Source organism: Oceanobacter sp. 4_MG-2023, assembly GCF_030689165.1.
Lineage (GTDB): Bacteria > Pseudomonadota > Gammaproteobacteria > Pseudomonadales > Oceanobacteraceae > Oceanobacter.
Window position 1 is genome coordinate 1 of the sequence record NZ_JAUYVV010000007.1, and the last position, 57671, is coordinate 57671.

53 protein-coding genes (1 of these 53 running past the window's edge) are annotated in these 57671 nt (G+C 54.0%); 18 read left to right on the forward strand and 35 right to left on the reverse strand.

The window, feature by feature from the left end; genetic code table 11:
* Positions 1–274 precede the first annotated feature (274 nt).
* The 4 genes from Q8W24_RS06785 to ilvY all read right to left on the reverse strand — a co-directional run bounded on the left by Q8W24_RS06785 (position 275) and on the right by ilvY (position 3804).
* Positions 275–901, reverse strand: a complete 627-nt coding sequence (locus Q8W24_RS06785) for a sulfite oxidase heme-binding subunit YedZ (RefSeq protein ID WP_303433227.1) — start codon at positions 899–901, stop codon at positions 275–277.
* Between the two features lie 28 nt (positions 902–929).
* Positions 930–1952 carry a protein-methionine-sulfoxide reductase catalytic subunit MsrP gene (gene msrP, locus Q8W24_RS06790; protein WP_303433226.1) on the reverse strand — a complete coding sequence of 341 codons (1023 nt, stop codon included), beginning with the start codon at positions 1950–1952 and terminating at the stop codon, positions 930–932.
* Between the two features lie 59 nt (positions 1953–2011).
* Positions 2012–2812 (reverse strand): CDP-diacylglycerol--serine O-phosphatidyltransferase, encoded by an 801-nt coding sequence (gene pssA / locus Q8W24_RS06795; RefSeq protein WP_303433225.1) that lies wholly within the window; start codon positions 2810–2812, stop codon positions 2012–2014.
* A gap of 113 nt (positions 2813–2925) precedes the next feature.
* Positions 2926–3804, reverse strand: a complete 879-nt coding sequence (gene ilvY / locus Q8W24_RS06800) for an HTH-type transcriptional activator IlvY (RefSeq protein WP_303433224.1) — start codon at positions 3802–3804, stop codon at positions 2926–2928.
* Positions 3805–3985: 181 nt separating this feature from the next.
* Here ilvY and ilvC point away from each other — a divergent pair, with 181 nt between their 5' ends.
* Positions 3986–5476, forward strand: coding sequence for a ketol-acid reductoisomerase (gene ilvC, locus Q8W24_RS06805; RefSeq protein WP_303433223.1), 1491 nt, complete (start codon positions 3986–3988; stop codon positions 5474–5476).
* Between the two features lie 116 nt (positions 5477–5592).
* Here the strand turns inward: ilvC and Q8W24_RS06810 are convergent, their stop codons facing one another.
* Both Q8W24_RS06810 and Q8W24_RS06815 read right to left on the reverse strand, forming a co-directional pair.
* A complete protein-coding gene (locus tag Q8W24_RS06810) occupies positions 5593–6357 on the reverse strand; it encodes a hypothetical protein (RefSeq protein WP_303433222.1) in 765 nt (254 codons plus the stop codon).
* A gap of 3 nt (positions 6358–6360) precedes the next feature.
* Complete coding sequence (locus Q8W24_RS06815) at positions 6361–6621, reverse strand: glutaredoxin family protein (RefSeq protein ID WP_303433221.1); 261 nt, start codon at positions 6619–6621, stop codon at positions 6361–6363.
* Between the two features lie 265 nt (positions 6622–6886).
* Between Q8W24_RS06815 and Q8W24_RS06820 the strand changes: the two genes are divergently transcribed.
* A complete protein-coding gene (locus Q8W24_RS06820; protein ID WP_303433220.1) occupies positions 6887–7912 on the forward strand; it encodes an AraC family transcriptional regulator in 1026 nt (341 codons plus the stop codon).
* A gap of 13 nt (positions 7913–7925) precedes the next feature.
* Here Q8W24_RS06820 and Q8W24_RS06825 read toward each other — a convergent pair whose 3' ends face one another.
* The 15 genes from Q8W24_RS06825 to Q8W24_RS06895 form a co-directional block, all read right to left on the reverse strand.
* On the reverse strand, positions 7926–8492 hold the full coding sequence (locus Q8W24_RS06825; protein ID WP_303433219.1) for an NUDIX hydrolase: 567 nt from the start codon (positions 8490–8492) through the stop codon (positions 7926–7928).
* On the reverse strand, positions 8479–9075 hold the full coding sequence (rrtA, locus tag Q8W24_RS06830; RefSeq protein ID WP_303433218.1) for a rhombosortase: 597 nt from the start codon (positions 9073–9075) through the stop codon (positions 8479–8481). The genes Q8W24_RS06825 and rrtA overlap by 14 nt, the downstream gene beginning before the upstream one ends.
* Before the next feature lie 293 nt (positions 9076–9368).
* Positions 9369–9725: a glutaredoxin domain-containing protein gene (locus tag Q8W24_RS06835; protein WP_303433217.1), complete on the reverse strand. Its 357-nt coding sequence runs from the start codon at positions 9723–9725 to the stop codon at positions 9369–9371.
* A gap of 255 nt (positions 9726–9980) precedes the next feature.
* Positions 9981–10808, reverse strand: a complete 828-nt coding sequence (lepB, locus tag Q8W24_RS06840) for a signal peptidase I (RefSeq protein WP_305414697.1) — start codon at positions 10806–10808, stop codon at positions 9981–9983.
* 201 nt (positions 10809–11009) lie between these two features.
* The gene (locus tag Q8W24_RS06845) at positions 11010–12302 is read right to left on the reverse strand and encodes an adenylosuccinate synthase (protein WP_303433215.1); all 1293 of its coding nucleotides are present in this window, start codon (positions 12300–12302) and stop codon (positions 11010–11012) included.
* A 13-nt stretch (positions 12303–12315) separates the two neighbouring features.
* Positions 12316–13491 carry an ATP phosphoribosyltransferase regulatory subunit gene (locus tag Q8W24_RS06850; RefSeq protein WP_305474819.1) on the reverse strand — a complete coding sequence of 392 codons (1176 nt, stop codon included), beginning with the start codon at positions 13489–13491 and terminating at the stop codon, positions 12316–12318.
* A 380-nt stretch (positions 13492–13871) separates the two neighbouring features.
* Complete coding sequence (gene hflC, locus Q8W24_RS06855) at positions 13872–14741, reverse strand: protease modulator HflC (RefSeq protein ID WP_303433213.1); 870 nt, start codon at positions 14739–14741, stop codon at positions 13872–13874.
* On the reverse strand, positions 14741–15940 hold the full coding sequence (gene hflK, locus Q8W24_RS06860; RefSeq protein WP_305474820.1) for an FtsH protease activity modulator HflK: 1200 nt from the start codon (positions 15938–15940) through the stop codon (positions 14741–14743). The genes hflC and hflK overlap by 1 nt, the downstream gene beginning before the upstream one ends.
* Positions 15941–16086: 146 nt before the next feature.
* On the reverse strand, positions 16087–17397 hold the full coding sequence (hflX, locus tag Q8W24_RS06865; protein ID WP_305474821.1) for a ribosome rescue GTPase HflX: 1311 nt from the start codon (positions 17395–17397) through the stop codon (positions 16087–16089).
* A 22-nt stretch (positions 17398–17419) separates the two neighbouring features.
* Positions 17420–17671 (reverse strand): RNA chaperone Hfq, encoded by a 252-nt coding sequence (gene hfq / locus Q8W24_RS06870; RefSeq protein ID WP_303433210.1) that lies wholly within the window; start codon positions 17669–17671, stop codon positions 17420–17422.
* 76 nt (positions 17672–17747) lie between these two features.
* Positions 17748–18668 carry a tRNA (adenosine(37)-N6)-dimethylallyltransferase MiaA gene (gene miaA / locus Q8W24_RS06875; protein WP_303433228.1) on the reverse strand — a complete coding sequence of 307 codons (921 nt, stop codon included), beginning with the start codon at positions 18666–18668 and terminating at the stop codon, positions 17748–17750.
* Between the two features lie 35 nt (positions 18669–18703).
* On the reverse strand, positions 18704–20632 hold the full coding sequence (gene mutL, locus Q8W24_RS06880; protein ID WP_305474823.1) for a DNA mismatch repair endonuclease MutL: 1929 nt from the start codon (positions 20630–20632) through the stop codon (positions 18704–18706).
* 6 nt (positions 20633–20638) lie between these two features.
* Positions 20639–22012 carry an N-acetylmuramoyl-L-alanine amidase gene (locus Q8W24_RS06885; RefSeq protein ID WP_305474825.1) on the reverse strand — a complete coding sequence of 458 codons (1374 nt, stop codon included), beginning with the start codon at positions 22010–22012 and terminating at the stop codon, positions 20639–20641.
* Positions 22009–22518: a tRNA (adenosine(37)-N6)-threonylcarbamoyltransferase complex ATPase subunit type 1 TsaE gene (tsaE, locus tag Q8W24_RS06890; RefSeq protein ID WP_305452004.1), complete on the reverse strand. Its 510-nt coding sequence runs from the start codon at positions 22516–22518 to the stop codon at positions 22009–22011. The genes Q8W24_RS06885 and tsaE overlap by 4 nt, the downstream gene beginning before the upstream one ends.
* Positions 22519–22625: 107 nt before the next feature.
* Positions 22626–24152 carry an NAD(P)H-hydrate dehydratase gene (locus Q8W24_RS06895; protein WP_303433206.1) on the reverse strand — a complete coding sequence of 509 codons (1527 nt, stop codon included), beginning with the start codon at positions 24150–24152 and terminating at the stop codon, positions 22626–22628.
* A gap of 186 nt (positions 24153–24338) precedes the next feature.
* Between Q8W24_RS06895 and queG the strand changes: the two genes are divergently transcribed.
* The gene (queG, locus tag Q8W24_RS06900) at positions 24339–25415 is read left to right on the forward strand and encodes a tRNA epoxyqueuosine(34) reductase QueG (protein ID WP_303433205.1); all 1077 of its coding nucleotides are present in this window, start codon (positions 24339–24341) and stop codon (positions 25413–25415) included.
* A 60-nt stretch (positions 25416–25475) separates the two neighbouring features.
* Here the strand turns inward: queG and Q8W24_RS06905 are convergent, their stop codons facing one another.
* Positions 25476–26624 (reverse strand): MFS transporter, encoded by a 1149-nt coding sequence (locus Q8W24_RS06905; protein ID WP_305474826.1) that lies wholly within the window; start codon positions 26622–26624, stop codon positions 25476–25478.
* A 168-nt stretch (positions 26625–26792) separates the two neighbouring features.
* Here Q8W24_RS06905 and Q8W24_RS06910 point away from each other — a divergent pair, with 168 nt between their 5' ends.
* Positions 26793–27704: a LysR family transcriptional regulator gene (locus Q8W24_RS06910; protein WP_305474828.1), complete on the forward strand. Its 912-nt coding sequence runs from the start codon at positions 26793–26795 to the stop codon at positions 27702–27704.
* A gap of 180 nt (positions 27705–27884) precedes the next feature.
* On the opposite strand, the gene Q8W24_RS06915 is transcribed toward Q8W24_RS06910, so the two are convergent.
* The 4 genes from Q8W24_RS06915 to Q8W24_RS06930 all read right to left on the reverse strand — a co-directional run bounded on the left by Q8W24_RS06915 (position 27885) and on the right by Q8W24_RS06930 (position 31003).
* A complete protein-coding gene (locus tag Q8W24_RS06915) occupies positions 27885–28586 on the reverse strand; it encodes an ABC transporter permease (protein ID WP_303433202.1) in 702 nt (233 codons plus the stop codon).
* The gene (locus tag Q8W24_RS06920) at positions 28583–29275 is read right to left on the reverse strand and encodes an ABC transporter permease (RefSeq protein ID WP_305452008.1); all 693 of its coding nucleotides are present in this window, start codon (positions 29273–29275) and stop codon (positions 28583–28585) included. The genes Q8W24_RS06915 and Q8W24_RS06920 overlap by 4 nt, the downstream gene beginning before the upstream one ends.
* A 73-nt stretch (positions 29276–29348) precedes the next feature.
* Complete coding sequence (locus Q8W24_RS06925; RefSeq protein ID WP_305474829.1) at positions 29349–30098, reverse strand: ABC transporter substrate-binding protein; 750 nt, start codon at positions 30096–30098, stop codon at positions 29349–29351.
* Positions 30099–30223: 125 nt separating this feature from the next.
* The gene (locus tag Q8W24_RS06930) at positions 30224–31003 is read right to left on the reverse strand and encodes an ABC transporter ATP-binding protein (RefSeq protein ID WP_305414708.1); all 780 of its coding nucleotides are present in this window, start codon (positions 31001–31003) and stop codon (positions 30224–30226) included.
* Between the two features lie 645 nt (positions 31004–31648).
* On the opposite strand from Q8W24_RS06930, the gene Q8W24_RS06935 reads away from it, so the two are divergent.
* The 4 genes from Q8W24_RS06935 to Q8W24_RS06950 all read left to right on the forward strand — a co-directional run bounded on the left by Q8W24_RS06935 (position 31649) and on the right by Q8W24_RS06950 (position 37391).
* Positions 31649–32983 (forward strand): MFS transporter, encoded by a 1335-nt coding sequence (locus tag Q8W24_RS06935; RefSeq protein WP_303433196.1) that lies wholly within the window; start codon positions 31649–31651, stop codon positions 32981–32983.
* Positions 32984–33259: 276 nt separating this feature from the next.
* Positions 33260–35530, forward strand: coding sequence for a glucosylglycerol-phosphate synthase (gene ggpS / locus Q8W24_RS06940; protein ID WP_303433194.1), 2271 nt, complete (start codon positions 33260–33262; stop codon positions 35528–35530).
* A gap of 238 nt (positions 35531–35768) precedes the next feature.
* Complete coding sequence (locus tag Q8W24_RS06945; protein ID WP_303433192.1) at positions 35769–36446, forward strand: fatty acid desaturase CarF family protein; 678 nt, start codon at positions 35769–35771, stop codon at positions 36444–36446.
* A 33-nt stretch (positions 36447–36479) separates the two neighbouring features.
* Positions 36480–37391, forward strand: a complete 912-nt coding sequence (locus Q8W24_RS06950) for a lysophospholipid acyltransferase family protein (protein ID WP_305474832.1) — start codon at positions 36480–36482, stop codon at positions 37389–37391.
* A 44-nt stretch (positions 37392–37435) separates the two neighbouring features.
* Here Q8W24_RS06950 and orn read toward each other — a convergent pair whose 3' ends face one another.
* The 4 genes from orn to Q8W24_RS06970 all read right to left on the reverse strand — a co-directional run bounded on the left by orn (position 37436) and on the right by Q8W24_RS06970 (position 43718).
* Positions 37436–37984: an oligoribonuclease gene (gene orn / locus Q8W24_RS06955; RefSeq protein ID WP_303433189.1), complete on the reverse strand. Its 549-nt coding sequence runs from the start codon at positions 37982–37984 to the stop codon at positions 37436–37438.
* Between the two features lie 59 nt (positions 37985–38043).
* A complete protein-coding gene (locus Q8W24_RS06960) occupies positions 38044–39243 on the reverse strand; it encodes a leucine-rich repeat-containing protein kinase family protein (protein ID WP_305474834.1) in 1200 nt (399 codons plus the stop codon).
* Positions 39244–39403: 160 nt separating this feature from the next.
* The gene (locus Q8W24_RS06965; RefSeq protein WP_303433187.1) at positions 39404–40339 is read right to left on the reverse strand and encodes a response regulator transcription factor; all 936 of its coding nucleotides are present in this window, start codon (positions 40337–40339) and stop codon (positions 39404–39406) included.
* Complete coding sequence (locus tag Q8W24_RS06970; protein ID WP_305474837.1) at positions 40326–43718, reverse strand: ATP-binding protein; 3393 nt, start codon at positions 43716–43718, stop codon at positions 40326–40328. The genes Q8W24_RS06965 and Q8W24_RS06970 overlap by 14 nt, the downstream gene beginning before the upstream one ends.
* A gap of 193 nt (positions 43719–43911) precedes the next feature.
* On the opposite strand from Q8W24_RS06970, the gene urtA reads away from it, so the two are divergent.
* The 9 genes from urtA (at position 43912) to Q8W24_RS07015 (ending at position 52865) form a co-directional block, all read left to right on the forward strand.
* On the forward strand, positions 43912–45171 hold the full coding sequence (urtA, locus tag Q8W24_RS06975; protein WP_303433185.1) for an urea ABC transporter substrate-binding protein: 1260 nt from the start codon (positions 43912–43914) through the stop codon (positions 45169–45171).
* 117 nt (positions 45172–45288) lie between these two features.
* A complete protein-coding gene (gene urtB / locus Q8W24_RS06980) occupies positions 45289–46218 on the forward strand; it encodes an urea ABC transporter permease subunit UrtB (protein WP_303433184.1) in 930 nt (309 codons plus the stop codon).
* Positions 46219–46229: 11 nt separating this feature from the next.
* Positions 46230–47420, forward strand: a complete 1191-nt coding sequence (urtC, locus tag Q8W24_RS06985) for an urea ABC transporter permease subunit UrtC (protein ID WP_303433182.1) — start codon at positions 46230–46232, stop codon at positions 47418–47420.
* Positions 47407–48171, forward strand: a complete 765-nt coding sequence (gene urtD, locus Q8W24_RS06990; protein WP_303433181.1) for an urea ABC transporter ATP-binding protein UrtD — start codon at positions 47407–47409, stop codon at positions 48169–48171. The genes urtC and urtD overlap by 14 nt, the downstream gene beginning before the upstream one ends.
* Positions 48172–48201: 30 nt before the next feature.
* Entirely contained in the window at positions 48202–48891 is a 690-nt protein-coding gene (urtE, locus tag Q8W24_RS06995; RefSeq protein WP_303433179.1) for an urea ABC transporter ATP-binding subunit UrtE, read from the forward strand.
* Between the two features lie 28 nt (positions 48892–48919).
* Positions 48920–49966, forward strand: coding sequence for an aliphatic amidase (locus Q8W24_RS07000; RefSeq protein WP_305474839.1), 1047 nt, complete (start codon positions 48920–48922; stop codon positions 49964–49966).
* A 12-nt stretch (positions 49967–49978) separates the two neighbouring features.
* Positions 49979–51163: an AAA family ATPase gene (locus tag Q8W24_RS07005; RefSeq protein WP_305474841.1), complete on the forward strand. Its 1185-nt coding sequence runs from the start codon at positions 49979–49981 to the stop codon at positions 51161–51163.
* Positions 51156–52388: a formamidase gene (fmdA, locus tag Q8W24_RS07010; RefSeq protein ID WP_303433176.1), complete on the forward strand. Its 1233-nt coding sequence runs from the start codon at positions 51156–51158 to the stop codon at positions 52386–52388. The genes Q8W24_RS07005 and fmdA overlap by 8 nt, the downstream gene beginning before the upstream one ends.
* A 90-nt stretch (positions 52389–52478) precedes the next feature.
* The gene (locus Q8W24_RS07015; protein WP_303433175.1) at positions 52479–52865 is read left to right on the forward strand and encodes a zinc ribbon domain-containing protein; all 387 of its coding nucleotides are present in this window, start codon (positions 52479–52481) and stop codon (positions 52863–52865) included.
* Between the two features lie 76 nt (positions 52866–52941).
* Here the strand turns inward: Q8W24_RS07015 and Q8W24_RS07020 are convergent, their stop codons facing one another.
* The 5 genes from Q8W24_RS07020 to Q8W24_RS07040 form a co-directional block, all read right to left on the reverse strand.
* Positions 52942–53379, reverse strand: coding sequence for a class II aldolase/adducin family protein (locus Q8W24_RS07020; RefSeq protein WP_305474842.1), 438 nt, complete (start codon positions 53377–53379; stop codon positions 52942–52944).
* On the reverse strand, positions 53312–53674 hold the full coding sequence (locus Q8W24_RS07025; RefSeq protein ID WP_305474843.1) for a class II aldolase/adducin family protein: 363 nt from the start codon (positions 53672–53674) through the stop codon (positions 53312–53314). The genes Q8W24_RS07020 and Q8W24_RS07025 overlap by 68 nt, the downstream gene beginning before the upstream one ends.
* A 226-nt stretch (positions 53675–53900) precedes the next feature.
* The gene (locus tag Q8W24_RS07030) at positions 53901–54746 is read right to left on the reverse strand and encodes a transporter substrate-binding domain-containing protein (RefSeq protein ID WP_303433173.1); all 846 of its coding nucleotides are present in this window, start codon (positions 54744–54746) and stop codon (positions 53901–53903) included.
* Positions 54747–54782: 36 nt separating this feature from the next.
* The gene (locus Q8W24_RS07035) at positions 54783–55655 is read right to left on the reverse strand and encodes a phytanoyl-CoA dioxygenase family protein (protein ID WP_305474844.1); all 873 of its coding nucleotides are present in this window, start codon (positions 55653–55655) and stop codon (positions 54783–54785) included.
* A 23-nt stretch (positions 55656–55678) separates the two neighbouring features.
* Positions 55679–57196, reverse strand: coding sequence for an amino acid ABC transporter permease/ATP-binding protein (locus Q8W24_RS07040; RefSeq protein ID WP_305474846.1), 1518 nt, complete (start codon positions 57194–57196; stop codon positions 55679–55681).
* Between the two features lie 432 nt (positions 57197–57628).
* Between Q8W24_RS07040 and Q8W24_RS07045 the strand changes: the two genes are divergently transcribed.
* Positions 57629–57671, forward strand: partial view of a LysR substrate-binding domain-containing protein gene (locus tag Q8W24_RS07045; protein WP_305474847.1) — the 5' end (the start) only. Its footprint extends 890 nt past the window's final position; the window shows 43 of its 933 coding nt (coding positions 1–43); it begins with the start codon at positions 57629–57631; its stop codon lies beyond the right edge, outside the window.

Sequence of the window (57671 nt, forward strand, 5' to 3'; positions counted from 1 at the left end):
CCGAATCAAGGTGGCGAATAATACACTGATAAATCAGTAATTCAACCCTTAAATCCGTTTTTTCTGATTGGCGGTTCAGATCCAAAGGATGTGTTGCCAAACCAGAACTGAAGCTGATCCATCCAATATAACGATGAATCTTGCTCCATTCCCTGCCGCATCAGCAGTAGGGAGGCGCGCAGTATAGGGATATCCATATTGCCGTCAACTATTCTTTTCACTTTGATGACAATTAGCGGTCATTTTCAATAATTCAGCATTGTAATACCCGTTGCTACGCTACCCGAGTCCGGGCCAACGGCTTTTTCCACTGTTTCCGCCATAAACGCTCAGCCAATAACAACGCCACAAAGACACTGTAGAGAACGGGCTCAAGCCAGTTGGATCGGATTTGCAGTAAATAGTGAATCGCGGCAAGTACAGCAATCGCATAAACCAATGTATGCAGCTGCTTCCAGCGCTGACGAAGGCGTCGCTGCCAATAGCTGTGAGACGTCACGGCCAATGGCAATAGCAGTAACCAGGCCAGCATTCCCAATGTCAGGTAAGGGCGCTTTACCAGCTCGGTCGCTATTTCCTGCCAATGCCATTCCAGCAGGAAGGCAGAGTAAGCCAGCAGATGACAGGTGGCGTAAGTAAATGTGATCAATCCCACCATACGGCGGTGAGTGGCTGGCCACTTTACCCCCATTCTTCGTAAGGGTGAGATGGCAAGACCGATCAATAACAGATTAAAGGTCCAGCTACCGGTAAAAAAGACAATCGCCCGGCCAGGCTCCGGCCCCAATACATCCCATTCGCCCATCTGCAACCGAACCACCAGCCATAACAAGTAAACCAGTGGTAACAAACCGGCAATCAGAACCAGCCAGCCGCGCCAGACTCGTGTTGATAACGCCATACCTCTCCCCCCTCTTTTGGACCTGTGCTTAATACAGCTTCTGTAAATCCATTCCCCGGTACAAATGGGCAACTTCATCGGCATAGCCGTTAAACATCTGTGTTTCGATCCGATTGGCGGATAGCAGACCAGAGGGCAGCCTGCGCTCACGGGCCTGACTCCAGCGAGGGTGATCGACTTCCGGGTTTACGTTGGCATAAAAGCCGTATTCATTAGGGGCCAATGAATTCCAGCTTGTGACTGGCTGCGTTTCAGTGAAGCGTATCGAGACGATTGACTTGATGCTTTTAAAGCCATATTTCCAGGGCACAACCAATCGCAATGGTGCGCCATTCTGGTTTGGCAATACTTCACCATACAATCCAACGGCGAGTATGGTTAGTGGGTTCATGGCTTCATCCATGCGCAGGCCTTCCCGATACGGCCAGTCAATGGTTGAAAAACGGCTACGCTGCTCAGGGAATTGTTTTGGATCTTCCAAGGTCTTGAATTCAACAAACCGGGCGCTGGACAGCGGCTTGCAACGCTTGATCAGATCGGCCAAGGAGAAGCCAATCCAGGGAATCACCATAGACCAGGCCTCAACACAGCGCAGTCGATAGATACGCTCCTCAAGCTCCATATCCTTCATTATTGTTTCCAGCGACAGGACTCCTGGATTTTCGCAGGCACCGCTGATTTCCACAGACCAGGGATCTGTCGACAGTTTGCTGGCATACCGTGCCGGGTCGGCTTTGTCGTAGCCAAACTCATAGAAGTTATTGTAGTTGGTAATGGCGCTATAAGGGGCGGGGGCATCTGTCGTACTGAGTGGCGATTCTTTCGCCGCACCAATTTGCTGTTGCAGCCAGCCGGGGCCTGCTGTTTCAGGATTTTTTCGGGTGGTTAATGCCAGAGCTGGCAAACTCATGGTTGCCGCAGAAATCGCGGCAGAAGCACTCAAGGCAGTACCAATCGACGCTCCCATAAAGGCGCGTCGATTAAGATATGTATCTTTGGGGGTGATTTCTGACGGCTTTGGATCGCTACGTCGAGGTTTTAATATCATCATGCTGCGACTCCCTGATAAGAAGATTGATCTCTTTGATATAGAGTAGTCGCAGAAGGTTGCTAGTTCTTACGATTTATTAGTCGATCCCACACTTCAAAGGCAGGTCCCGACAAGGCATAGCCAACAAAGAACAATAACAGCACCTTGGCCGGGTCGATGGAAACCACCACAAAGACCAGCACCACCGCCAACAAGGCCACAAACGGCACCTTGCCTTTCAAGTCCAGTCCCTTGAAGCTGTGATAACGGACATTACTGACCATCAGCAAGCCCGATACAGGTACCAGTACCGCCATTAACCAGGCGACGGACTCGCCACTAACGCCGGCATCCGAAAACATCCATACGGTTCCGGCAACCACTGCAGCAGCAGAGGGACTGGCCAACCCCGTAAAAAAGTTTTTGTCGGCAACGCCCAGTTGCGTATTGAAACGGGCCAGCCGTAACGCCGCCCCGGCGACATAAACAAAAGCAGCCAGCCAGCCTATTTTACCCAGATCCTGTAACGCCCAACTGAACGCAACCAGAGCCGGGGCCATACCAAATGACACCATATCGGACAGACTGTCGTACTCTGCGCCAAAATCACTTTGGGTGTTGGTCATGCGTGCAACACGGCCATCCAGCCCATCCAGAATCATGGCAATAAAGATCGCTACGGCAGCGGTTTCAAAGTGCCCGTTCATACTCGCGGTGATAGCGTAAAAACCGGAAAACAGGGCAGCTGTAGTAAACAGGTTAGGTAGCAAATAAATGCCCCGACCACCGGCCCAGCCAGAGTGGCGCTGCGAGTCGTCACTCTTGTTATTGCATTCGTTTAACGGATCTTCTTCATTGGGGTGTTGCTGAACTGGTTTCATTCAATGGCCTTATCATGCACTGGCAGTATGATGAAATATTCACTGCCGAAAGGAATCTGCCGTTTGCTGGCACGGGTCTGTTACGGAAACAGCCTGACAAACGCTATTATGCGTTATCCATCAAAGGCTGTCTTCCAGAGTGCCTGAATCAGTGGATCATTCAAGCGGTGAACGTGAGAGCACAATCCAATCAGGAAGGATTCCAGCTCCGGCTGTACAGCCAGCACCCGAACCCGGGACGACATCGGACTATGGCGCAACACCAATTCCGGCACAACGCCAACCCCGACTCCCAGAGCCACCATACTGACGATAGCCTCGCTACCCGACACCTGTGCATAGATATGCGGCTGGATTGATCTGGCAGCAAACCACTGATCCACCCGGGAACGACCCAAGCCACTGGTCGATAGCACCATCGGAACCTTTTGCCAATCCGGCTCCGGCTTGGCCAACTCAGGAATAATAGCGACATTTCTCGGTGCTATAAATAGCAGAGGGCTGGACGTCAGTGCCCGAAATGACAACTCACGATCCAGTGTTTCCGGACGCGCAGCGACTACGATATCGGCTTCCCCTGAGCGCAGCCTGGGAATTGATTCCGCCGCATCACCCGTCAGTATATTCAGATCAATACAAGGGTAGCGCTCCCGAAACCGGGATAACAGATCAGGCAACACCGTAAAACTGGCCGTCACCGAGCAAAACAGCGTCAGTCGCCCGGACAGCTTGCTGACCCCCACATTGACTTCATGCCTCAGGGTTTGCCAGGAGAACAGGGTCTGTTCCGCATGTTGGCCAAATCGTTCTCCGGCACGGGTTAACGACAGCTGCATTCTGTCACGATTCAGCAAAGGTACCCCAACTTCCTGTTCCATTCGTGCCAGCCTGCGACTGAGTGTCGATGGACTCATATGCAGCTGTTCTGCAGCCCGTCCCAAATGCAATACCGACGCCAGACAGATAAAAGACTGCAAGTCTTTGTAATCCATGGAGTTTTACCTATTCATAAAAATCACTGACCAGACTCGGAACAAAAATACCGCAAGCATTCACGACTCTTTGCATAAAACGCAACACAGCAACGCAAATATAGCATTTTACGCAACGTAAGCATTGGCCTACCATGCCCGCATCGACATTCTGTACACCCCTGCAATGAGGAAGACTGGTATGGGCAACAACTACTTTAACACTCTGAACCTGCGCGAAAAGCTGGACCAACTGGGCCGCTGTCGCTTTATGAACCGTGATGAATTTGAGTCCGAAGCCGATTACCTGAAAGGCAAAAAAATTGTCATTATCGGTTGTGGTGCCCAGGGCTTGAACCAGGGTCTGAACATGCGCGACTCCGGTCTGGACGTGTCTTACACACTGCGTGCCGCGGCGATTGCAGAAAAACGTCAGTCGTGGAAAAACGCCACCGACAACGGCTTCACCGTCGGCACTTATGAAGAGCTGATTCCAACGGCTGACCTGGTCATGAACCTGACTCCAGACAAACAGCATACTGCCGTTGTTTCTGCTGTTATGCCACTGATGAAACAAGGGGCTACCCTGGGCTATTCCCATGGTTTCAACATTGTTGAAGAAGGCATGCAAATCCGTGAAGACCTGACCGTCATCATGGTTGCACCCAAGTGCCCGGGCTCTGAAGTACGTGAAGAATACAAACGTGGCTTTGGCGTCCCAACGCTGATCGCGGTTCACCCAGAGAACGACCCGAATGGCGACGGCCTGGAAATTGCCAAAGCCTGGGCGGCTGGTACTGGCGGTCACCGTGCCGGTTGTCTGGAATCCTCCTTTGTTGCCGAAGTAAAATCCGACCTGATGGGTGAGCAAACCATCCTGTGTGGCATGCTGCAAACCGGTGCCATTCTGGGCTTCGAAAAAATGGTTGAAGACGGCATAGATGAAGGTTACGCCGCCAAGCTGATCCAGTACGGCTGGGAAACCACCACAGAAGCTCTGAAATATGGCGGCATCACCAACATGATGGATCGCCTGAGCAACCCGGCCAAAATCGAAGCCTTCGATATGGCCGAAGACCTGAAAGAACTGATGCGTCCCCTGTTCCGCAAACACCAGGACGACATCATTTCTGGCGAGTTCTCCCGCACCATGATGGAAGACTGGGCCAACAACGACAAAAACCTGCTGACCTGGCGTGAAGAAACCGCAGAAACCGGCTTTGAAAAAGCACCGGCGTCTGACGTTGAAATTGATGAGCAAGAATACTTCGACCACGGCATCATGCTGGTTGCCATGATCAAGGCTGGTGTTGAGCTGGCTTTCGAAACCATGGTTGAGTCCGGCATCGTTGAAGAGTCTGCTTACTACGAGTCTCTGCACGAAACACCACTGATCGCCAACACCATCGCCCGTCGCAAACTGTACGAAATGAACGTCGTTATTTCCGACACAGCAGAATACGGTAACTACCTGTTCTCCCACGCAGCGGTACCCCTGCTGCGCGAGAAGTTCATGCCACATATCAGCACCGATGTGATTGGTAAAGGACTGAAGCTGAAAACCAACTCGGTTGATAACGCTCGCCTGATCGAAGTAAACGACGCCATCCGTAACCACCCGGTTGAATGGGTTGGCCAGGAACTGCGTGGCTATATGACCGACATGAAACGCATCGTAGAAGCAGCGCGTTAATCATGCACGACGGCTGCGAATCTGTCTGATGCGCAGCCTTCCGTCATAAAAAAGCCGCTACCGGAACAAACCGGTAGCGGCTTTTTCTTTTTATAGCGGATCAAGCAGAATAATGCTTATTTAACTACCCGACAGTTGCCCCACTCACAACGTAACAGCAAGAAACTGGCATCTTCACACCGGGCCTGATAGACCTCATCTGGCCAAGCACTGCTGAGCAAGCTGACTTCCGCTCCAGGACAAGCCAGGTGCTGCGTCAGCTTTTCGACAACATAGTAGGAACGGCCATACACCTTGCCGGTCTGTTTCTCTACTGCCGCTTCTCTCAGCAATAATGCATCACCTTTCATATCCCGATGATGCTGCATCTCCAACAAGGCCTTGTAAGTTACCTCTCGATCAGCCAGATCCAAATCCCCCCGATCAAAGGCATCCAGAACCTCAAGGCATCGGCTTTCCTGATTCTCTTTATCCGCCAGAGCCGCTGCCACTTCCTGCTCTGCTGCTTCAACGATTCCCCAGGTCAGCGCCATCGCCAGTCGAGCACCGGTTGGTTGACGTGTATCGGTTATCGTAACCAGATCATACGCCAAGCCATAATCTGCACTTTTCACCAAACTGCCATTACGGTTCCACCAGTTCTGACGCGCCAGCTGTGCTGCCTTGTCTGCCCGATAGCTGACATGCGTGCAGCTATCGGCCCATGTCCGCAAACGTGTATCCAAAGCCAGCGTATCGTAAATCGCTTCACCCTTGGGTGATAATGACGGCCCACCGCTCGTCGTTGCACAGCCAGACAAACCGATAGCCAAAGCCACAGCAATAACCGACGTTCGACCCCACAACACACCGGTTCCTGTGATCATATTTTTTATTCGCATAAATCAGTCTTCCTTTGCTGGAGATTGATGCACTGCCAGCCATGACAGCATATTTTCAAAATCAAATGGCCAACCAAGCTCATCAGATGAGCTATCATGCCGAATCACTGGTATGCGAATACCATAACGCTCCACCAATGTTTCATCATCAGCGATATCGATGTAGTGATACGTTATCGGCAGCACGCTGGCAGCCTGTTGCAACAGCTTGTCTGCGTCTTCGCACAAGTGGCAGCCATCAGTACCGTATATTGTAAAAGCCACGCCTTGATTAATCCTTGATGAAATCTTCACTTTGACAGTCGTTACCAACAACCGGGTTACAGTAGACCAAAAAGTCTGAATGTTTATAGACCAGACTGACTATTTTCCTGCCTATCGATCACATCCAGAAAATTCTGCTGGTAAATTCATGATTGATAATAAAAACTAACTTACTGATAATTAAGTCAATATTTGAAAAACAATCGACTCAATACTCCCAGATGCCCATCGCGGTACTCAAGCAGTAAGGCAGCAGACAAACACTATGACGACGGATCAAGGCTATCTCGCAGCATTGACAGTGATGCCATTACTGCAGATTTTGCCACACCAACACAGAGAACACCTGCCACCACCACTCGGCCATAGCACTCCAGAATTGCCTGTCATACTGGATGCCTGTACCGCCAAGGAATATATCAACCACCTGCATGCCACACACAACAGCAACGACTTTTGTGTTTTGCCACCGTTGCGGTTCGACGCCGGAGCCAGCGGCCCGTTACACCATTTGTTTTTATGCAGTAACACATTACGCGAAGCTCTGTATTACCTGGAAAAGTTTGCCTCGTTGTTATCGGAACACATGGTCGTCAATGTTACCCGAACCCGCCAAGGGCCTCTGCGTATCCGTATCGACCTGAAGGCACCCATAGACACCGGCAGCTGCCGCTGGCGGATGGAATTACTGATCAGCACACTACTCAGCTGGTTTCGCCATTTATGTGGCTCACGCCTGATCATAGAGCGGATTCTGCTGCCATGGCAGGAGCCGGATTACGCTCAGCGCTATAGCCAGCAATGGCAAACCGAACTACTCTTTGATGCCTCGCAATGTACCATTGAGCTGCAGCCGGACAGCCTTGATCTGGGGTTACACCATACCAACCCGAACATCACCCAAATGATGCGTCAGGTAGTTGAAAAACAGTTTCGCAAACTCGTCCGGGCGGGTTCACTCTGCAATCACATCCAACGTGCCCTGATCAATGGCCAGCTCAGTTTCTCGGCCACCCAGCAAACCATTGCCGAGCACTTCAATATCAGCACCCGCACTCTGAATCGCCACCTGCAACAGGAAGCGACTTCATTAAAACAACTGATCACTCAAGTACGGATAAAACAAGCCAAGCATCTGTTAACCAGCAGCAATGACAGTATCGATGCAATTGCCGTAACCCTGGGACTATCTGGCAGACGGGCGCTCGATCGTATATTTCACAAACATGAAAATATCAGTCCGGCACAGTTTCGTCAGGATGCCAGTGTATCGATTGCAGAATCCTGTTAAACACCCACAGCGATCAGCGACCAGCCAGGCCCATCAGGCTGGCACGCTGGATCACCGCAACCGTCAGCAAATCAGTGATACGCCCGTCCAGCGTCATGGCCAGTGCCTCAGCAAAAGGCAGCCGCTGAATATCCAGTTGCTCGGTATCATCAAAACAAGTCTCACCCTCCGTCAGTCCTTGCGCCAGAAAAGCAAAGGCTTCTTCATTGGTAATGCAATTACTGACATGAAAATACCCTAGCGGCTGCCACTCGTCAGCGCTCAGGCCAGTTTCTTCCTTCAGTTCACGTCGAGCAGCCAGTTCCGGGGACTCATCCAATGGCCCGCCTCCCATTGGCAATTCCCAACTGTATTGATCCAAAGGAAAGCGGTACTGCCCGATCAACCAGGTATCGCCATTCTCGGCGATAGGCAATATGGCAATCGCGCGATTTTTAAACGCCACTGTGCCATAAATACCCGGCTTGCCTGTCGGTGCAATCACCTGGTGATCGTCGACCCGCATCCACGGATTTTCATACACCGTCTGAGCGCTGACAATGCGCCAAGGACCCCGTTGCTGTTCGTCATTCTGAGACATGATCATTATCCCGGCAAAAAATTGGGCTAAAGACTGCCATAGCCAACAACCAGACGCCACCGGCGATCCCTCCCAGCAAGTGAGCCTCGGTTGCCACTCGCCCACCAATCATCTCACTCACCGCTCCACCGCTGTAATAAGGCGACTGTTCCCATACCACCTTGAGTACCACCAGTCCGGCAAACAGCATCGCCATACGGCGGCTATATCCAAGCGCAACAAATGGAGCCACCATCAACATGCCATGCAACACCCCGGACAAACCCACATAGCGCTGCAGATCCCCGGCAAACAGCATCAACCCCAGTCCAACAACACCACTGCACCAGAGCAACAACCCCACAAACACCCTGTTTGGTACCGTTCCAGCGGCGATCACAGCCAGCAACACCAGCCCACCCACATTACCCAGCGCATGAGGCCAGGATAAATGCACCCAGTGGCACGTTAACAAGCGCCACCACTGACCTTGGCCAATGTCACTACGGTCAAACGCCAACCATTGTGAACTGACAGGTTCCAGCACACTGGCCAGTAACACAGCGATAATCGCCCCAAGACAAAAAGCAGATTGCTTTATCACTATATTTTCACCGGGATAACCGCCATTCAGAGTTCATATCAGAGTCCATATTCATAGTATCGAACCGGACTGACAACAGACACGGCGTCACGGCCTGGCAAGCACCCACACCATAAACACGGCCGATCGATTATCACAACAGAGAACAGGCAAGACGAGCCAACACCACACAGCCAGCCAAATGGCTCACTGGTTTATGGCAAACAGCAGAGGGGCAGTCTCATATCGCAGACCGCGAGGAACAGGCAGGTCAGAATAACCAGCCAGCAGAGCATACAGAAAAGCAGCGAGACTCAGTAACGTCGATTCAGATACCCATGAATCGCATCCGGGCTATACAGCCATTCGCTGTTTTGCTCACCATCGATACGCAAGCAAGGAACCCGAGGTATACCACCGCCATTGACCAGCTCATTACGATAAGCATCAACACGCTCAACGTCTTTTTCCACTACCCGCAAACCAAGCCGCAGGCAATGGCGTCGCACCTGGATAGAAGCCGGACAATTACGCGAAAAGTACAAATGCATTCGACGGGATTCACGATCCAGTACTGTTTGCAGATCAGGGGCATGTACAACCGGTTTGACCGGGACGACTCGGTCGACCAGATCAAATGCCATGCCTTTCAGTTGACGAGCTACGTTCATATCATCAAGACTCAACCGCATGAAATCGACGCGCATTGTAGTCTTGTTTTGCCACACGGCAACCCCTGAACAAGGACTTTTTTAAACCACCACCTGACAATCATCTGATCGTCCTGGAAAAACAGTTTCACCGGTCATAAACCTTTCCTTTTTGCTGGCCGCCGGGTGCAATCCGCAAACAAGGATAGTCACCAGCAATCTCTGTATGGCCCCGCTTATTCACAGCTTGCGTTGCTTTCCGGCAGCTGCAGAGGCTTACTGAATCCAGCCATTACGATCAAATGATGGCAGTTCATCCCAGCCTTTCCAGTGCATCCAGACGGCCACGGCTTTACCCACAATATTTTCTTCCGGTACAAAACCCCACACCCGACCATCGCTGCTGTTACCGCGATTGTCACCCATCATGAAATAATGCCCCTCCGGCACATCCCAGACCCCTTCAGGCCCCGCCCAAACCACCAGATCACTAGCGCCTACCGGCCGTCCTACAACCCATTTTACGGTAGCCGTATGATCACCCAGCGATTCTTCCGCCAGATACTTTACCGGGCGGTAAACCGGCTCGCCTCCCAGGTTACGGGTCGGTATTTTTTCACCGTTAATGGTCAGCTGGCGGTCACGATACTCGATGTGATCCCCCGGCAAGCCGATAACCCGCTTGATAAAATAACGTGGGTCCTCCGGTGGGAAAAATACCATCACATCCCCCCGCTCTGGCTCGCCAACAGGGATCAGCGTATTGCCGAATACCGGCATTCTCAGTCCATAATGAAATTTGCTGACCAGAATAAAGTCACCCTCTGTCAGACCAGGCTCCATCGATGCCGATGGAATCTGAAATGGCTCTGCAATAAATGAGCGCAGCACAAAGACAATTGCCAGTACCGGGAAAAACGACTTGCTCTGTTCAACCAGAAAAGGCTCTTGTGCCACCTTCCCAGCGGCATCCATATTCCCTGCTGCTGTTGCCGCATCAGCACGGGCAACGCGCCGGGATGCCAGAAACAACTTATCGATCAAGGCCACGATGCCGGTAAACAGCGTGGCAATCATCAAGATGAGCGGAAAATCAATATTCATAAATAGAAATAACCTAAGAGCATTGCATCATCGGGTTCGGCGTACTGGCAAACCAGCAGCTCCACGGCGAAATGACAGCAGTGACGGGGACTTCCCTTCCTTGGGTGCAGACGTGATTACCATCGGTAAGCGCGTCCCGCGACGCGGTTCTGCAAGTACTCAAGTACTTATGCGTAACCTTGCAGAACCGCAGGTACTTCATCAGATATCGAAGCTGTGGCGCAGTACGATCGTTTCAAGACGATCAGGGCCAGTAGAAATAATATCAATCGGCGCATTGATGGCTTTTTCTACAAAACGGATATACGCACGGGCATTCTCTGGCAAGTCTTCCAGTGCTTTGGCACCAAAGGTGGACTCAGTCCAGCCTGGCAGCTCTTCATAGACTGGAGTGATTTTGGCAAACTTGTCAGCACTGGCCGGAACATTCATGCGCTGGCCGTTTTCATCTTCATAGCCGACACAGACCTTGATGGTTTCAAGACCATCCAGTACGTCGAGCTTGGTCAGACAAATAGTATTGATAGAGTTCACCCGGATCGCGTGTTTTACCAGCATGGCATCAAACCAGCCACAACGGCGATTACGGCCAGTGGTTGTACCGGTTTCCTTACCCACGGTCGCCAGCTGCGTACCAACCTCATCAAACAGTTCGGTTGGAAACGGGCCAGACCCGACACGGGTGGTATACGCCTTGGTAATCCCCAGAATCTGGTCCAGATACAAGGGACCAACGCCGGAACCTGTCGCCACGCCACCGGCAGTGGTGTTGGACGAAGTAACAAACGGATAAGTACCGTGGTCGATATCCAGCAAGGTGCCCTGGGCGCCTTCAAACATGATATCGCCACCGGATTCGCGCACAGAATGCACCAGGTCGACCGCATCAACCACAATGTCCTTGATCTGTGCAGCCCACTCCAGGCAAGACGCCAGAGTTGCTTCGTAGTCGACTTCTTCAACGCCGTAATAGTGCTTCAAGGAGAAGTTATGGTATTCCATTACTTCTTTCAGCTTGTCGGCAAATTCCGGCTGGAACAGATCGTCAACACGCAAACCGCGACGACTGACCTTGTCTTCATAGGCAGGGCCAATACCACGACCGGTGGTGCCGATTTTGGCATTGCCACGCTTGATCTCACGGGCCTGATCCAGAGCGGCATGATAAGGCAGAATCAGAGGGCAGGCATGGGACAAACGCAAGCGCTCCATAACCGGTACACCACGTTGCTCCAGCGCCCGGATTTCTTTCAACAAGGCATCCGGAGCCACCACCACACCGTTACCCACCACACAGATAACGCCTTCACGCAAAATGCCTGAAGGAATCAGATGCAATGCGGTTTTTTCACCATCAATCACCAGTGTGTGACCGGCATTGTGGCCACCCTGGAAACGCACAACGGCCGCTGCTTTTTCAGTCAGCAGGTCAACAATTTTCCCTTTACCTTCGTCACCCCATTGGGTGCCGAGAACTACAACACTTTTACCCATGTCTGTCTCAATATTAAGCTGGTTGCACTTGGACCAGCTGCCACTGGCCGTTGATGATTTGCAGGGAATAATCTGCCTGCGGTGTATCCTGCTCACGGCAGGAGATAACACGCATCCCCTGCTGCCTTAGTTCATTCACATACTGCCAGAGTGCGGCATCACCGGTAGCCGGTGCCAGTACCAGAGGCTTGCGTTCCGGGGCAAAGTCACCCAGTCGGGCCAGGACCCGCAAGTCTGCGCTGAATCCTCGTGCCGGACGAGCACGGCCAAAGGCCTTGCCGGTTTCATCGTAGCGGCCGCCCTGGGCAATGGCATCACCGTAACCGGGAATATAAGCACCAAACACCAGACCGGTATGATACTGATAGCCACGCAATTCGGTCAGGTCGATATACAGAGGGACACCAGGAAAACGCTCCAGAACCTGGTTGGCAACCGCCTGCAGATGCTCCAGCTCACTGGCTACACCAGGAACCAGTGCAATCAGCTTGTCAAAACCGTTGGCCAGACCACTCAGAGTACCTTGCAAACGTGCCAATAACTGCAGTGCCTTACGGCTGTTATTATCGGCAATTTCCCGTTCTGCCCAGGCATCAATATCACTGGCACATTTCAGCTTGAGCAAATCAAACAGCTCGGTCTGCTGGGCATCCGTCACCTCTGCCTGTTCAGCAATGGCACGGTAGACACCGACATTACCGATATCAAGATGAATGTTCTTGACGCCACTGGCGGTCAATAGACTCAGCATCATACTGAGTACTTCCACATCCGCGGCCACTCCGGCTTCACCAAACAGCTCAGCACCAATCTGGGTTGGCGTACGGTTGGCCAGCAGGGAGCGAGCACGGGTATGGAAAATTGTCCGGCAATAACAGAAGCGACTGATCCCGTCTCGTGCCAGGCTATGCGCATCGATGCGAGCGACCTGAGGCGTAGTATCAGCACTCAAGCCCATCATGCGGCCGGAAATCTGATCGGTCACCTTGAAGGTACGCAAGTCCAGATCCTTGCCAGTACCGGTCAGGAGTGCATCCAGATATTCCAGTACCGGAGGCGTCACCAGGTCGTAGCCCCAGCTATCCATCAGGTCGAGCAAGCGTCGACGTAAGTGTTCTATCTGCTGCGCGCCAGGCGGCAGGACTTCTTCAATACCGTCCGGCAGTAGCCAGCGATCTGCTAGAGTCATTGTTCAGCCTATATCAATGGGTAACATCCAGAGGTATCGATTGCAGCATAATGCTGACCAACTCCGCCAGACGTACCGTTCGGTCACTATCGGCAGTTACCCTGTTATCTGGTAGCGCCAATATTGTGGAATCGAGGAAAGCCCCAGGCTTTCCGGGATCAATATCAGGCAAGGGCCCAAGGGTTCCCACAGGGATGTCATGGTTTGATCCTTATGACACGCCAGTGCAGCCTTTATCAGCCTGCTTGCCGGAGGACGAAGTGCCTGATGCTTTGGTTATTTCACAAAAAAACCGGGCCTTTGCCCGGTTTTGATGATTTTAGCAAAGCTGCACGGCGATGACCATGAGTCCGACACCTGCCGCCTTGCTCGCCAACCGGTCAGTTACCGGAAGGATCTTTCAGGTAACGGAAGAACGTGCTGTCAGGCTTGAGCAAAATCACATCGTTCTGATTGAAGGTCTCGGTATAGGCATTCAGACTGCGGGTAAACGCATAGAATTCCGGATCCTTGCTGAACGCGGCGTTGTAGATACGCGATGCTTCTGCGTCCCCTTCACCACGTGTGCGCTCGGCATCCCGATAGGCTTCTGCCTCAATCACCGTTTTCTGACGATCGGCATCGGCCTGGATACCTTCTGCCAGCTCACGACCTTGTGAACGATGTTCACGGGCTTCCCGATCACGTTCTGCAGACATCCGTTGATACACAGACTCACTCAGGTCTTCAGGCAAATCGATCGCCTTGACCCGCACGTCCAATACTTCAATCCCCAATTCGGCCTGGGTTTCTGTATTAAGCAGCGCTGTCAGTTTGGTCATCAGCTTGTCACGCTCGCCGGATACCACATCGTGCATGGTGCGGGAAGCGATTTCATCACGCAGCCCTTTGTTCATCAGGTTGGAGAGCAGTTTCGATGCTTCCATCCGATTACCGGAAGTGGCCTGGTAATAAGCCCGTACATCTTCAATGCGCCATTTCGCGAACGCATCCACAATCACGTACTTTTTACCCGCAGTCAGAAAGCGGGCTGAACTGGAATCCAGCGTCAGTACACGCGCATCAAACAGTTTGACGGTTTCAATAAAAGGCACCTTCCAATGCAATCCGGGCTGAATATCCGCATCGACAATTTCACGGAATTTCAACTTGATAGCACGTTCAGTTTCGTTAACCACGTACAAACCCTGACTGGCAAGCAGCAGGACAGCACCTGCAATCACGGCGCTGGCAAAGGCTTTCGGAGACATTAACGACCCTCCCGACGAGTAGTGGTAGTAGTTGAGCTTTGGCGTGAGCGTACTTCTTCCAGCACCTGATCGGTGAGGCGGGAAATATCGCTACTGGTCAATTGACCACTACCGGATGCCGCCTGAGATGCTGGCATGGCCTTCATCAACTGATCCAATGGCAGATACATCATGTTGTTACCACCATCAACATCCACCAGTACCTTGCTGGACTGGGTGTAGACATCGGAGATGGCATCGATATACAGACGTTCACGCATGACCTCCGGGGCCTTGCGATATTCCGCTAACAAATCGTTAAAACGGGCGGCCTGACCTTCGGCACGGGCAATCACCTGCTCTTTGTAGGCCGATGCTTCTTCCAGCTGACGCTGGGCACGACCACGGGCTTCTGGTACTACCGAGTTGGCATAGGCTTCGGATTCACTGATAAAGCGATCCTTGTCCTGCTTGGCTTTCTGCACATCATCAAAGGACGCCGCTACCTGGGTCGGTGGACGGGCATCCTTGATGTTGACCGTGTTCAGCACCATCCCGGTTTGATAACGGTCGAGGTAATCCTGCAAGCGAATCTGCACCTGGTCTGCCAACAGATTACGACCAATGGTCAGGATCTGATCCATTTCTGTCGAACCAACCGCATGACGCAAGGCACTTTCTGCCGCCGCCACCAAGGTACGCTCCGGTGATTCCACCCGCAGGGCATAGGCCACTGGGTCAGATACCCGATACTGTACGCTGAGCTCGATTTCGACAATGTTTTCGTCTTCGGTCAGCATCCGTTCTTTCACTTCCACTTCCCGGACACCGGTGGTGTTAACCGGTATCACGTGGTCGACCAGTGGAATTTTGAAACGCAAACCGGGGTTTTCGGTTGAGCTGTATTTACCCAGGCGCAGCACGACACCACGTTCGGTTTCATCCAGTGTGTATACCGAGTTGAACCCCAGCATCACCACCAGAATGGCACCTGCAATCACCAGCATGCCACCGATACCGCCGTTGCCATTGCTGTTATTGTTGTTACCGCCACCAGACCCCTTGCCGCCAAACAGACCGTTCAGCTTGTCGAGCAACTGCTTGAGTGCCTCGTCCAGGTCAGGTGGCTGGCCGCCACCGCCGCGGTTATTATTACCGCGGTTGTTATTACCCCAAGGATCGTTGGGATTGCCCTTACCGCCGGGCTCATTCCAGGCCATAGTTAACTCCAGTCAGGAAGCATCCAATACATAAAAACCGGGCCGTAATCGCCTTTCCCTGCGGGAGTGGCATTCGGGCCCGTTCCATAAAATTCAATCGTCAATGATAACGTTTTTGGCCAGGATTGCGACCAAAGCCGTTCCTGTTACTGCCAGGCTTCACGAACCTCTGGCAAGAACCGCGATTCTGCAATATCTGCCCGTGCCAAGGCACGTTTGAAGTCTTGCAACTGCAAACGTACCGACAACAACATATCACCGTTATCTTCGTAGTGTTCGCGCTGGATAGCACCCAGGTCATACAGTATGGCACGCAGTTTTGCGTCCGCCGGAGTCAACAGGATATCGTCGTCCAGCAGCTCTTCTCCCAGCAGCTCGCCAATTGCCTGGGTCAACAGCTCAAAGCCATTACGATCGACTGCAGATAACCAGATGGCCACCGGCTGGCCGTGTTCGTCACGATCAATCCGCGCTTCAGCCCGGTCCAGCAAGTCGATCTTGTTGTAGATCCGCAGCTGCGGCACTTCCATCGCGTCGATCTCGGTCAGAACCGATTCAACCTCAGCGATATTGCCATCCCGCTCTGCCGCTGCACTATCAATTACATGCAGCAATAAATCCGCTTCAGCCGCTTCTTGCAATGTCGCCTGAAAGGCTTCTACCAGTTTATGCGGCAGGTGACGGATAAAACCGACAGTATCGGCCAGGACAACTTCGCCGATGTCATCCACCGGCAAACGCCGCAAGGTCGGGTCCAGAGTGGCAAACAGCTGATCGGCGGCATACACCTCTGCACACGTCAACGCATTAAACAGCGTCGATTTGCCGGCGTTGGTATAACCCACAATGGCAACCGTTGGTACCGAGGAACGCTGTCGCGCTCGCCGCCCCTGTTGTCGTTGTGCGCGCACCTTGGCCAAACGGGCATTGATGTTTTTTACCCGCTCTCGCAGCAAACGCCGGTCGGTTTCAAGCTGGGTTTCACCCGGCCCGCGCATACCAATCCCGCCTTTTTGTCGCTCCAGGTGGGTCCAGCCCCGAATCAACCGGGTTGCCTGATACTGCAACTGGGCCAGCTCAACCTGCAGCTTGCCCTCGTGGGTGCGGGCACGCTGGGCAAAGATATCCAGAATCAGCCCGGTACGATCAAGCACACGGCACTGCAGGGCGCGTTCCAGGTTACGCTCCTGACTGGGGGAAAGAGAGTGATTGAAGATCACCAGCTCGCAGTCGTGCAAATGCACAAGATCGTGAATTTCTTCAACTTTGCCGCTGCCAATAAAGAATTTGGCATCGGGCACATCACGTTTGCTGGTAACCAGTTCGGCCGGATCTGCTCCGGCAGAGATCACGAGTTCCCGAAATTCAGCAAGGTCTTCACGATTGACACCTTCCGGGAAATCGATATGCACCAGAACGGCTGTCTCGCCGCCGTTCTGTGGGCGCTCAAAAAACAATTAGACGCTACTCCCAGTCCTGTCAGTTATCGTCGCCAGACTCGTCACCGGTTTCCATTGGCTGCATCCGTACATTACGGGATGGCACAACGGTTGAGATGGCGTGTTTGTAAACCATTTGGCTGACGGTATTTTTCAACAAAATCACAAATTGGTCGAAAGATTCGATTTGCCCTTGCAGCTTGATGCCGTTAACCAAAAAAATAGATACAGGAATACGCTCTTTCCTGAGCTGATTTAGGTAAGGGTCTTGTAGCGAGTGCCCTTTTGACATTGTAATAGTCTCCTCAAAGAGTGGTGCCCCCAATATACGGCGGCAAAAAATAGAATAAACCCAGTCCGCTGCTTTTTCAGGGCAACTCGCTAAATATGGCGTTCACCTCGAGTATTTTCAAGGCACTTGTCAACAGATCCGCTGAATCTGTCTCAAGCCAGTGCAAATCCGGCCAGCCACGCAGCCAGGTAATCTGCCGTTTGGCCAGCTGGCGCGTGGCAATAATGCCGCGTTCCGTCATGCTGTCATAATCACACAGCCCTTCGAGATAGTCCCATACCTGGCGATACCCCACAGCCCGGACCGATGGCAACCCGGTATGCAAATCGCCGCGCTGGTACAGATGCCGCACCTCTTCCACAAAACCTTCGCGCAGCATTTGCTCAAAACGGTACGCAATACGCTGATGCAATTGCGCCCGGTCGTTGGGGCAAACCGCAAGGTTGACCACCCGATAGGGCAGCGGTTCCGTCTGTTGTTCCTGCCAGTATTGGGTCAGCGTTTTGCCGGATACCCGATACACTTCCAGCGCCCGCTGGATACGCTGCTGATCCATGGGCTGCAAACGCGCCGCGGATTCCGGGTCAACGTCAGCCAGTTGGGCATGCATCCACGGCCAGCCATGTGCCTGTGCTTCAGCCAACAGCTGGCTACGCACCACATCATCCGCGCGCGGCAGGTCGGCAGCCCCATCACGCAGGAACTTGAAGTACATCATGGTGCCGCCCACCAGCAACGGAATCCGTCCCTGGGCACTGATATCCGCCATTTCACGCAGCGCATCCTCGCGAAAACGGGCGGCAGAATAAGGCTCGGCCGGATCACACAGATTGATCAGTCGGTGCGGTGCCTGGGCCAGCATCGCCGCATCCGGTTTGGCGGTGCCGATGTCCATATCCCTGTACACCAGCGCCGAATCCACACTGATGATATCGCAGGGGTAACGCTTGACCAGCTCCAGCGCCAGGGCTGTCTTGCCAGACGCAGTCGGCCCCATCAGAAAAATGGCGGGTGGTAATCCCGAGTGTGTCACTAGCGTCCCCTCAGAAACAGTTTGTCGAGCTCGGTCATGCTGAGCTGGGTCCAGGTTGGACGGCCATGATTACACTGGCCACTGCGCTCCGTCGCTTCCATATCACGCAACAACGCGTTCATTTCGGCAATCGTCAGTTTACGGTTGGCCCGCACGGAACCATGGCAGGCCATTGTCGAGAGTATTTCGTTGCGGTGCGCCTGAATGCGGTCAGAGGTGCCGTGTTCCAACAAATCGCCCAACATATCCGTGACCAGCTGTGGCACCACGGCCTGTTGCAGTAACACGGGGATTTGTCGGATCAGCAACGATTCCGGCCCCACTCGTGCCAGCTCCACTCCCAGGCGCCGGAACTCTTCCGCGTGCTGTTCGGCCATATCCGCTTCCCGTTCACTGACCGCCAGCGTTTCGGGCACCAGCAAGGGCTGACTGGCCACTTGCTGTTGATCGACCGATATTTTCAGCCGCTCATAGGTAATGCGTTCATGCGCGGCGTGCATATCAACCAGCACCAGACCAACGCTGTTCTGCGCCAGAATATAAATGCCATGCAGCTGGGCAACAGCCAACCCCAATGGCGGCAGATCACCATCGTCGGCCGCAGGCATCGTCATGGGCTGAGCGCTTAATGGCAACGGCTTGCTCATGCTTTCATAGGCACTGAGCTGATTGGCAATCTGGTTGGTCGATGGTCGCGGATCAAGCGCGGAGGACGAGTTAGCCGACGGATACGGATTGGCAGCCGGTGCTTGCCATGGCAATCGTTCCTGGCTGGTAAATTCGCCGCTGTCCTGCCCTGGTCTCGCCGTCGGCTGGCCATGCGGACGTGTCTCAGCCTCGCCCACAGGGGCCGTACCATCAGTGGATACCACGCCGGTTGATGCCCCCAGGCCAGCACCGTTGGTTGGTGGCAACTGGTCAGAGGGTCGTACATCCGCCAGCACCCGATGCAGGGTGCGGAACAGGAAGTCATGCACCAGACGACCATCCCGAAACCGCACTTCGTGCTTGGTGGGATGCACATTCACATCCACCAGCTTCGGGTCCAGTGTCAGGTACAGCACAAACGCCGGGTGACGACCATGAAACAATACATCGCGATAGGCCTGCTTGATGGCATGCACCACCAGCTTGTCTCGTACCGCCCGGCCGTTGACGTAAAAATATTGCATATCCGCCTGCGAGCGGGAGAACGTCGGCAACGCCACCCAGCCCGACAACAACAATCCCGCCGCTTCGGTATCCACATGCAGGGCGTTATCAATAAACTGTGGCGACAGAATGGCCGCCACCCGGCGTTCCTGTTCGACACCTCGCTCAGCCGCACGCAACTGGTGAATCACCCGATTGTTATGGCGCAGGCAAAACGCCACGTCGTAACGGCTCAGGGCCAGTTTTTTCAGGTGATCTTCCAGGTGTGAGAATTCGGTCTTTTCAGTGCGTAGAAACTTGCGCCGCGCCGGCGTGTTAAAAAACAGATCCCGAACTTCCAGCGTGGTCCCTGGCGGGTGCGCCGCCGGTGCAACATGTGTCACCATATCCCGGCCTTCTGCAGTCACTTGCCAGGCCTCTGCCGCCTCCTGATAACGAGAGGTCAACGTCAGCCGCGACACCGAGCTGATCGAGGCCAGGGCTTCTCCGCGAAACCCCATGGTAATCACAGCTTCCAGGTCATCAAGCGTATTGATCTTGCTGGTCGCGTGGCGACTCAGGGCCAATGACAGATCGTCTTTTTCTATCCCGGCGCCATTGTCACGCACCCGTAACAACTTGACGCCCCCTTGCTCGGCATCCACATCGATACGGGTGGCACCGGCATCCAGGGCATTTTCAACCAGCTCTTTGACGATATTGGCGGGGCGTTCGACCACTTCCCCGGCAGCAATCTGGTTGGTGAGGCGCGGGGAAAGCAAATGGATATTGGGCATGACAGTTCAGAGACCAGGAATTTTGATGGTTTGGCCGATACGGATCTGATCGCTGTTCAGGCCGTTAACGCGGCGTAGCTCATTCAGGCCAACACCATGTTTAATAGCCAGGTCCGACAGGGTATCGCCGCTGCGAATCACATAAGAGTGGGCTCCGCTGCCCTGACTACGCTGCCGTTGCGCTTCCAGCAAGGTGCCACTCGGTGGATGTTCACTGAAATAGTCCTTGATGCCATTAAAAATAGCGGTCGCCATCTGGCGCTGATACTTGCGGGTGCCCAGTTTACGTTCTTCTTCCGGGTTGGAAATAAAGCCGGTTTCAACCAGCAGAGCCGGAATATCCGGTGCTTTCAGCACCACAAAAGCCGCTTCTTCTACCTGCCGTTTATGCAGATAGGAGATTTTTTTCATATAACCCAGAATATCGGCACCGATCCGCTTGCTGGAATTACGCTGATAGGTCATCGACAGATCCAGCAGCGTCATTTTCAGGTGATCGTCTTTATCTTCCAGGGAGATCCCACCGACCAGGTCGGCGTTGTTTTCCTTGTCTGCCAACCAGCGGGCTGTCTCACTGGTCGCACCACGATCCGACAAGACATATACCGAACTGCCGTTGGCGCTGGCCTGCATAAAGGCATCGGCGTGAATCGATACCAGAAAATCCGAGTTGGCCGACCGGGCTTTTTCGGTACGTTCCCGCAAGCCAATATAATAATCACCGGTACGTACCATAAAGGGGGTAAAACCGGCTTCTTTTTTCAACAGCGCCTGTAATTCCTTGGCGATCGCCAGTACCACATGTTTTTCCTGGGTACCTTTCGACCCGGAAGCCCCCGGATCTTCACCGCCGTGGCCGGCATCGATAGCCACAATAATATCCCGATGGCCAGCTGCGGAAGTCTCCGCCTGTTTGACCGGCTTCACTGGCGATAGTGACTGGGTGGTTTCTGGCCGCTTCAGATCAACCACCAACCGGTGATTGGCGTACACATCGTTCGGCGGCAACGGGAAGCTGCTCGGTTTCAGCGTTTCATCAAGGTCGAGCACAATACGCAGTACTTTTTTACTGGGGTGGCCGATACGAATACTGGCCACCGCCGTTCCTTCCAGGTCAATGTCAGCAGTGTCCAATAGCATCTCGGCATCATTCAGATCGATCACGACGCGACTGGGGGAACTGAGAGGGAAAATCTTGTGTTCGGATGGCTCGGTCAAATCAAACACCAACCGAGTGCTGTCCGGTGATTGCCAGACCCGGATATCCCGTACATCCGCCTGCACCAATACGCTGCCAGTCAGCGCCAACAGCCAGCAAGCACAACGACACAGGTGGCCAAGCACAGTCGCCCGGTTTGCCTTGAGAGTGATGCCCATCATCCTTCGGCATCCTCTTGCTCCAGCGCCGTTAACCAGGCTACCGCCCGCTCGGTCTGCCCCTGCAAACTCAGACGACGGGAGTCACCCAGGTCATCAAAGTGAATATCCAGATCCGCCATTGGTAACACACCCCGACCCTTATCGGGCCACTCCACCAAGCACAACACCTGACCAGCGAGATAATCACGGATGCCCATAAATTCCAGCTCTTCCGGATCACCCAGACGATAGAGGTCAAAGTGACAGACCTGGCAACTGGCCAGATCATAGTCTTCGACCAGTGTATAGGTCGGGCTTTTGACCGCTCCAGTATGGCCCAGCGCCTGAATCAGCCCTCGACAAAACGCCGTTTTACCAGCCCCCAGCGTCCCTTGCAAAAAGATCAGCCCGCCATCCGTCAACAGTGGCGCCAGACGCGCTGCCAGCTGTCGTGTGGCGGCCTCACCATGTAATTCACAAGTGAAAGTCTTTCTGGCAGAAGGGGGACAATCGGTCACGGCGATCATTAACTCGTTCGAGAGAAGTATTTCAGATATCGGAAAGCGGGCAAGTGTAGCAGCCCACCCGCCGATTCCCAATGTAAATGGCAACGAACCATCCGGGCATCAAACACTCAACTGTCGTTATTCAATGCACGCAGGTAAGGAAACAAATCACTGGCCAACAAACCACGACTCCCTCCTTCTTCTGCCGCCAGATCAGCAGCGGCACTGTGCAGACAAACGCCCAACCGGGCCGCCTGCCAGGCATCACACCCCTGGGCGATCAGGGCTGCAACCACCCCGGTCAATACATCTCCCATGCCACCAGTGGCCATACCCGGATTCCCATCGGTGCAGACGGCTACCCGGCCATCCGGATGCGCCACCAGAGTGCCACGCCCTTTCAGGACCACAACGGCCTGATATTTCTCCGCCAATGCTCTGGCTGCCGCAAAACGATTCTGCTGCACATGCAGGGTATCCATCCCCAGCAGGCGCGCCGCTTCTCCGGGATGCGGGGTCAGCACAACATTACGCTGGGAAAATTCGTGGAACCAGGCCGGTGTCGCGAGCAAGTTCAAGCCATCCGCATCCAACACCAGCGGTTTTTCGCTTTTCAGTGCCTGTTGCAGCATCAACTCAGCCCAGCTGCCTTGCCCCATCCCCGGACCAACGGCCAGTACACTGGCACTGTCGAGCAAGCTTGCCAGTTCCAGACCAGAAACAACCCCGTGCACCATGACTTCCGGGCGACGTGCCAGCACTGCAACGCCATGCTCTGGACGCGTCGCACAGCTGACCAAACCCGCACCGGAACGACCAGCCGCCTCAGAAGCCATTATCACCGCACCGGCCATGCCCAGATTACCGCCGATAACCAGCACATGCCCAAACTGGCCCTTGTGTGTATTACCGGAACGTAACGGCAATAGCTGGCTCAATTGCCGCAAGCGGTGCCAGCTGATGCGTTCACAATCAGGAACCAGACGACCGCTGCTATCGCTTTCCGTCGACAGAGCCGCAAAAGCAATCTCACCACAGAGATCCGGGCCATCGGCCACCAATAAGCCGCGTTTGACACCAATAAAAGTGACCGTCATGGCGGCGTAGACCGCCACGCCCATAACGCCACCGGTATCGGCATCCAGGCCCGACGGAATATCCAGCGCCAGTACATCGGCCGGGTGCCCATTGACAGCCCAGATCACATCCGCATACAAACCGGCGACGGTAGTATTCAAACCGATACCCAACAGGGCATCCACAATCAGTTCACCGTCAAAATCCAGTTCCCCTTCAAATGCACGGGGAAGCACGCCAGCATCCAGCGCCATTTGCCGGGCTTCGGTACTGGCCTCCGACAACTGGTCGTGATCACCCAGCGTATACAAATGCACATCCATACCATGCAAGGCCGCCAGAGCCGCCAATACATAACCGTCACCGCCGTTATTACCGGCACCGGCGATGACACATACGGATTCTGTTGAGCCCCAACGTCCCAGCAAGCAGGCAAACGCTGCTTCTCCGGCACGGGCCATTAATTCAAAGGATCGAATACCTTCGGCTGCCATTACAGCCTGATCCAGTTTTCTTACCTGTTCGGCGCTATACAGCGCTCCGGGCAGGTGATCTACAATACTGTTTGGTCGTTTCATCCATGATTCCTGCAAATAGAACAACGCCATTGCTTCTGATCAGCATCAAGGCTACCTCGACAGCACACAACAATCATAAGGCGGCGATTAAACATAATGAGTGACTCCAAGATTAACACCGAGGGCTATTTGTCGCTGTGATAAAATGACCGAATTATAACCAGTCTCTTGCCACTAAGCGAAATCATGTCTGACAATCCTCACGTTATACCATCTTCTACGCTTAATGCGCTGCGCCAACAGTTGACAGACTGGGGAAATGAACTGGGGTTCCAGCAAGTAGGAGTGACAGATATTGACCTGAGTGAGCACAGTCACACACTGCAACAGTGGCTCAGTCAGGGCTATCACGGTGAAATGCACTATATGGCCGACCATGACGACATGCGCTGGCGTCCCGACAAACTGATGCCCGGCACGGTGCGGGTAATCAGTGTCCGCATGGATTATCTGGCTCCGCAGGTCGACCTGATCCCACAGTTACAAAACCCCAACAACGCCTATATTTCCCGTTATGCGCTGGGCAGGGATTACCATAAGCTGATCCGCAAACGGTTAACCCAACTGGGGAAAAAACTGGCAGCAGAAGTCGACAACCTGGGGTTTCGGGCCTTTGTTGACAGCGCCCCGATTATGGAACGAGCGTTAGCCACCAAAGCCGGACTGGGCTGGATTGGCAAAAACACCCTGTTAATCAATCGTAAAGCCGGATCGTATTTTTTTCTTGGCGAACTGTTGACCGACTTGCCCCTGCCCATCGATCCACCTTACCCGCAAGAGCATTGCGGCCGCTGTACGGCTTGTCTGGATATTTGCCCGACCCAGGCCTTTGTTGGCCCCCAGGTACTGGATGCCCGGCGCTGCATTTCCTATCTCACCATTGAACTGGACGGCCCGATTCCAGTAGAGCTGCGCCCAGGCATGGGCAATCGTATTTTTGGTTGTGACGACTGCCAGATTGGCTGCCCCTGGAATCGCTTCAGCAATAGCAGCAAGGAAACCGACTTCACCCCCCGCCACCAGCTCGACAAGGCCACCCTGCTGGAACTGTTCCAGTGGGATGAGGCAACCTTCCTGAAAAAAACCGAAGGCATGCCCATTCGTCGTACCGGCCATGAAAACTGGCTACGCAATATCGCGGTCGCTCTGGGAAACGCCCCCGCCAGCCTCGACGTGGTGGCGGCGCTGGAAAACAAACGCCCACAAGTCAGTGAGCTGGTGCAGCAACATATCGACTGGGCGCTGGCACAGCAGTCGCGATAACACAAACAAGTCATCAACCACTGGCACGGCGATTACAACAACCCTCAGACACGCAGCCCGTCACGATGCTGTCGGCGCTGCCGGTGAACGTTGAGCAAACACCACCCAGACACAAATACCGTACAAGGCTGCCACCAACGCCGCGATCAGATAGAGGAAATGACCCGAAACAAGCTCCACAAAAGAAGTCAGGAACTGGCCCAGAAATATAGCCATGGCAAAATACGATAAATTTTTACCGCGCTGGCCGGGGTCACTTCGTTCAACCGTCATATGATTCAGCAATGGAATCGAAAGCCCGAATCCCATCCCCGCCAGCAATCCACCCAAGACCAGAACCGACACGCTGGCTCCGACATAAAAAGCCAGATGCCCCAGCGCATAAAATACAAACGCCAGACTCAGTGTGCCCTTATCTTTCCAGCGCAGGTTTACCCTTGGCAAAAAGTGGGCAGTAATAACCGCAACAAACGATATAAATGCCAGCAACAGCCCAATGTGATCGGCGCTATAACCCGACTTTTCCATGCTGAGAGGTAACACCACGATCACCGTAAAAAATATCATCATTGCCATACAGGCCGACAGATACACCCACAACAATGACCTGGAGCCTGACCCACTGGATTCAGGGCTTTCCGCTAACGATCCCGGCTGGGCAGACGTATCAGGCACAAACAAAAACAGCATCCCCAGAAACAGCCAGGCAACCAGATAGATAAAGAAGGGTAATTCCCAGGACTGAACCGCCAGCAAGCCACCAATAAACAGGAAAATCACACCTCCTGCCTCCACCGCCATGCCTTGCCGGGCAATCATTTTCAAGCGCTCATGCCCAACGTAAAACTGTGAAATCAGTGTCGTACTGCCAGCCATCACCACCGTGGTCATCGCCCCCAGTGCGATCCGGTTGCTGTATACCGCTATAGGCCCAGACAACCATTGCCCGGAAACGCCCAGTGCACCGTACAAAAACAAAGCAACAAAAGTACATGGATAAGCACCAAACCGATCAATCAAACGCCCGGCAAACGGCGCGAACAACACCGCTCCCAGCGCAGGCAATGTGATCAGGAAACCGGCGTGATCTGCGACCCCCAGAGACATCGAAATACTGGCCAACCCTGGCGCAACCACCGCCCCCACCATAATGGTCAGGCAGGAAATACACAGCAAGGTATAGCTGCCCAAAGAAGAAAGTCGGCTCATTAATCAGAAGCTCCTGCATGAATAAAAATTACCCGGCGTCATGACACAGACAGATTCAACAGCCAATATCTGCCTGAAATCCGCACCGGAACACACAGAGTAAGTCCTTGGCAGTTAGAACAGAAATGATTTAATATAATCACAGTCATACGGATTGAGTATCAATAAATGGAATTGAAGCCGTTAAAAAGTTTTATTGCCGTTGCGACATTAAAAAGTTTTTCCGCTGCGGCGCGGGAGCTGCATACCGTGCAGCCAGCAATCAGTCGCCATATCGCAGCGCTGGAAAAAGAACTGGGCACCCTGTTGTTTATTCGCAACACACGCGATGTGCATATCACCGCGGCTGGCCGACAATTATTCACCGATGCAGCGCGCATATTGCAACAAGCAGAAGAAGCCGTCCTGCGTACCCAAAAAGCCGCCAATGGTGAATTGGGCAGCCTGAAAGTAGGCTATTTACCTTCCGCCTGTTTGACCTTTATTCCGGATCTGGTGCAGCGTTTTCATAGCCAGTACCCGGATGTTGAAATCAGTCTGTTTGAAATGACCGCATCCGAGCAATTACTCGCCTTTGAAACCAATCACATTGATATTGGTATCTCTCGGCCACTGCCGCCGGAGCTGCAAACCACTTTTACCAGCCAATTGCTCTATACCGATCAGTTAACCCTTGTACTGCCTTCGCAGCATGCGCTGGCACAGCGGCAGTCAATACGTCTGGATGACCTCAGGCAAGAGCACATTATTTTATTTCAAAGGGAAGAAGCCGTAGGTTTATTCGACAGCATTATCAATCTTTGCCAACGCCATCATTTTTCACCCCATATTTCTGCCCAGCCCAAACACATGCAGACAGTGTTAACCATGGTGGCCGCCGGGCTGGGGGTTGCTATCGCGCCCTTGTGCGTGTCGAAGCTGTTTACACAAGGCTGTCGATTTATGCCGATTGAAGATGACCACACCCAGGTACTGACGCAAATGCATTACCGCTCATCCCGACTGGCACCCACAGCCCAGGCCTTTGTGAACATTGCATCAGAATCCGTGCCGTGGATTCAAAACAGCGTTCAGGCATAGACGCCCTACAGACCTCGGATCGACGAGCAACAACCAACATAGTGAGAGAGTGAGAGAGTGAGAGAGTGAGAGAGTGAGAGAGTGAGAGAGTGAGAGAGTGAGAGAGTGAGAGAGTGAGAGAGTGAGCACAGCACTCCCCCACTCTTGCTCCGTCAAGAAGTGCTGAAGCCAGGCGTCAGATCATGACGGGCGCTTGGCAAACTGATAACGGTTCAGTCGCCGCTCCAGCAAACGGAACACCAGAATCATGACGGCAGCAATGGCCAGGTACACCATGCCTGCCGCAAAAAACATTTCCAGTGGCGTGTAGGTTCTGGCAATAATCGTCCGTGCCATGCCAGTCAAATCCAGCAAGGTAATCGTCGAGGCCAGCGCCGAACTTTTCAGCATCAACAGCACTTCGTTGCTGTAACCCGGCAACACGATACCAGCAGCACGCGGCAGGATAATACGCCGGATCATGGTCAATTTACTCATCCCCAACGCCAGCGAGACTTCGATCTCACCTTTGGGAATCGCCTGAATCGCCGCCCGAATCAACTCGGCGGTATAAGCGGCCGTATTCATCGAGAAAGCAATAATCGCGCACCAGTAAGGCTCACGCAGAACAGGCCACAAAAAGGACTCTTTCACAGCATCAAACTGTGACGCGCCGTAATAGATCAGAAAGATTTGCACCAGCAATGGTGTACCGCGAAAGAAAAAGATATAGGCATACGGAAACGCTCTCACCAGCGGATTAGCCGATGCTCGCGCCAGCGCCAACGGCACCGCCAGAGCCAATCCCAACAAGCCGGAAACAGCCACCAGCTCCAGAGTCAGCCAAGCCCCTCCCAATAACCGCGGTAGATATTCCCAAATAACCCCCCACTCCCAGCTCATGCGCGGGTTCCTCTTAATTCAGGTTTACTACGACGTTCGAGATAACCGGTAATCAGTGTGGTGGCAACCGTGAGTAACAGATACAACAAGGCAGCAGCAAGATAAAAATCGAACGGTTGTTTGGTATTGGCAGCACCGACCGACGCTTGCCGCATCAGCTCATTCAAACCAACCACAGAGACCAGAGCCGTATCTTTCAGCAAGACCTGAAACAGATTGCCCAAACCAGGAATCGCCAGGCGCCACACTTGCGGCATGATGATACGAACAAAGGTTTTTAATGGCGTCATACCCATGGCCGCAGCGGATTCCCACTGGCCCTTGGGTAAATCCATCATCGCCATTCGGAACACTTCGGTGGAGTACGCACCAAAGGCAATCGCCAGCGCCGCCACTGCCGCCGCAAACTGGCCAACATCGATATATTCGTCGTAGCCAAACATGCTGGCAATCCACATCAATAGCTGTGAACCGCCAAAATACAGAGTCAACACCAGTAACAGCTCTGGAATACCCCGTACAACCGTGGTGTAGGTCGTTGCGATCGCACGGGCAACAGGAGAAGCAGACAGCCGGGCCGAAGCACCACACAAGCCGATGATCAGGCCAAAAAACAGACTGACCAAGGCCAGCTCAATGGTGACCCACAAGCCACTCAACAGCAGCTGGCCGTACCCTTGTAAATCCATAACAGTTGCGACTCTCGTCCAGAAGCAGAAATAGCACCGGAGCACTCAGAGCGAGTGACTCCGGCAGGCAATATCAGTAAATATCAAACGGGAAATATTTGGCGTTGATCTCAGCGTATTTGCCATTGGCACGGATAGCCTTGATAGCAGCGCTGAATTTGTTCGCCAGCTTGTCGCCTTTACGAACAGCAATGGCAATATGGTCATCGATATCCAGGTCGTCGCCCTTGAATTCAAAGCCTTTGCCATCGTCGGTACGCAACCAGTCGTAGGCCGGGAACTTGTCCGACATGATGCCGTCCAGACGGCCATTCGCCAGATCCAGATAAGCGTTGTCCTGAGTATCGTAAAGCTTCACATCAACGATATCGCCGAAGTTATCTTCCAGATACTGACCAGCAATAGTGGCACGCTGGGCACCAATCACCTTGCCTTTCAGACCGGCTTTGGTGACATCCAGGGTTTTGCCTTCAGGCCCAACAAAAGCCAGCATGTTGGCGTAGTATTTTTCGCTGAAATCCACGACCCGCAAACGCTCTTCAGTGATCGACATGGAAGCAATAATCGCATCGTACTTGCGAGCACGCAGCCCCGGAATAATACCGTCCCAGTCTTGCGCCACGATTTCACAATCGGCTTTCATTTCGGCACACAAGGCCTTGGCGATATCGACGTCAAAACCAATCAGGTGGCCCTGGTTATCCGTCATATTAAACGGTGCATAGGCACCTTCTGTTGCAATACGGACCTTGTCACCCGCCAATGCCAGTGGAGCTGTCAGGCAGGATACCAACAAACAGGCTGTCGTGATTACCTTACGCATCGTTCTCTTTCCTCATGGTTGTGAATATCAGAGTTATGAATATCAATCAGGGAATTAGCCGCCGAGACCTATCGTTGGGTCCCATGGCAGCCATCGCAACACCAGCCATCGCAACACCCGAGCCATCATCCGCCCTGGTGACTGGCCATAAAATCTTTGACGCGCGGGGATTTCGGATTATCAAACACCTGTTCGGGTGTGCCGATTTCTTCCACTTGCCCTTGATGCAAAAACACCACCTGGCTGGACACCTCACGGGCAAACCGCATCTCATGGGTGACGATCAGCATGGTACGGCCTTCGTCGGCCAGCTCGCGCATCACCGCCAGCACTTCATTGACCAGTTCCGGGTCCAGTGCCGATGTCGGTTCATCAAACAACAGTACCTTGGGCTCCATCGCCAGGGTTCTGGCAATAGCCACCCGTTGCTGCTGGCCACCGGACAAATGTGCGGGATAAGCACCTTCCTTATCAGCCAGCCCCACTTTTGCTAACAATTTCCGTGCCCGTTCCATGGCTTCAGCCTTGGGAACACCCAGAACATGTATCGGAGCTTCAATCAGGTTTTGCAAAATGGTCATATGTGGCCAGAGATTAAACTGCTGGAACACAAACCCGAGACAGGAGCGCAGCCTTTCGAGTTGCTTGCTGCTGGCGGCTTCCAGCTCGCCATTTTTGCCCGGCTTCAGCATCAGTTGTTCATTACCGATAACAATTTCGCCCTGACTGGGTTTTTCCAGCAAATTAATGCACCGCAGCAAGGTGCTCTTGCCCGAGCCACTGGAACCCAGGATAGAAATCACATCGCCCTTGGCAGCCTTTAACGTGACCCCTTTTAATACGTTCAGGTCGCCGTAGGATTTGTGAATATCGATCAGTTCCAACGCCAGATTCGAAGTACTCATTCCAGACTTCATCCTCGTAAAATGGTCAGTGCCGCGACCGACACTCTTGTTATCCTTCCATTTTCAATGGCTTGCGAATGGATGACAACCACAAATGAAACGATCGTTTAAGTAAAATGCCCATGTGGCCATTGCCGGATTATGTTCACCGACAAGAATCAGACCCGGCAGCCATACTGACGCCACCAGATAGACGCTGATAACAACATGCAAAGCCCACTCTCCGATCAAGAGCCCAAAGGCTACCGATCAATACGGATAACCTGTCCGATATCTCTCAAAAAAACCGACTCTGGCGCCTCGCATTGTGGACAATACTGGCAATATGCCCTGTTTTAGGGCCATTCTAGGTCTTGTTTTCATTTCAGATGGCGGCACATATCCAACGCAACGACCATATTCTCAGTCAATCAGCTCCTTACCTGGGCAAGGGCAATCACCCCGATCCCTGGTGTACACGGGTACATTGCCATAACGAAGGTGGTGTCGGCCAATGGTCAATTCCCTGTGATGCAACCGCTAGATTCCCTGGTCGTTACACGGTCCAATCTGGCAGGCGACAAGTCAGCAAGACAGCCAGGTTTGTTTTCCCTGTTGTTAATCGTCAGCCATGAACGACACCCACATGAAAGGAACAACATTATTATGCTGCCGCTGATTATTCCTATTGGTTCACTGCTCCTTGGGGTATCCCTGCTGCTGTTCGGCAGTGGTCTGCTGAACACCTTGCTGGCCTTGCGGGGTGGCCTCGAGGGCTACAGTGACAGCCTGATCGGTTATATCAGTTCGGGCTATTTTGCCGGGTTTTTTGTCGGGTTTTATATTGGCCTGCCCATTCTGCGCCGCATTGGTCATATTCGGGCGTTTGCGCTCTGTGCTGCCATTGCCGCTGCGGTTGTGTTGTTGCACAGCTTGCTGGTCAATCCGATCGCCTGGATTTTGCTACGAGTCGTCACCGGGGCAGTACTGGTGATTCTGTACACCATTATTGAAAGCTGGCTCAACAACCAGACACCACAACAGCAGCGTGGTCAGGTGTTTGCGATTTATATGGCCGTTAACCTGGTCTCCTTGGCGCTGGCGCAGCAACTCTTGCAGCTCGACAGCCCGGCCAACTTTACCCTCTTCGCGCTGGCGGCCATCTTGGTGTGTATCAGTCTGGTGCCGATTACCTGGACGCGTCTGGCCCAGCCATCGGTGTCGGAAGTGAAACGTTTTTCACCCAAAAGGCTGGTCAAGCTGGCACCGGTCGCTGTCGTTGGCGGCGTCTTTTCCGGTCTTGCGATGGGGGCTTTCTGGGGACTGATGCCGGTCTTTGGCCAGCGCATCGGCTTCGACAGCAGCCAGGTGGCCATGCTGATGTCGGCAACTATTATTGGTGGTGCTATCTTCCAGTACCCACTGGGGCGCTATTCGGATCACCACGATCGCCGCCAGGTGCTGGCAATCACGGCTTCCGCCGGTGTGGTAGCAGCCTTGCTGCTGTTTCTGCTACCGGCCTCCTATTGGTTGGTACTGTCGTTAATGGCTCTCTGGGGTGGTGCTGCATTCGCGGTGTATCCGGTATCCGTTGCGCATCTGGTCGACCATCTGGAACCTGGTGATATCCTGCCTGCCGGCAGTGCCTTGCTGCTGATTCATGGCATGGGTGCCGCAGCTGGCCCCGCTGTTGCAGGGACTCTGATGGAATATTACAGCCCGCTGGCACTGCTGCTGTTTTTTGTATTGGCTCATATGATGATTGCTGCTTATGCCTTTTACTCGCTGAAACGGCCACAAACCAAGGCCGATGACATTGAATCCGCCGCGCCGTTTGTACCCATGGTACGGACAACGCCTACCGCGCTGGAAATGCTGCCGGAAGATGACATCGACGACAGCGAGCCGACAGCGGATACATCCGCAGTGGATAACACAGAGGAACCGGGCAGTTCCACGAAGCCAGATGAACCACCGTTAACCCAGCCTCCAACCTCGTGAGCAAGGCGGAGGCCACAGAACAACGAACCTTATCCGACAAAACGTAACAAAAGAAACATACAACAGAGATACACAAACGCATTCAGGAACACCGTCACTCGGCCAGTTATTACAGCAAGCGCAGTTTGACCGGTTGTTCCACATGGCCCGAGCCAAGGCTCAGGCATCATGGCTGCAGAAGCCAATTAACCCGATGTCCAAGACGACATCACGACCAGTCAACCAGGGCCGCCCATCGTTCAAGATGAACCCAGCCCCGGAAGGAGAATACGCACGATGTTACTTGCCACAGACCTTGATGGTACTTTTTTGTCCGGCAACCCGGACGATCGCCAACAGCTTTATCACCTGATCAATCACCACCCCGATATCCGCCTGGCTTTTGTCACCGGCCGCGGCATCGAAATGGTTCTGCCACTGCTATCTGATCCGTCCATTCCCCAACCGGATTACATTATCTGTGATGTGGGTGCCACCATAGTGGATGGAGAAACCCTGCAACCCATTACTCATATCCAGGGAGAAGTGGAACAAAACTGGCCGGGGGAGCTGGCAGTACTGAATGCACTGGAACCCTTTACCGAGCTGCAACGTCAGGATGTCCCCCAGGAGCGTCGTTGTTCCTTCTATTGCGAGCAAGACACCCTGTCTGACGAATTAAAAGCCGCGGTCAGTCAGCTGGGCTGCGACCTGATGTATTCCTCCGACCAGTATCTGGATATTTTGCCTCGTGGAGTCAACAAGGGCACCACCCTCGACAGCCTGATCGAATGGCTGGAGCTGAGCCAGGATCAAGTGCTGATTGCTGGCGACAGCTTTAATGATCTGGAAATGATTGAGCTCGACTACCCGTCTGTCTGTGTCGGCGGCTCCGAAAGCCGTCTGCTGGAAGCCACCGAGCGCAGCACCATGGTCTACCACGCAGAAAAAGCCGGTTGTGGCGGCATTATTGAAGCCTTCAATCATTTTGGCTTTCTGGGTATGGCCGGTGTCGAAGCAGAATCCCGCGAAGAACAACAAACCGGCAAGTCCGACCTGGTGGTTGTTTACCACCGCCTGCCGTTTGAAGAAAAAGTAGAAGACGGTGTGATGGTCGAACGGCCGCCATCCTCTCCCAACGGTATTATCCCGACGCTGCTGAGCTTTTTTGGTGACGGCAAACCCGGCTCCTGGGTTGCCTGGTCGACGGTCGACCCCGAGACCCCGGGCTACAAAACCCGCAGCCCGGTTGATGCTGTCAAATACCCCAAACTGATGACGGCCCGTGTTGCCCTGACGCCTCATGAAGTGGATATCTTCTACAAGAAGTTCTCCAAGGAAGCCTTCTGGCCAACACTGCATACCTTCTGGGAGCGCGCCACCTTTCTTGAAGAAGACTGGCTGGTGTACCTGGAAGTCAATCGCCTGTTTGCGGAACGAGCCGCCGCCGAAGCCGCCGAAAACGCCGTTGTCTGGATCCACGACTACAACCTCTGGATGGTGCCGGCTTTCCTGCGCGAACTGCGTCCCGACGTCACCATTGCCTTTTTCCACCACACCTACTTCCCGTCTGCCGACGTCTTCAACGTAGTGCCATGGCGTCGTGAGATTATCGGCAGCCTGCTACAGTGCGATTTTATCGGCTTCCATATTCCACGCCAGTCAGAAAACTTCGTCGATGTTGCCCGTGGGGTTACGCCGATCAAGGTGCTGGAAAAACAGAACTGTGCACCGCGCTTCATGACCTACGGCTGTGCCGTCGGTCTGGAAGAAATGACCTCCGTTATCAAGGTCCATGGCCGCATCATTCATCTGGGTGCGCATCCGGTAGGGCTGGATCTTGGCCGTATTACCCATGCGCTCGACAAGCCGGAAATCCAGACACAAATCCGCCAGCTCAAACAGGAGCTGGAAGGCACCCGGGTCTTGCTGTCTGTCGAACGCCTCGACTACACCAAGGGGATTCTGGAAAAACTGCTCGCTTTCGAACGCTTGCTGGATGAACACCCAGAGCTGATTGGCAACGTCACCCTGGTCACTATCTGTGTTCCTGCCGCTGCCGAGATGACCGTTTACGCCGAACTGCAGGTGGATATCGAACAGGCCGTCGGACGCATCAACGGCCGCTTTGCCCAAATCGGCTGGACACCCTTGCAGTTTTTCTTCCGCAAAGTGCCGTTTGAACAACTGGTTGCCTATTACGCCATGGCCGATGTGATGTGGATTACCCCTCTGCGCGATGGCCTGAATCTGGTAGCCAAGGAATACGTTGCCACCCAAGGAATGGTCGACGGAGCCGGAGTGCTGGTATTGTCGGAATTTGCCGGTGCCGCTGCCGAACTGCGTGGAGCTCTACTTACCAACCCTCACTCACCCCATGAACTGGCCGACAGCGCCTGGCAAGGGCTGGTGATGGATGAAGCCGAAGCACGCTCTCGTATACGGGATGCGTTTGACGCCGTGCAACACCATGATATCGAACGCTGGGGGCACGACTTCCTCGACGCTGTAGAAGGCGCACGACTGGCCAACCTTGAACAAGTTAGCGAGGACAATCAGCCCGCCTGATCGCAATACCACCACACAGACCATCGTCACCTTCGTTTCGACCGGCAGGTCAAGTAACCTGGCCTGCCGGTTTGTAATATGCCAATCCGCTCGATACTATAGAGCGCTTATTGACCAGCCCATATGGAAAGTCCTGACCTTGCCTGGATCCCGGATCTCCCCAAAGATAAAGCCCTCTGCCGCCAATAACGGGGTTACAGGTAACAAGTTATTGCACTACGGTGCGGTGAGCTTGTGCATGACCCTGTATTTCTGTTTGCTGGTCGGTATTGCGACGTCTGGCGAGATAACTCTCTGGGCTGTCCCGGTCATTTTTCTGGCGATTTATCTTGCCGACCTGTTGTCTGGCGTCGCCCATTTTATTCTCGATTATCGGCGCACTACGCCAAACTCTGGCCTCAAGGAACTGTACTTTTATCAAGGCAGTAAAGGCTCGGAAGAATATCTCAAACAACGCACTGCGGTGATGAAAAAGATTTCACCACTGGAAACCATTGTCTTTGATTTCAAGGTTCACCACCTTAGCCCCGGCGCACTGGGCCGCCGCAGTTTCCTGCGGCTGATCATGCCCGCGATGTATTTTGTCACCCTGCCAGCCACCGTGTCGTTACTGTTGCTGCACACCCTCGACTGGATCGGCTCCCTGACGGCCTTGTTTGGCTGGACGTTGATCGGTGCCCTGATGCTGACCCAATACGCACACAGTTGTGCCCATCGGCCCAAACTTTCCCTGCTGGTGCGAGTCCTGCAAAAAACCAGACTGTTTATGACAAAAGAGCAGCATCAATCCCACCATCTCGACCTTGGCGTCGACTTCTGCATTCTGAACGGTTGGGCCAATCCGGTTGTTAATCGCATTTTCCGCTTTTGCCGCAAACACGGCTGGGTGTTCGAAGATGGGCTGGAGCCGATTTAAGCCGTTGCCTGGCCACGCCACCGAGTACACCTTATGACCACTTATCTTCAGCGTTATCTGCTGCGCCCGCTACTCTGGTTATTGGCTTCAGTGCTGGTGGGTTTGATCCGGATAATGGGCCGGGCCAGAATACAGAAAATCAGCCGCTACGCCGCCACCGGCCCCATCATTGCCCGACTGACACGCCTGCTGTTGGCCAAAAAAAACCATTACCTCGACAACAACCTGCAACGCCTGTTGCCCGATGCCAGCGTCGCCCAGCGCCAGCATATCCGTCACTGCTATTACGCTAATATGCTGCTCACCGCCACCGAATCCCTCACCATGGATGGCAACGAACGGCAACGAACACAGATAGAAGGGCTGCAACACGTACAGCGCGCCAAAGACCAGGGACAAGGAATATTATGGGTCAGCGGCCATATCAATAACTGGGAAATGAACCGCCGGATTATCGAGCAACTGGGATTTCCAGCCTGGGAGTTGTACCGCGACTTTGCCGATACCCGTTTTGATTACCTGAGTTTTAACCGGCGTTTTCGGGTCGGCCCCAGAATGATTTCGACCAACCGTACCGGTGAACTGATCCAACATCTGAAAAACGGTGACAACGCCCATATTCTGATCGACATCAAGGTCAAGAAAGGCCGTAACGGCCAACAAATCGACTTTGCCGGACAGCCCGCCTGGACCTCAACCTTTGCCGCTGAAATGGCTTTGCGTCATCACATGGCACTGATTCCGACCTACACCCTAAGAACCAACGATGGCCAGTACCGCCAGGTATTTGAGCCATCACTGACCCCGACACAGGCCGTCGCTGACGACCAGCTGCCGGCACAAGCCCGCCAAATCACCGAGCGCATCAACCAGTCCCTGGCCAACCAGCTCAAACAGGACCCGGCCAGCTGGCTGTTATGGGATACCAACCGCTGGGGGCCATAGTCTCTGCTCTGACTGGCTCGGACACCTGACCTTGTGATGCGCCCTTATTCCGGCAAACGGAGAAAATGCTCGCGATAATGCGCCAGCTCCGCAATGGACTCACGAATATCATCCAGCGCCTGATGACTGCCCGCCTTGTCGAACGAAGACACCACCGACGGCGACCAGCGCTTGGCCAACTCTTTCAGCGTACTGACATCCAGGTTGCGGTAATGGAAAAACGCTTCCAGCTCCGGCATGTATTTGACCAGAAAACGACGGTCCTGATGGATACTGTTGCCACACAAGGGCGAGGTTCCGGCTTTGACATGCTGTTTGAGAAACGCCAGCGTCCGCTGCTCGGCCTCGCGACAACTGATCGGACTGTTGGTGACTCGCTCCACCAGCCCTGAATTGCCATGGGTACGCGTATTCCACTCATCCATGGCATCCAGCAGAATCGCAGGTTGATGAATCGCCATCACCGGACCTTCGGCAATCAGATTCAGCTGACCATCGGTCACGATCGTCGCGATTTCAATAATCACATCCTGCTCTGGCTCCAGACCGGTCATTTCCAGATCCATCCACACCAAATTGTCTTGCTGACTCATGTTGTTTTTCCTGTGTTCATCCAATGACCGGAGTCTAGCAGGTTGTTGAAAAGCGGTGTTTATGGAATCAGGCCGTGCAGGTCATCAATAAAATGATCCAGAGCGCGGCGTTCAATGGTGCGAATGCCTTGTTTCTGCTGCGCCGACAAATACTCATACCGGGAAGCCGCGCCAAAATCCCCAAACAGGATATTACCCTCGGCATCAATCAGGGTGTTATGGGCATACAAATCACCATGACACACTTCAGCCTGTTCCAGGTGCGACACAATACTGCGCATTTGCCTAACCATATGCTCGACTTGCCGGGAAGAAAAACGCTGCCCCTGGGTAAAGGTATCCCGGGTACAACTTTGTAAACTGGGTGGCTGGCCAAGATTCTGGTAATGGGCCGGAATCAGTTCCATCACCAATGCGCTCATATTGTTTGCGTTGATACGGGCCATCGCCGTGACAAGGTTTTTATGGGCGGGCACCGACAAACAGGCATCCAGTTCATCCTCAGGGTAGCCATCACTGGTCACATCGCCGTGAAAAACCTTTACCGCAACCCACTGCTCTGACTGCAATATCTCTTGTTGCTCCAGCGATTGCCAATAAGCCCGGGAAATAATTCCGGAAGCACCTCGTCCCAAGGTCTCGGTCAAGGCCAGCGCTTCAGCGTCCACCAACGGAAAATCGGCATGTGTTTGCCTTGGTGCACAAAAAGGATTACCGGCAAAAGCGAACCAGGCGAGCTTGGGTAACGTTAAGGTAACCGCCGGAAATTCTGCCAGTTGGTTGGCAGAGATACGCAACAAGCCCAACTGGGTTAACTGTTGGAAGCTGTCTGGCAAAAACCCGATTCGGTTACCCGCCAAAGCCAGCTTTTCCAGCTTGCCTAACGACCCGATCGATTCTGGCAGACGTACGATGTCATTATCCGTCAGAATCAACCACCGCAGAGTTCGTGGTAAACAGGTCTCGGAGAGGTGATGGATCTGATTGTGTTTGAAACCAACAATCTCCAGCGCGCTACAGCCACCAATACCCTCAGGAAAATGCTGGAAATTATTATTCGAGGCAAACAATATTTTCAGATGGCGCAGGCGCGACAAGTCATCGGGCAAAGCGGTCAGCTGATTATCAGAAAGGTCCAGCACTTCCAGACTGTCGGCCAGGGTAAAAATTTCTTCCGGAAAGGTCTCCAGCGCTTGTGTCAGCTTCAGATGACGACAGCCTTTCAACTCACCATTACGTAACTGTTCAAGGGTTTGCACACCAGCTTCCTTTAATGACTGTTGCTGCTCACTCTATCCATTTGATTTACAAGAGCAAGTTTATACGTTGTCGCTCAGGGAACCATTCGTACACAGTCACCGGGAAACAGGATTCTCAGCCCTCGATCCCTCTGGAGGTTTGCCCAAATGCCACAGGAACTCACAACCGGCTCAGATACCCCAGGCTGAGCGCAGCAGCCGAAGTGCGGTTCTCAACCCCCATTTTACGGAAGACCGTTTCAAGGTGCTTGTTGACCGTGCGCGGGCTCATGGTCAGGATGCGGCCGATTTCCTGGTTGGTTTTACCGCGCGACAACCACAGCAAGACTTCGGCCTCGCGTACCGTTAATTGAAAATGGTCACGCAGCGTCTGGCGCAGCGAGATTTCATCATCATCCACCAGCCGCAATAAATATTCGCCCGGTGCTGGTAAACCCAGAAATTTCACCAGAAACTGCCCTGCATTCTGCTCTACCCGGACTTGCTGAAAGCGTTCCGGAGCACTGGCAAACCAGCTCGCCAACGCGGCACTGGTCGCCTCCTGAAACGCCTGTTCGGACAAACCGGATTTGGCCAAGACTTCGATGGTGCGGCTGGAACACCACAACAGCTGGCCGTGCACGTTACAGGCAAAGGTTGGCTGGCCAATTTCATTCAGCGAACCGATTGCCCGGCGCGTCTTGCGGGCATTGCTGATATGAACCTGCACCCGGGCCAGCAATACATCCAGATTCACGGGTTTGGTGACATAATCCACGCCGCCGGATTCCAACCCTCGGACCACATCCATGCTGTCGCTTAACCCGGTCATAAAGATCACGGGAATACCTTCGAGATCAGGATCTTTTTTTAACGCCTCACAGGCTTCAAAGCCGTCCATGTTCGGCATCATGGCATCCATTAGAATCAGGTCGGGCATCATTCTTTCGGCCACGGCGAGGGCTTGCAAACCATCCATGGCCACCAACACCGTATACCCGGCCTGCACGAGCATTTCATTCAGCATGCCCAGTGAACCAATGGTGTCATCAGCAATCAGTACCACTCCCTGGGTACTGCTTCCCGATGCCGTGACGCTGACACTATGTTTCATCATTGATCACCTTCTTGGTCAGTGTGATTAGCTCATCGAACCGGAAGGCCGAGAGGCAGTGTCGTACTCGTCGCAGCATGGTCGCAGCAGCGCCCCGCTGCTCCATCTGCTCAAGCACGGCTTCCATGCCCACAATGTGCCCCACTTCGGCAGCCGCCAGCATTTCCCTCGCTTCTGACAACGTCATATCGACAGGGTCGGCACCCGACGGCGCACTCAGCTCAGATGCATCGTCGTCGTATTGCCATTGCAACTGCAGCACTCTGGCAACCATGTCCAGCAACTTGCGATCGCGGATCGGCTTGATCAGATAGCCGTTATTGAGTCGCTCCGCCGGATCACTGGCGTCCCCCTGAGCCAATGCCGACTGCCGATCTTCGGCATCGGCGGAGACCATCACCACCGGGCTGCTGACGCCGTCGTTCCGCAGTTGGCGCAGCAATTGCCACCCGGTCATTCCCGGCATGGATATATCCATCAACAGCAAATCCACCGGCGTTTGTTGCAATACTCGGATGCAGGCACCGGCATCTTCTGCTTCCAGCACTTCGAAACCGACCGGAGTCAGGATCTCGCTGATCAGGCCCCGATGGGTAGGATCATCATCCACCACCAGCAAGGTTTTTTCTGCGCCCTGGTAACCAACAATCTTGCGCTCTGGTGCAATCCCCGGCTCCGGCAGTGCCACACTGGCGAGCATCATCGACAAACGGAACACACTGCCCTGACCAAATTGGCTGTCGACACTGATATCGCCTCCCATGATATCGGCCAGCAAGCGGGAAATGGTCAACCCCAGCCCGGTCCCTGGCGTTTGGGGGACACCGGGCTTGCGAATCCGCTCAAATGGCAGAAAGATCCGCTGCATATCGTGATTGCTGATGCCGGGGCCGCTGTCCGTCACCATGAATTCGGCCACCTGGCTGCGATAGCTGATACTCAGCGACACCGTCCCGGCCCGTGTAAACTTGACCGCGTTGGAAAGCAGGTTGATCAGGATCTGGCGCAGGTGCTTTTCGTCCGAACGGACAATCTGTGGCAGGTATGGGCACAACTGATAGTCAAAACGGACGCCCTTGTCTTCGGCTTGCAGCCGGAACATATCGACCAGCTCATCCAGTAACCGGTGCAGGTCAAACTCATCGCGGTGAATTTCCAGACGTCCTGCTTCGATACGGGAAATATCCAGCAATCCTTCGATCAAATCCGCCAGGTGGTCACCACTGCGATGAATCAGCTTCACCTTGTCCCGTTGCCGCCCGGAAAGCGTTTCGTCCTTTTCCAGCAGCTGGGCATAACCGATGATGGAATTCAGCGGGCTGCGCAACTCATGGCTGATGCCCCCGAGATAGCGGCTCTTGGCGCGATTGGCAGCCTCGGCCAGCTCCGTCGATTCCTGCAGGGCCCGGTCGGTGGCTTCGTGGGCAATAATCTCTTGTTGCAACAGCTCGGTTTGCCGCTGGGATTCGTTCAGCGCAAACAAACGGCTTTCGTTGGCCAGCACAAACAGCCAGATCAACACGCCGATGATGATCAGTAACAGCAGATAAACCTGCGCCAGCGTCCCGGCCAGCAGTGAATGCCCTTCGGCATAGGAGGGAATCTGCGCATACACCAGCCAGAACAGGCCCCCCACGATCGATCCGATTATCGCCATCAACCCGGAAAACTGCAGCAGCCTCGGGTTCATTCGTTCCACCATCCAAACGGGCAAGACCATTTCCAACAGTTGCTGAATCTGGTCGCTCAGTCGTGCGTTGTCTTTGCAAAGGTCGTGGCAACGGGATTCCAGCGTGCAGCACAAGGAGCAGATAGCGCCCTTGTACAACGGGCAGCTGGCAATGTCTTCGGCGTCAAAACGGTTATTACACACCACACACTCACAGACCGCGGAATCCTGGACAATGACATCCCTGGCCAGGTAATAACGTCCGCGTGTCAGTATCGCAATCAGGGGAGACACCAGCAGCGCGGTCGTTAACGCAACATAGGGTGATAACGCTTGAGCGACCGGGCCCAATACCCCCATAAAACTGATCACGCCAATGACCGAGGCCAGCACCATGGCTCCGAAACCCACCGGGTTGATGTCGTACAGATAGGCCCGTTTGAATTCGATATGTTTGGGGCTTAGTCCGAGTGGTTTATTGATCACCAGATCGGCGACCAGCGCCCCGACCCAGGCCACCGCAACGTTGGCATAAATACCCAGAATTCGCTCCAGCGATTCATATACCCCCAGCATCATCAGCAGCAGCGCGATCACGACGTTAAACACCAGCCACACCACCCGCCCCGGGTGGCTGTGAGTCAGGCGGGAAAAGAAATTCGACCAGGCAATCGATCCGGCATAGGCATTGGTGACGTTGATCTTGACCTGACACAGCACCACAAACAGCCCGGTCATGGCCAGAATCGCCATGGGTGAGTCCGTCAGATAACCAAAGGCAATATAATAAATGCGAGTCGGGTCAGATGCCTCGGCAATCGACATGCCTGAACTCACCGCCAGTACCGCGAGGAATGACCCGGCCAGAATTTTCAACATGCCCACCACAATCCAGCCTGGGCCGCCCCCGATCAGTGCCAGCCACCAGCGCAAACGGTTTTTGGGCTGCGGTTCCGGCAGGAAGCGCAAAAAATCAACCTGCTCACCAATTTGCGCAATCAAGGCAAATACCACCGCCGATGCAGCGCCAAAATACATCAGGTCAAAATGCCCATCAGCTCCTTCGACGCCCTGAACCTGCGACATTTCTCCCGGGTAATTCACCCATTCCAGCGCCACCGACCACTCTTGCCAGAGAATGAACACAAACGGCAGCACCTGCAGCACAATCCACAACGGTTGCGTCCACAGCTGAAACCGGCTGATAACGGTAATCCCGTGGGTTACCAGCGGAATCACCAGCAAGGAGCTGAACAGATACCCCGCCCACAGCGGCATACCAAACAGGATATCCATCGCCGAGGCCATGATGGCGGCTTCGATGGCAAAAAAGATAAAGGTAAACGAGGCATAAATCAGCGAGGTGACGGTCGAGCCAATATAACCGAACCCGGCGCCACGGCTGAGCAAATCGATATCCACCCCATAGCGGGCGGCGTAATAGCTGATCGGAATCGAGGTCAGAAAAATAATCGCCGACACCACCATGATGGCAGCAACAGCGGAATCAAAACCGTACATCAGCGTCACGGTGGCCCCAATGGCCTCCATCGCCAGAAATGAAATGGCGCCCAGTGCGGTATTGGAAACCCGGGCCGCTGACCAGCGGCGGGCATCTTTGGCGGTAAAACGTAAGGCAAAGTCTTCCAGTGTCTGGTTTGCGACCCAGCGGTTGTAACTGCGACGACTGGCATACGGCGACGGTTGCGACATGTCTGGTTTATATCCACGGCGATCGTATCGCCTTCCCGAATGAATCAAGACCATAACGACAAGCCTGGCTTGCGGGTATGCGTCAATGTACGTACATCGATGTCACAAGACGCGAATATCCATTCCCCGGCCGATGATGGATGCTGAATAACGTTCCTTACGCCAACAGCAGACCCCATGAAGAGGCCCAATTATGATTTCAAAATCAAGGAATTACGACTCAACCAGAGGTACACGCCGTACCCTGCTACGTCGCATGCTGGCCATTCCGGCCGCCCTGGCGCTGGCACACGTCAGCCTGCCAGCACTGGCTGACAGCGCCAACTCAACCGGCCTTGCCGTGACCGACAGCACCGTCACCGTCGGTATCCTGCACTCCATTACCGGCACCATGGCCATCAGTGAAACCGGTTCGGTACAGGCTGAAAAACTGGCCATCGACCAGATCAATGCCATGGGTGGCGTATTGGGTCGCCAGATTGTATATACCCAGGAAGACGGTGCCAGCGACTGGCCAACCTTTGCCGAAAAAGCCAAGAAACTGCTGGTCCGCGACAAGGTCGCTGCCGTGTTCGGCTGCTGGACCTCGGCTTCCCGCAAAGCCGTATTGCCCGTGTTTGAGCAATACAACGGCATGCTCTACTACCCGACCTTCTACGAAGGACTGGAGCAATCACCCAACGTAATTTATACCGGTCAGGAAGCCACCCAGCAAATTCTCGAGGGTCTCGACTGGGCGGATGATGCCAAAGACGCGAAAAAATACTTTTTATTGGGGTCTGACTACATCTGGCCACGTACCTCCAACAAGATTGCCCGCAAACACATTGAAAGTGTCCTTGGCGACAAAGTGGTTGGCGAAGAGTATTACCCGCTCGGACACACCCAGTTCAACTCGGTTATCAACAAAATCAAACTGAAAAAACCGGATGTCGTCTTTATCTCGGTGGTTGGTGGCTCCAACGTGGCGTTCTACAAGCAGCTGAAAGCCGCGGGCATCGACATGACCAAAGAGAAGCCGCTGTTCCTGACCATTTCCGTGACCGAAGACGAGATCCTCGGCATTGGTGGCGAGAACATCGATGGCATCTACGCCTCCATGAAGTACTTCCAAAGCCTGCCAAACGCCAACAACGAAGCGTTTGTTAAAGCCTTCAAAGCCAAATACGGCGACGACATTGTGATCGGTGACGTCACCCAGGCCGCTTACCTTGGCCCCTGGTTGTGGAAAGCCGCTGTTGAAAAAGCCGGTTCTTTCGATATCGACAAAGTCCGCGCCGCCTCTCCTGACATCGAGCTGACCACCGCTCCAGAAGGTTATGTCCGCATCCACGACAATCATCACCTCTGGTCCAAAACCCGTATCGGCCACGCCCAGCTGGATGGTCAATACAAGGTGGTTTACGAAAGCTCCGAGCTGATCGAGCCTAACCCGTTCCCTGAAGGTTACTAAGCCAGTGTTACCAGGCAAGTGACTCAGCAAGAACCGCAACAAGCGGCCCGCCAGGGCCGCTTCCCCTTCTGCTTATCTTGCTGCTTGTAGCGCTACAACCCACTGGGAGGAAACACCATGTTTGCCGACTACACCATGACCGAGCTGACCTCGATTTTTGCCATGCAGGGCTTTGCCGGTCTCACTCTGTTTTCTGTTTTTGTTCTGATGGCACTGGGGCTGGCGATTATTTTTGGCCAGATGGGCGTCATCAATATGGCCCACGGCGAATTCATGATTCTCGGCGCCTACACCACGTACCTGACGTCCAATGTCTTTTCGTCATACCTGCCGGAATCCCTGTACAGCCTGTATTTTTTTGTCGCCCTGATCCTCGCCTTTCTGGCCGCCGGCGCACTCGGGGCCTTTATCGAATGGGCCATGATCCGGCACCTCTATAAACGCCCACTCGATACGCTGCTGGCCACCTGGGGCCTGAGCCTGATCATGCAACAACTGTATCGCACCATCTTTGGCCCGCGGGAAGTCGGCGTCACCCTGCCCGACTGGCTGATGGGTTCCATCGCCCTGACCGATATGGTGGAAATTCCCATCAACGGCCTGTTTGTGATGGCCATTACGCTGGTGGTCGCCGTTGGTGTGGGTCTGACAATGCAGAAATCCCGACTCGGCAAACAAACCCGGGCCGTGGTGCAAAACCGGCCGATGGCCTCTGCCGTCGGCATCAACACCGCCCGCGTTGACCGCCTGACCTTTGCGCTCGGCTGTGGGATCGCCGGGATCGCCGGAGCCGCCTTTACCATGATCGGTTCAACCGGCCCGACCTCCGGCCAGCTGTACATCGTCGACACCTTTCTGGTGGTGGTTTTTGGTGGCGCATCCAGTCTGGTGGGCACCATCGCATCGGCTTTCACTATCTCTCAGGCGCAATCGACCATGGAATTTTTCCTCAGTGGCTCGATGGCCAAAGTGCTCACCCTGCTCGTCGTCGTTGGCATTTTGATGCTGCGTCCACAAGGGCTGTTCTCTCTCAAAATACGTAAATAAAGAGGTCGCCCATGAACTTTATTGCCCATTTGTTCGCTCGCTACCAGCTCAGCCATATGCTGATTCTGGCGCTGTTGCTGATCGTGGTTCTACCGTTGAGTATGGATATTTTCCGCCTCAACCTGATCGGCAAATATCTGACCTATGCCTTCGTCGCCATTGGTCTGGTGCTGTGCTGGGGCTACGGCGGCATTCTCAGCCTGGGTCAGGGTGTATTTTTTGGCCTTGGCGGTTACTGCATGGCGATGTTTCTGAAGCTGGAAGCCTCCAGCCCGGAAAACACCGCCATCCAGACAACGCCGGGCATCCCGGACTTTATGGACTGGAACCAGCTCACCGAGCTGCCGTGGTTCTGGGAACCCTTCCACAGCTTCGGCTTTACCTTGCTCGCCATTATTCTGGTACCGGCATTTTTCGCCTTTGTGGTGACGGTTGCCATGTTCAAACGCCGGGTTGGCGGGGTGTATTTTGCCATCATCACCCAGGCGGTAGCCGCCATCCTGACCATCCTGATCATTGGCCAGCAAGGCTACACCGGAGGGGTTAACGGCATCACCGACCTGCGCACCCTGCACGGCTGGGATATTCGTACCGACGAAGCCAAGTACATTCTTTATTTCGTCTGCGTGGCCCTGCTGTTTGTCTGTCTGTTTATTGGCAAATACGTCATCAACAGCAAACTGGGACGCCTGTTAGTCGCGATGCGGGAACGGGAAGACCGGGTGCGTTTCTCTGGCTATGACGTCTCGGCATTCAAGATTTTTATCTTCTGTCTGGCTTCGGTGTTCTCCGCCATTGGTGGTGCCATGTTCACCCTGCAGATCGGTTTTATGTCACCCACCTTTGTTGGCATCGTGCCGTCGATCGAAATGGTGATTTTCTGCGCCGTTGGTGGTCGTCTTTCGCTGCTGGGGGCGGTGTATGGCGCTCTGCTGGTCAACGCCGCCAAAACCAGCTTCTCGGAATCCTTTCCGGAGCTGTGGCTGTTTGCCATGGGGGCCTTGTTTATCGGTGTGGTCATGGCCTTCCCGAATGGCCTCGCCGGTGTATGGACAACCTATATCGAACCGCGCCTGCCGGCCCGCTTACGCTCTCCCGTACCGCCCAGCACCATTCCCGCCGTCGCGGTGACGACAACGGCCGAAACCTCATCTACTCCTTCTGCCAACCCCACCGTGGAGCACCGTCATGCTGGAAACTAACAAGCACATTGAGCAGAAGGACTTCGTCCTCAGCGTGGAGGGCCTGACAGTCTCGTTCGATGGCTTCAAGGCCGTCAGCGACCTCTCGCTCTACGTTGAGGAGCAGGAAATCCGCGTCATTATCGGCCCCAACGGTGCCGGTAAAACCACCGTACTGGATCTGATTTGTGGCCGCACCAAGGCCACTGAAGGCTCGATCAAGTTCAAGGGCAAGGAGCTGACCCGCATGAACGAGCACCAGATCGTCCATGCCGGTATCGGCCGCAAGTTCCAGACGCCGTCGATTTACGAAGACCTGACGGTGTTTGAAAACCTCGAACTCTCCTACCCCAGAGGCCGCAACGTCTGGGGAGCACTGACCTTCCGGCGCGACCAGCAGGTGATCGACAAGGTTATCGAAATTGCCGAGATGATCTTCCTTGCCGACAAGCTCGATATGTCCGCCGACCTGCTCAGCCACGGCCAGAAACAATGGCTGGAAATCGGCATGTTGCTGATCCAGGACCCCGAGCTGCTGATGCTCGATGAACCGGTGGCGGGCATGTCGGTTTCTGAACGCCAGCAAACCGCGGCACTGCTGCAAAAAATCACCAAGGACCGTTCAGTGCTGGTGATTGAACACGACATGCAGTTTGTTGCCGACATCGCCGACCGCGTCACCGTCCTGCATCAGGGCAAGGTGCTGTCGGAAGGCTCGATGGAGCGGGTTCAGAACGATCCCAAAGTCATTGAAGTGTACCTGGGCCATTGATCGCCAAGCCGGTAAACGAGGAGATAAACAATGCTTGAGCTAACCGATTACAACGTTGCCTACGGTCAAAGTGACGTGATTCGCAATATGAACCTGAGTGTCGGAGACGAAGAAATTGTCGCCGTGCTGGGCCGTAACGGCATGGGCAAAACCACGCTGATGAAATCGCTGATCGGCATGATTCCGAGCAAGTCCGGAACGGTTGCCCTCAACGGAGTCGACCTGGTGCCACTCCAGAGTTACGAACGCGTCGGCGCTGGTGTCGGCTTTGTGCCACAGGGGCGGATGATTTTCTCCACCATGACGGTGAAAGAAAATATTGAAACCGGCCTCACCTCCACCGGCAAGAATGACATTCCCGAAGATCTCTACGTCATGTTCCCGGTACTGAAAGAAATGCAGCACCGTCGTGGCGGCAACCTGTCCGGTGGCCAGCAACAACAGCTTGCCATCGCACGGGCGTTAGCCAGCAATCCCAGCGTGCTGCTGCTGGACGAACCCACCGAAGGCATCCAGCCCAGCATCATCAAGGAAATGGCGCGCACCCTGCGCACGATCCGCGACCAGCGCAAATTGTCGATCATCGTTTCTGAGCAGGTGCTCAGTTTCGCCCTGGACGTCGCCGATCGCATCCTGGTGATCGAGAAAGGCAACATCGTCCTCGACGTGCCCGTCGAGGAGGCCGATCAGGCCACCATCACCCGCTACCTGTCCGTCTAAACCGAATCTGAGCCAAAGGAGAACAACCATGCGTCATGGTGATATTTCAAGCAGCAACGATACCGTCGGCGTCGCCGTGGTGAACTACAAGATGCCCCGCCTGCACACCAGGGCCGATGTGCTCGACAACGCGGCCAGCATTGCCGAGATGATCCAGGGCATCAAAAAAGGTCTGCCAGGGATGGATCTGATTGTATTTCCGGAATACAGCACCATGGGCATCATGTACGACCACGACGAAATGATGGCCACCGCAACCACCATTCCAGGGCCGGAAACCGATATGTTTGCCGCTGCCTGTCGTGCGGCCAACACCTGGGGGGTGTTTTCCCTCACCGGCGAGCAGCACGAAGAACACCCCAACAAGGCGCCCTACAACACCCTGGTGCTGATCAACAATCTCGGTGACATCGTCCAGAAATACCGCAAATGCCTGCCCTGGTGCCCGATCGAAGGCTGGTATCCCGGCGATCGTACCTACGTCAGTGATGGCCCCAAAGGCATGAAGCTGAGCCTGATCATTTGTGACGATGGCAACTACCCGGAAATCTGGCGCGACTGCGCCATGAAAGGCGCCGAGCTGATTGTGCGCTGCCAGGGCTATATGTACCCGGCCAAAGAGCAGCAGGTGATGATGTCCAAGTCCATGGCCTGGGCCAACAACTGCTACGTCGCCGTGGCCAACGCCGCCGGTTTCGACGGGGTTTATTCCTACTTTGGCCACTCCGCCATTATTGGTTTTGATGGCCGCACCCTTGGTGAATGTGGCGAAGAAGACATGGGCATCCAATACGCCCAGTTATCGCTGTCACAAATCCGCGATGCCCGTAAAAACGATCAGTCCCAGAATCATCTGTTCAAGCTGCTGCACCGGGGTTACACCGGCATGCACGCCTCCGGTGATGGTGACCGTGGCGTTGCCGATTGCCCGTTCGAGTTTTACCGCACCTGGGTCACCGATGCCGAGAAGGCCCGCGACGACGTCGAGGCCATGACGCGCAGCACCATCGGTACGAAAGAATGCCCGGTAGGTGGCATTCCGACACCGGAAAAAACCATGGAATCCGGTTCCTGAGGCGCGACGACCATGGTGTTTATTAACGATCGTCTGCAATCACAACAGCGCCAGTCCCACACCAGTGACGCCACGGCATCCGAACGCCCGGCGCTTTACTCCCGCTTTGCTTTCGAACCGGCGCAGCTGCAACAGCAACTGGAGCGTCATCTGGTGGGGCAGCAGCAAATTATTCATAGCTTGTGCCGCCAGTTGGATGTGCTCAAGGCCGGGCTCAGTGACGATCGTCGCCCACTGCTGACGGCATTGTTCCTTGGCGATACCGGAGTGGGCAAAACCGAAATGGTGCGCCGCATTGCCGAAGCCCTGCATGGTGATGCCAACCACTTCTGCCGCATCGACATGAATACCTTGTCGCAGAGCCATTACAGCGCCGCCATTACCGGGGCGCCGCCGGGCTACGTCGGCAGCAAGGACAACCTGACGCTGCTCAACGAGGAGCTGATCAAGGGCAGCAACAGCCGCCCCGGCATCGTGCTGTTTGATGAAATAGAAAAAGCCAGCCCGGACGTGGTCCGCAGCCTGATGAATATTCTGGATAACGGCGAGCTGACTCTGGCATCGGGTCAGAAAGCACTGAATTTCCGTAACACTCTGGTGTTCATGACCAGCAACCTGGGTTCACGGGCATGGCAGCGCCACCCGCTGCGCCCATGGCTGCCACCCGCATGGCAAGCCAGACTCAAACACCGGTTGCAGCAGCGCGCCCTCGATAATCACTTTGATGCCGAATTCCTCAACCGGATTCATTGCATCGAACGTTTTGCCAGCCTCGGCAGCGAACAACTGCCACAGGTAGTCACCACCCTGCTGAATGAGCTTAACCAGCGTCTGAAAAGACATCAGCTGACCCTGTTGCTCGACGACGCCTGCCTGTTTTGGCTCAGTCGTGGCGACTTTGACCAGCACTACGGTGCCCGGGCCATTCAGCGCTTGTTTCAACGCCAGGTTGTTGTGCCACTGGCCAGCTACCTGCTCACCCTGCCGTCTTGCGCCCATCCTCGCCAGCTGCGCGCCTTGCTACGCAACGACGCCCTGACGTTCAGCGCAGGCCCCATGCCAAGCGCCGCGGCCGACCCGGCCACACACGCTTCAGCGCCTTCACCTTCCAATACCCGCGAAGACGGCCCGGTCGCCGTCGATCCACACGTTTTTTCCAAAGCCGTACTTGCCCATCAAGGAGCTAACCATGACTGATACCATCATCAAAATTGACCTTAACCAGTCTGCTTACGAGAACGACAGCGTCCACAACCGCTGGCACCCGGATATTCCCATGGTGTCTACCGTCAAGCCCGGCGATGACTTTATTATCGAGTGCTATGACTGGACAGGCGGTCAGATCAAGAACGACGACAACGCCGAAGACATCCGTGATGTCGACCTGACCCAGGTGCATTTTCTCTCCGGCCCGGTCGCGGTGGAGGGCGCTCAGCCCGGAGACTTGCTGGAAGTGGATATTCTCGATATCGGTACCTTTGCCGAGCAACAATGGGGCTTCAACGGCTTTTTTGCCAAGACAAATGGCGGCGGTTTCCTGACCGACCACTTCCCGCAAGCGCAAAAATCCATCTGGGACTTTAACGGCATCTACACCAAATCCCGCCACGTTCCCGGCGTTGAATTTGCAGGCATTCTGCACCCCGGCCTGATTGGCTGTCTGCCTTCACGGGACATGCTGGATACCTGGAATCACCGGGAAAAAGAACTGTTTGATACCGACCCGGACCGGGAACCGGCGCTCGCCTGCCTGCCGTACGCCGACACCGCCCATATGGGACGACTGGAAGGGGACGAAAAAGCCGCCGCGGCCGCCGAAGGCGCACGGACCGTACCGCCACGAGAGCACGGGGGTAACTGTGACATCAAAGACTTGACCCGTGGTGCCAAGGTGTATTTCCCGGTCTATGTGGACGGTGCCGGTTTATCGGTTGGCGATCTGCATTTCAGCCAGGGAGATGGTGAAATCACCTTCTGTGGCGCCATTGAAATGGCCGGCTGGATTCATTTGCGCGTCAACCTGATCAAGGATGGCATGGCCAAATACCAGGTCAAAAACCCGATCTTCAAACCCAGCCCTCTGGTTCCCAAATACGATGACTATCTGATTTTTGAAGGTATCTCAGTGGATGATGCCGGCAAACAGCATTACCTCGATACCAGCCTGGCGTACAAGCAAGCCTGTATGAACGCCATCAATTACCTGACCAAATTCGGTTATACCGAAGCCCAGGGTTACGCCATTATTGGCTGTGCACCGATTCAGGGACACATCAGTGGCGTCGTGGATATTCCGAACTCTTGCGCCACCTTGTGGTTACCGACCGATATCTTCGAATTTGATATCAAACCGTCTGCCGATGGCCCCATCAAGCACCTGGATGGCTCCATCGATATTCCCAAAGCAGCCGATCTCGACTGATCCACGCGCCCATTGGCAGTGGCCGGGTAACCGCGCCACTGCTGTTGTTTTCCCATGATGTGCACTGACAGACTGCCGGAGATAGCCACCATGCCCATGTATGACTACAAATGCCCGCACCACGGGGTTTTTCAGGAACTGGCCCCGATGCAAGAGCACGACCAGCCCCAGCCATGCCCTCAATGCCACACCCGTTCGGCCCGGGTCATTGTTTTGCCCCCGGCCATTGCCAAAGTGCTGAAGGAAACCCGCGCCGCCATGGAGCGTAACGAGAAATCCCGCGAAGCACCCGATGTCATGAGCGCCAGCCAGTACCAGGAAAAAGAGCACGAGAAAAAGCAGCAACACCTGTTTGATAACCGTCACAAGCATGACAAGGGCTGCGGCTGTGGCAGCAAACGCAAGAGTAACCTGATGTACACCGCCAATGGCGAAAAGATGTTCCCGGGCATGCGGCCCTGGATGATCAGCCATTGAGGCTGGTTATGGCCCGTGCAGCTCTGCCGTCTGGTGCAAGGCTGCGCGGCAACAAGACGGCCCGGCCCCGGTACCATTAATCCAGCAGCGATGGGTCCTGAGCGATCATCAGCTGCTTCATTTCCTCGAAGTGCTGGCGCGAAAAGTCCGGGATACTTTCCCAGTCCCGTGCTGTTTTCTCCGCCACCTCATCCGGCAGGATATTCAGCGGCTGACCCGTCGACCAGGCGGCCACCAGAATCTGGCAGGCGCGTTCCAGTGTCCAGATATCATCAAACGCCACACCAATATCAGTACTGGTCACCATCACGCCATGATTACCCATCAACAAGCGGCTGTTGTTTTTCAGCAGGCCGGACAAACGCGCCCCTTCTTCCACGGTATTGGCCATGCCGCCAAACAGGGTGTCGACAGACATCCGGTTAAAATACCGGGCGGTGTTCTGATCAATCGCAGGAATGTGCGGGTTCTTCATCGTCGCGATAGCGGTGGTGTACACCGGGTGCAGATGCATCGCAACACGGACATGGGGCAAACGCTGGTGCAGCTGGCCATGGATCGACCAGGCGGGTGGCATCCACTTCAGGCCGTTCGGCGTTGCTGGCATCGTCGGCATCCAGCAACAGCATGTCGCTGGCACAGACGCGGGAAAAATGTTTCCACTTGGGGTTCATCAGAAACTGTTTGCCATCGTCGGAAACGGCGGCACTGAAATGGTTAGCCACAGCCTCATGCATACCCAGGTGGGCAACAATGCGGAGGCTGGCTGCGAGATTGATCCGCAACTGCTCTTCGAGAGAAAGCGACATAGGTTACTCCGGTAAAATGCGTACTTGCGCTATACGTCAATGATGCGTCAGCGTTGATAGGGGCTGCTGTCGATAATGATGTGTTGACTGCCAGCCAATGGGGATTGTTATGGGTAGCCAGGCATCCAGAGCGATTGACGCTGGCTCTTCATACCCGTGGCTCCAACCCTGGATTCTGATGCGGCAACAGCAACCAGAACCCAGTATTGAACCCTCAAAAGCAGGCTTATTTTTTCGGCAACAACGACTCAATATCGGCCGCAGTCGGTGCCTGGAAGTTGTATTTTTTCAATAACGCGGCGTATTCCGGCGTTTTACTGAATTTTTCGATCCCTGCAATCAGGGCGTTGCGAACGATGTCGTTGCCTTTTTTCACCCCGAAACCGTTCAGCACCGGATAAATCAGCGTCCTGGAAGAAATCACAACTCGACCACCCAGTTTCTCCACCACACCCCGAGCAACAGCCGCATCGGTAATCTGGGCTTCTACTGCATGCGACAGCATTGCTTGGGTAGTCTGGGGATCGGTTGGGTATTCACTGATCGCGATTGGCTTCAGTCCATTGGCTTCACAATATTCTACCGACAGCGTCTGCAACTGTTTCAGCCAGGCCGTGCCCGCCATGGAACCAATGCGGTGACCACAGAAATCTTCTGGCATTTCAGGCTGATAGTCACTGCCTTTGATCGACAGAATGGATTCACCACTTTTCAGGTAAGGAATCATGTCGATCACTTTCATACGATCGGCAGTGATGTACATCGACGAGTTGGTGATGTCGAAACGGCCACCCCGCAAACCGGGAATCAGGTTAGCCCAACGAGTATCAATATTAATGGCTTCCCGGCCCATGACCTTGCCAAGCCCTTCCAGGAATTCAATATCGAACCCCTTCGGTTTGTTGTTTTCCATATATTCATAAGGAAAAAAGGTGATATCTGAACCAGCGATGATTTTACCAGGTTCCTTGAACGCCAGGGTGCTGAGGGATGTCAGCGACAGCGCTGCTCCAACAATACCTACGGCGACAGAACGCACCGTTGAACCTGCAGTACGGGCAAAAAACGTCATGATCATTTCTCTCGTGAGTCTATTGGGAATCAGGAATCAGTAGTTGAGCGGATCATTACCCGCCTGTTGCACAAAGAACGAGGCGCCCTTGGGCTTTTCTGGCAGACGCAGGGTATTGTTGGTGCTGCGTATTTCACCACTTTCTTCACCCCATACCAGTTCGCCAGAATGGATGCTCGGCAGCGGGTTGTCCCCATATGGCAAGGCATCTTCAGCGGCGTACACATTGATAAAAATGGTGCGAGGCAACTCGGTTTCATTCGGGCTGGAAGCATGCAACACACGAGTATGCATAAAACACACGGAACCAGCAGGGCCGTAGCAAGAGGTTGGTTGCTGGCAGTGCTCGGCGATCACGGCGTCATCAACCGTGCCGGTAAAGCGGTCATTCTGCCAGTGGGAGAACAGCGGGCCACGATGGCTGCCCGGCACCACTTGCAAAGGACCGTTGGCCGGAGTGACTTCGCTGATCATCAGCAGACAGGTCACCAGATCATCATTGCTGTGGGGGGTAAACGGAAAATCCTGATGCCATTTCACTTCCGTCGCAGTGTGTGGCAGTTTGGAGTTCACCTTGCTGTGGTGCAGGCGGGCACCGCGACTGCCGACCAGCTGACCGGCAATTTGTGCAACCCGTGATTGCAGCGCAATACGCTTGAAGACATCGGAAATCTCGGTCGGCGAGCTGACGCGTCGCAGCGATGGGTGATCCGCTGCGTGGTCACCTTCGATATCAAAACGGGCGCGCCCATCAATCGTTTCACCCCATGGGGTTTCGTGCTTGCGGCTTTCTTCTACCCAACCATCAAATTCGGATTGCAGGGCCGCAACGTCATCCGGGTTCAGTACATTGTTAACAAGCAGAAAACCTTGTTCGTGATATTGGTCTATTTGCCATTGTTCAATCATGAGTCACTCCCAAATATATTAAATCAGGCCAAAGAAACATCTTTCAAAAAGGCATCCACGCGAGGATTCTGGCCACTGCGTAATACCTCGGGCGTGTCGTCACACACCACGCGCCCTTTTTCCATAAAGACAATGCGATCGGATACCTTGAAGGCAAAGTTCATCTCGTGGGTAACAATCACCATGGTGATGCCTTCTCGTGCCAGGTCTTCAATCACCTGCAGCACCTCGTTCACCTTCTCCGGGTCCAGCGCCGACGTCGGCTCATCGAACAACATGATTTGCGGCCGCATCATCAACGCCCGGGCAATTGCGACCCGCTGTTGCTGACCACCGGACAACTGATGAGGGTATTTCCAGGCGTGTTCGAGCATGCCCACCTTGTTCAATAGCTGGTAAGCCTGCATCTCTAGCTCATGCCGGTCGGCGATGCGGTGATAGCAGGGTGCCAGCATCAGGTTATCGAGCACACTGAGGTGTGGAAACAGGTTGAAACTCTGGAACACCATGCCAATCTTGCGGCGATGCTCTGAGTGCTCAACAAAGCGGGACTTATCTGGCCCATGGTGATGCAGCTGCAGAAACGGCTGGCCATTCAGATCGATTTCGCCATGATCCAGTTGCTCCAGACCATTCATCAGCCGAATCAGGGTGGTTTTGCCGGAGCCGGATGGCCCGATGATGGACACCACTTCTCCGGGATTGATGCTCAGGTCGACCGACCCAAGGACTTCAACATTATTGAAGGCCTTGTGTAGCTGCGATACCTGCAACGCCGGGCCATCAAATTCATTGGGTGGTGTCAGAGCGGCTGCTGGCGCCTGAGTGACAGCTGCGGTCAGTGCTGCTGATGGGACCTTGCTTTTCTTGTTGGTCACGTCGAGATAGCCTTCAAGACGCTTCAGCAAAAAATCAAACAAGGTAACGATAAAGACATAAAACGCTGCCACCGCTGCCATGGTTTCCAACACCAGAAAGTTCTGGGAATACAGGCGTTGACCCACCATCAGAATTTCCGTCAGCGAAATCACCGAGACCAGCGACGTCAGCTTGACGATGGAAATATACTCATTGGCAAGGGAGGGTAACGCCACTCGTAATGCCTGGGGAATCACCACCAGCCACTGGATACCCAAAAAACGCACCCCGAGAGCACGGGCCGCTTCACCCTGTCCTTTGGGGATCGACAGCAAACCACCCCGGTGGATTTCAGCAACATAGGCACTTTCGCACAGCACCAGGGCAATCAGGCCAGCCCAGAAAGGATCACTCATGATCACGCTACTGATCGGCAATACCTGCGGCATGTTATAAACAAAAATAAGCAGTACCAGTAACGGCACACTTCGGAACAGCCAGATATAAAAGCTCGCCGGTATATTTAACAGCGGTCGACTGGATTGTTTCCCCAAGGCCAGTAAAAAGCCCACGACAACACTCAACCCCCAACTGGCCAAACTGAGTTTGATAACGGTCCAGGTTGCCAACCAGAAATCGGTTAGACTGAATAGACTGAACATGTAGTCCCAATCAAATGCCATAGGATTATCACCTGATAATAAAATTATAAAACCGTCTATGCTCTCCCAAAGAGCAAGCGGGTTTCAAATAGGTGTAATTACTATGAAGGAATATACAAATCGTAAACAATTATTATTTTTTGAGCTTCTAGATTTAAAAAAAATAGGTAGTATCCAGATCAATTTTTCACAAACCTTTTACGCCCATTACCAAATTGCACCCGAATACATGGCATTTTATGCACCAACAGGAATCACAACGCCCCAAAACAACGCACGCATATTGATTTATTAGTACCATGTCCAAAGCCAAACCGGCATATTTCAGGGCATTCCGGTCCAAATCACTTCCGCTAGCGAACAGGCCAAATCATTCCGATCATGGCATGCCTATTGCAAATAAAAAATATATAGGAACTAATACACTGACAATATTTTATAGATGAATCATCCATGAAAAACTTCACGCTGAAGCAGTTGCACTACTTTACCACGG

What these genes read in the sequence shown, in the direction of transcription:
- Q8W24_RS06785 (WP_303433227.1), bottom strand. Translation starts at nt 901, where the DNA reads ATGGCGTTATCAACACGAGTCTGGCGCGGCTGGCTGGTTCTGATTGCC.
- msrP (WP_303433226.1), bottom strand. Translation starts at nt 1,952, where the DNA reads ATGATGATATTAAAACCTCGACGTAGCGATCCAAAGCCGTCAGAAATC.
- pssA (WP_303433225.1), bottom strand. Translation starts at nt 2,812, where the DNA reads ATGAAACCAGTTCAGCAACACCCCAATGAAGAAGATCCGTTAAACGAA.
- ilvY (WP_303433224.1), bottom strand. Translation starts at nt 3,804, where the DNA reads ATGGATTACAAAGACTTGCAGTCTTTTATCTGTCTGGCGTCGGTATTG.
- ilvC (WP_303433223.1), top strand. Translation starts at nt 3,986, where the DNA reads ATGGGCAACAACTACTTTAACACTCTGAACCTGCGCGAAAAGCTGGAC.
- Q8W24_RS06810 (WP_303433222.1), bottom strand. Translation starts at nt 6,357, where the DNA reads ATGCGAATAAAAAATATGATCACAGGAACCGGTGTGTTGTGGGGTCGA.
- Q8W24_RS06820 (WP_303433220.1), top strand. Translation starts at nt 6,887, where the DNA reads ATGACGACGGATCAAGGCTATCTCGCAGCATTGACAGTGATGCCATTA.
- Q8W24_RS06825 (WP_303433219.1), bottom strand. Translation starts at nt 8,492, where the DNA reads ATGTCTCAGAATGACGAACAGCAACGGGGTCCTTGGCGCATTGTCAGC.
- Q8W24_RS06835 (WP_303433217.1), bottom strand. Translation starts at nt 9,725, where the DNA reads ATGAACGTAGCTCGTCAACTGAAAGGCATGGCATTTGATCTGGTCGAC.
- lepB (WP_305414697.1), bottom strand. Translation starts at nt 10,808, where the DNA reads ATGAATATTGATTTTCCGCTCATCTTGATGATTGCCACGCTGTTTACC.
- Q8W24_RS06845 (WP_303433215.1), bottom strand. Translation starts at nt 12,302, where the DNA reads ATGGGTAAAAGTGTTGTAGTTCTCGGCACCCAATGGGGTGACGAAGGT.
- Q8W24_RS06850 (WP_305474819.1), bottom strand. Translation starts at nt 13,491, where the DNA reads ATGACTCTAGCAGATCGCTGGCTACTGCCGGACGGTATTGAAGAAGTC.
- hflC (WP_303433213.1), bottom strand. Translation starts at nt 14,741, where the DNA reads ATGTCTCCGAAAGCCTTTGCCAGCGCCGTGATTGCAGGTGCTGTCCTG.
- hflK (WP_305474820.1), bottom strand. Translation starts at nt 15,940, where the DNA reads ATGGCCTGGAATGAGCCCGGCGGTAAGGGCAATCCCAACGATCCTTGG.
- hfq (WP_303433210.1), bottom strand. Translation starts at nt 17,671, where the DNA reads ATGTCAAAAGGGCACTCGCTACAAGACCCTTACCTAAATCAGCTCAGG.
- miaA (WP_303433228.1), bottom strand. Translation starts at nt 18,668, where the DNA reads ATGGGGCCGACTGCGTCTGGCAAGACAGCCCTGGCGCTGGAGCTGGTC.
- mutL (WP_305474823.1), bottom strand. Translation starts at nt 20,632, where the DNA reads ATGCCCAATATCCATTTGCTTTCCCCGCGCCTCACCAACCAGATTGCT.
- Q8W24_RS06885 (WP_305474825.1), bottom strand. Translation starts at nt 22,012, where the DNA reads ATGATGGGCATCACTCTCAAGGCAAACCGGGCGACTGTGCTTGGCCAC.
- tsaE (WP_305452004.1), bottom strand. Translation starts at nt 22,518, where the DNA reads ATGATCGCCGTGACCGATTGTCCCCCTTCTGCCAGAAAGACTTTCACT.
- Q8W24_RS06895 (WP_303433206.1), bottom strand. Translation starts at nt 24,152, where the DNA reads ATGAAACGACCAAACAGTATTGTAGATCACCTGCCCGGAGCGCTGTAT.
- queG (WP_303433205.1), top strand. Translation starts at nt 24,339, where the DNA reads ATGTCTGACAATCCTCACGTTATACCATCTTCTACGCTTAATGCGCTG.
- Q8W24_RS06905 (WP_305474826.1), bottom strand. Translation starts at nt 26,624, where the DNA reads ATGAGCCGACTTTCTTCTTTGGGCAGCTATACCTTGCTGTGTATTTCC.
- Q8W24_RS06910 (WP_305474828.1), top strand. Translation starts at nt 26,793, where the DNA reads ATGGAATTGAAGCCGTTAAAAAGTTTTATTGCCGTTGCGACATTAAAA.
- Q8W24_RS06915 (WP_303433202.1), bottom strand. Translation starts at nt 28,586, where the DNA reads ATGAGCTGGGAGTGGGGGGTTATTTGGGAATATCTACCGCGGTTATTG.
- Q8W24_RS06920 (WP_305452008.1), bottom strand. Translation starts at nt 29,275, where the DNA reads ATGGATTTACAAGGGTACGGCCAGCTGCTGTTGAGTGGCTTGTGGGTC.
- Q8W24_RS06925 (WP_305474829.1), bottom strand. Translation starts at nt 30,098, where the DNA reads ATGCGTAAGGTAATCACGACAGCCTGTTTGTTGGTATCCTGCCTGACA.
- Q8W24_RS06930 (WP_305414708.1), bottom strand. Translation starts at nt 31,003, where the DNA reads ATGAGTACTTCGAATCTGGCGTTGGAACTGATCGATATTCACAAATCC.
- Q8W24_RS06935 (WP_303433196.1), top strand. Translation starts at nt 31,649, where the DNA reads ATGCTGCCGCTGATTATTCCTATTGGTTCACTGCTCCTTGGGGTATCC.
- ggpS (WP_303433194.1), top strand. Translation starts at nt 33,260, where the DNA reads ATGTTACTTGCCACAGACCTTGATGGTACTTTTTTGTCCGGCAACCCG.
- Q8W24_RS06945 (WP_303433192.1), top strand. Translation starts at nt 35,769, where the DNA reads ATGACCCTGTATTTCTGTTTGCTGGTCGGTATTGCGACGTCTGGCGAG.
- Q8W24_RS06950 (WP_305474832.1), top strand. Translation starts at nt 36,480, where the DNA reads ATGACCACTTATCTTCAGCGTTATCTGCTGCGCCCGCTACTCTGGTTA.
- orn (WP_303433189.1), bottom strand. Translation starts at nt 37,984, where the DNA reads ATGAGTCAGCAAGACAATTTGGTGTGGATGGATCTGGAAATGACCGGT.
- Q8W24_RS06965 (WP_303433187.1), bottom strand. Translation starts at nt 40,339, where the DNA reads ATGATGAAACATAGTGTCAGCGTCACGGCATCGGGAAGCAGTACCCAG.
- Q8W24_RS06970 (WP_305474837.1), bottom strand. Translation starts at nt 43,718, where the DNA reads ATGTCGCAACCGTCGCCGTATGCCAGTCGTCGCAGTTACAACCGCTGG.
- urtA (WP_303433185.1), top strand. Translation starts at nt 43,912, where the DNA reads ATGATTTCAAAATCAAGGAATTACGACTCAACCAGAGGTACACGCCGT.
- urtB (WP_303433184.1), top strand. Translation starts at nt 45,289, where the DNA reads ATGTTTGCCGACTACACCATGACCGAGCTGACCTCGATTTTTGCCATG.
- urtC (WP_303433182.1), top strand. Translation starts at nt 46,230, where the DNA reads ATGAACTTTATTGCCCATTTGTTCGCTCGCTACCAGCTCAGCCATATG.
- urtD (WP_303433181.1), top strand. Translation starts at nt 47,407, where the DNA reads ATGCTGGAAACTAACAAGCACATTGAGCAGAAGGACTTCGTCCTCAGC.
- urtE (WP_303433179.1), top strand. Translation starts at nt 48,202, where the DNA reads ATGCTTGAGCTAACCGATTACAACGTTGCCTACGGTCAAAGTGACGTG.
- Q8W24_RS07000 (WP_305474839.1), top strand. Translation starts at nt 48,920, where the DNA reads ATGCGTCATGGTGATATTTCAAGCAGCAACGATACCGTCGGCGTCGCC.
- Q8W24_RS07005 (WP_305474841.1), top strand. Translation starts at nt 49,979, where the DNA reads ATGGTGTTTATTAACGATCGTCTGCAATCACAACAGCGCCAGTCCCAC.
- fmdA (WP_303433176.1), top strand. Translation starts at nt 51,156, where the DNA reads ATGACTGATACCATCATCAAAATTGACCTTAACCAGTCTGCTTACGAG.
- Q8W24_RS07015 (WP_303433175.1), top strand. Translation starts at nt 52,479, where the DNA reads ATGCCCATGTATGACTACAAATGCCCGCACCACGGGGTTTTTCAGGAA.
- Q8W24_RS07020 (WP_305474842.1), bottom strand. Translation starts at nt 53,379, where the DNA reads ATGCATCTGCACCCGGTGTACACCACCGCTATCGCGACGATGAAGAAC.
- Q8W24_RS07025 (WP_305474843.1), bottom strand. Translation starts at nt 53,674, where the DNA reads ATGTCGCTTTCTCTCGAAGAGCAGTTGCGGATCAATCTCGCAGCCAGC.
- Q8W24_RS07030 (WP_303433173.1), bottom strand. Translation starts at nt 54,746, where the DNA reads ATGACGTTTTTTGCCCGTACTGCAGGTTCAACGGTGCGTTCTGTCGCC.
- Q8W24_RS07035 (WP_305474844.1), bottom strand. Translation starts at nt 55,655, where the DNA reads ATGATTGAACAATGGCAAATAGACCAATATCACGAACAAGGTTTTCTG.
- Q8W24_RS07040 (WP_305474846.1), bottom strand. Translation starts at nt 57,196, where the DNA reads ATGGCATTTGATTGGGACTACATGTTCAGTCTATTCAGTCTAACCGAT.